We start from the raw sequence: 57,671 nt of genomic DNA on the forward strand, positions 1-57,671 counted from the left end.
CCGAACCGTCAGAAGCCGACCCGATCTGGTGATCCGTCAGCGAGCTCATCAGTGTCTCCCTTGATCAGGGTGTCCACCTGATTCATGACACTCCCGCGCCATCCGCCCGGAGCGCAGGCGTGGCGGCGCGCGGCAGCGCCTACCCGCCGCCGCGGAGGCGGGTCGCCTCGGTGCGGTAGGCCTCCGCCGTGTCCGGGTCGCCGAGCTCCTCGTGGAAGGTGGTGAGGGTGTCGAGGACGCGGAGCTGGTCGGTGGTGGACTGGCGGGCGCGGGCACTGGTGAGGGCGTGCTGGTAGAGGGGCGCGGCCTCGGCGTGGCGGCCGGCCCCGCGCAGGGCGGTGGCGAGTTCGTAGGCGGTGCGGGCGGACATGCGGTCGCGGCGCAGGGCGGTGGCGGTGGTGTGGGCCTCGGTCAGGAGGGCGATGGCGCGGTCGGGCCGGCCGAGGGCGACGGCGGCGCGGCCGAGGAGATAGGTCTGGAGCATGACGCCGTAGGGGTTGTCGATGGCGAGGTGCTCTTCGCGGGCGGCCTCGAAGTCGGGGACGGCGGCGGCCCAGTCGCCCTGGACGGAGGCGAGTTTGCCGCGGAACTCGACGGCGGAGGCGCGCAGTTTGCGCTCGTCGGGAGTGTCGCCGAGCAGCCGGGCCCGGGCGACGGCGATCCGCAGGTGCTCCGCCGCCTCCTGGTAGCGGCGCTGTTCCCAGAGGGGCCGGGCGAGTTGGCAGTGCATGCGGACGACCGCGAGCGGGTCGTCGGCGCGGTCGGCGGAGGCTGCGCCGCGGCCGAAGGCGTCGATGGCGTCGGCGTAGTGCTGGTGGTCGAGGAAGTGGGTCCAGAGGGGTTCGCAGAGGGCGACGGCGTCGGCGTCGAGGCCGTCCTCGTGGGCGATGCGGACGCAGCCGTAGAGGGCCAGGTGTTCGCCTTCGAGCCAGTGCATGGCCTGGTGCGGGTCGGCGAGCGGGATGTCGGGGACCTCGGCGAGTGCGGGTTCCTCGGCTGCGGGGCGGGCGACGGTGAGGCGCGGGCCGGCGGCGAGGAGGTCGGCACGGGCGGCCTGGCGCCGGTACCAGCGGACCAGGCGGCGCCGGACGGCGGCGGTGTCCTCCGGGGCTCCCGCGGCCCGCCGCAGGGCGTGGCCGCGCAGCAGGTCGTGCTGGTGGAGGCCGTCGGGCCGGGGGTGGAGGAGGCCGGCCTGTTCGAGTTCGTCGAGGGCGTCCTCGGCGGGGGCCGGGCCGGTGCCGAGGAGGGCGGCGGCGGCCTGGACGGTGATGACGGGGCCGGGGTGGTGGGGCAGCAGCCGGTAGAGCCGGGCGGCGCCGGGGGTGAGGCTCGCGTAGGCGGCGTCCCAGACGGCTTCGACCATGGAGACGCCCTCCCGGTGGAGTTCGGCGGTCAGTTCGTCGATGAGGCGGCGAAGTTCGCGGTGGCGGTGTTTGCGGACCCAGCGGCCGGCGACCTGGAGCGCGGCGGGCAGACCGGCGCAGCGGCGGGCGAGTTCGGCGGTGGCGTCCGGGTCGGCGGCGAGCCGGGGGTCGGCGACGGTGGCGTGGAGCAGGCCGGTGGCGTCCTCACCGGTGAGCGGACCGAGGGGGAGTTCGACGGACCGGGTGCCGTCGAGGTCGTGGAGCCGGCCGTGGCTGGTGACGATGACGACGGCGGAGGCCGAGGCGGGGAGCAGGGGCAGGACTTCGGCGCCGCTGCGGGCGTTGTCGAGGACGAGGACGAGGTGCTTGTCCTGGGTGGCGGCCCAGTAGTGGCGGCGGCGGTCGGCGTACCCGGGTGGCAGCGGGACGGCCGGGGCGAGGTCGTGGGCGAGCTTACCCAGGGCGTCGGCGACCTCGACGGCGCCCTCGCGGCGCAGGTCGTCGAGGTCGAGGTGGAGGATGCCGTCGGGGCAGCGACCCCGGCCGCGCAGTTCGCGGGCGAGCTGGAAGCCGAGGGCGGTCTTGCCGATGCCGCCCATGCCGCTGAGGGCCACGAGGAGGGGGCCGCCGGTCTCGGCGCCGTCCGCGGCGGCGGCGAGGACCTGGGCCTGTTCGCCGGTGCGGTCGGCGAAGTGGCCCAGGCCGGGCGGCAGCTGCCAGGGGACGGCGGGCGGCGCTGCGGGGTGCACGTGCAACTGCCCGATGGTGTGCGCCTGCACGATGGCACCGGCGTGCACCTGCCCGTCCACCCTGTTCGTGTTCTCCTTGGCCACCCGTCAACTCTAAGGCGTGTCCGGCAGCCACGCCCTTGTCTGTCGGGCGCGCCGGGCGGCTTGACCGTTTTGGGGTTGACCACCCCTCCCGAACAGGTCTATACCAGTGACAGCCTTCGGCAACTACCCCCGGCCGACGGCCCGTTCCGGTCTGCGCGCCACCCCCACCTCCGGCGTGAGCAGTCCCCTCCCCCACTGCCGTCAAGCCTGGAAAGGCCTTCGATGGAACGCGCTCTTCCCCCACGCCCCGTCACCGCCACCACCGCCCCGAACCCGCCGGGGCGCCGCCGCCCGCGCCGGGCCGCCGTCGCCGTGGCCGGGGTGCTCGGCCTGGTCGCCGGGGGTGTCGCCGCGCTGGCGGGCACCGGCTCCGCGGCCGCCGACACCACGACCGGCCTCGGCAGCAACTGGTACGCCTCGGCGCCGTACCTGATGCCCGAGGACAACAGCCCGCCGGACGCCGCGGCGGTGATGGACGCCACCGGGCAGAAGGCCTTCCAGCTGGCGTTCATCCTGGCCCAGGGCAACAGCTGTTCGCCCTCCTGGGGCGGCACCTCCTCGATCGACACCGACACCACCATGCCCGGCGTCATCCAGACCATCCGCGGCAAGGGCGGGGACGTCTCGGTGTCGGTCGGCGGGTACGGCGGCACCAAGCTCGGCCAGGTCTGCGGCACGCCGGAGGCGACCGCCGCCGGGTACCAGAAGGTGATCACCAAGTACCAGCTGAAGGCGGTCGACTTCGACCTGGAGGAGCCGGAGTACGAGAACACCGCGGCGATCCACAACGAGATCGGCGCCGCCCGGATCCTCCAGCAGAACAACCCCGGGCTGTACGTCTCGATCACCACCGCCGGGACGAACGCGGGCACCGGCTGGTTCGGCACGCAGATGCTGAACGAGGCCAAGTCGCAGGGCTTCACGCCGAACAACTTCTCGATCATGCCGTTCGACGGCGGGTTCAACGGCGCGGCCGCACAGACCGACGCGCTGGTGAAGTTCAACCAGATCCTGCAGACCACCTTCGGCTGGTCCGAGGCCACCGCCTACGCCCACGAGGGCGTGTCGATGATGAACGGCCGCACCGACGCCGCCGAGTACTTCCGGCAGGCGGACTTCCAGAGCGTGCTGGACTTCGCCACCGCGCACAACCTGGCCCGGTACACCTACTGGTCGGTCAACCGGGACCGGCAGTGCCCGGGCCCGGTGGACCCGGGGCTGTCCGGCTCCTGCTCCAGCGTGGCGCAGAACGACTGGGACTTCACCAAGTACACGGTGAAGTTCGCCGGGGCGACCCCGCCCACCACCCCGCCCACCACGCCTCCGACCACCCCGCCCACCACCCCGCCGACGACTCCCCCGACCAGCCCGGGGGCCTGCACCGACCCGGCGTGGAGCGCGAGCACCACGTACACCAACGGGAGCAAGGTCTCCTACGGCGGCCACAAGTACCACGCCAAGTGGTGGACGCTGAACGAGGTGCCGAGCGCCAGCGGCCAGTGGGGCGTCTGGGGCGACGACGGCCCCTGCTGACGGTCCCGTGGACCGGACCGCGCGGGGCCCGGGACATCGCGCCCCGGGCCCCGCGCGGTGAGCTGTTCGCCCTGCCGGGCCGACGCCGCGCGACGCCCCGCGGGCACCCGACGCCCCCGCAGCCGACTCGGCGAGGGCCTCGCGTCCGGGTTCGCCGAGCGGTCAGGCCAGGCCGAGCCCGGCGTCGGGCGTCCGGCCCTGCTGTGCCTGCTCGATCCGCTTGACCAGCATCACCGCGAACCGCCGGGCCGCGGCCACGTCGGCCGGCCCGCCCTCGGTGGTCACACTGGCCACCACGGTGCCCGAGCGCAGCACGATGCCGATGCCGTCGCTGCCGGCCAACGGGCCCTGGAAGGCCTGGCTCTCGCTGCCCAGCACCGGGGTGTCGACCTGCTGGAACGGCCCGCTGGTGTACGACGCGTACGTCTCCTTGAGCCGGTTCTTCGCGGCGTCGCGGTTCGGCAGGGTCTCGACGATGAAGCGGGTGACCAGGTCTCCCGAGGAGAACCGGACCGACCCGCTGAGCGGCTTGCCGGTGCACGGTGCGGACGCGGTGCAGGTGGTGGCGTGGTCGGCGGTGTCGACCTTACGCTTCTCCTCCTCCCACCCCGCCATCGCCTTCGCGTCCGGCAGCACCTGGCCGACCAGCTTGTCGTCCAGCAGCACCGCCTCCAGGTCCGCCCCGGGCGTGGCCGCACCGGCCGGCGGCGGCACGGGCGCCCCGCTGCCGGCGCCCCCGCCGGCAGCCGGCGCCGAGGGCTGCGCCGAGGCCGCCCCCGTCCCGGCGGCGGGCGCGGACGCGCCGACCGCCGGCGCACCGGCCGTCCCCGCCGCCGGCCCCGCCGACCCCGCCATCGCCGAACTCGCCGCCCCTGCCCCGCTCTTGACGGCTTCCGACCCCCCGGACGAGTGCCCGGACGAGCCCCCCGAGGAACACCCGGCCAGCACCCCCGTCAGCACCCCGACCGCCACTACGGCCGCCACCCGCCGACCAGCCATCCCCATCGCCCGCTCCCTCCGGATGTCCGTGACCCCTCAAGATAGCCGCCGCCCCCACGCCGCCCGCGCCCGGGTGCGCGCTCGACCAGGCACGGAGCGGACGGCGGGGCGAACGGCAGGGCGGAGAGCAGACGGCGGCGGGGCGGCGACCGCACTGGTCGCCGCCCCGCCGCCGGACAGTCCCTGGCCGAGGATCAGACCGCCGGGGCCGGGTACGTCGGGAACTCGACGCCCGAGACGTACTGGACGACCCGGATGACCTGGCAGGAGTAGCCGAACTCGTTGTCGTACCACAGGTAGAGGATCGCGTTGTCGCCCTCGACCTTGGTGGCGCCGGCGTCGACGATCGAGGCGTGGCGCGAGCCGATGAAGTCGCTGGAGACCGCGTCGGGCGAGTCGATGAAGTCGATCTGGCGCTTCAGCGGCGAGGTCAGCGAGACGTCGCGCAGGTAGTCCAGGACCTCCTCGCGGTTGGTCTCGCGGGCCAGCTGCAGGTTGAGGATGGCGATCGAGACGTCCGGCACGGGGACGCGGATCGAGCTGCCGGTGATCTTCGCCTTGAGGTCCGGGAGGGCCTTGGCGACGGCCGAAGCGGCGCCGGTCTCGGTGATCACCATGTTGAGCGGTGCCGAGCGGCCGCGACGGTCGGCCTTGTGGTAGTTGTCCAGCAGGTTCTGGTCGTTGGTGAACGAGTGGACGGTCTCCACGTGCCCGCGCAGCACGCCGTACTCGTCCTCCATCGCCTTGAGCGGCGGGACGATGGCGTTGGTGGTGCAGGAGGCGCAGGACAGGATCTGCTCGTCGGGCTTGATCATGTCGTGGTTGACGCCGTGGACGATGTTCGGGACGTCGCCCTTGCCCGGCGCGGTCAGCACGACCTTGGCGATACCGGGGCGCAGGTGCTTGGACAGGCCCTCGCGGTCGCGCCAGCGGCCGGTGTTGTCGATCAGGATGGCGTCCTTGATCCCGTACTCCGTGTAGTCGACCTTGGTCGGGTCGTCGGAGTAGATCACGGTGATCTCGTTGCCGTTGGCGATGATCTTGTTGTTCGCCTCGTCGACGGTGATCGTGCCCTGGAACTGGCCGTGGATGGAGTCGCGGCGCAGCAGCGAGGCGCGCTTCACCAGGTCGTCGCCGCCGCCGTCGCGCACGACGATGGCCTTCAGGCGCAGGCCGTTGCCGGAGGCCTTCTCGATCAGCAGGCGGGCGACCAGGCGGCCGATCCGGCCGAAGCCGTAGAGGACGACGTCACGGGCGTCACGGCGCTCCAGCTTGTTCTCGCCGGTGGCACCGGAGACGGCCTGGGCGGTGAACTCCTCGACCGACAGGCCGCGGTCGTCGGCCCGGTAGGTCGCGGCCAGCATGCCGATGTCGATCTGGGAGGGGCCGAGGTCCAGGGTGGTCAGCGCACTCAGGAAGGGCATCGTCTCGGTGACCGAGAGCTCCTCGCCGGCTATCTGGCGGGCGAAGCGGTGCGTCTTCAGAATGCTGACCACCGACTTGTTCACCAGGGACCGGCTGTGCAGCAGGACGGTGACGTCCCGCTCGCGGTGCAGTCGCCCGATGATCGGGATCATCGACTCCGCGATCTCCTCGCGGTTCTTCCAGTCCGTGAACACGTCGTCGTTGACAGTCACAAGTCCATCTTTCGAGCTGAGGGTGTTGCGCACATGGTAGCTTCGCCCGCCCCCGCCCCTACGGCCAGGTCCCACCCCGCCCGACCACCCCCACCCCCCGGACCTGCACCTTCATCCCCGCCACCTCCCGCACCGGGCCCGGGAGCGTGATCACCGCCACCCCGCCGGCCCGGTCCCGGGAGGACGGCGGAGCCGAGGATTTGCCGGGGTGTCGGGGCGGTGGGGTAATGGAGGCGACGGGTGCTTGACCGGATGACCGACGATCCCGGGAGCAGCTATGACGGACGGTCCCGAGCCCATCAGCGCCGAGGCCCTGCGGGCGTTGCAGGGGGAGTTGGCGCAGTTGCGGGCCGAGCGGGAGAGGGTGCTGGGGACGCTGCGCGGGGAGGAACCGGTGGGTGACCGGGCCGACGCCGCGGACGAGCTGCAGCGGGCCGACCAGGTCGCGCGGCTGGACCTGCGGATCGCCGAGGTCGAGGGGCGGATCCGCGAGGGGGCGGTCGCCGGAGCGCCGTCCACGGAGGTGGTGGGGGTGGGTTCCACCGTCGCCGTGCGGTTCGCGGACGGGGTGGAGGAGACCGTGGAGATCTCGGAGATCGCCGAGGAGAGCGAGCTGACCCTGGTGACCGCCGACAGCCCGCTCGGGCGGGCGCTGCTGGGGCGCCACGCCGGGGAGACGGTCGGGTACGAGACGCCCGGCGGCCCGGCGAGCGCGGTCGTCGTCTCGGTCGGCAACGGCGGTGCCCGGACGGCGTAGCGGCGGCGGCCGCCCACATCCTCACCGGCCTCACCCTGGGCGCGCCTGAAGTCGTCCACGACCGCCCGCGCGCACACCCGCTGGCCGGCCCTCTCGCCGGCCGCGATGTTCTCGGTCCGCCTGGTCGGGCTGGTGCCCGGCCCGCTGCTGGCCGGTCCTGCTGCTGGCCGCCGGCCACCGGCTTCGCGACCGGGCTGGTCTTCCCGGCCGTCCCGGCCGCGCACAGCCGCCGCCACCTGCCGCACGGGGGGGTCGTGCGAGGGGCGAGGATTCACCCGTAAGGTCCGCATCGCCGCAACAGCACGACCGACACGACCGAGGAGCCAGCCGATGGGCCGAGTGACCGTACCCCGCAGGGTGCTGCGGCTGCGGGGCGGCGTGCCCTCGCACCGCCCCGACACCCTGGCCGCCGAGGAGCCGATGGAGATCCGGGTCGGCGGGCGCCCGCTGACGGTGACCATGCGCACCCCCGGCGGGGACTTCGACCTCGCGGCCGGGTTCCTGGTGAGCGAGGGCGTGCTGCACCGTGCCGACGAGGTGGCCGGGATCCGGTACTGCGCCGGCGCCACGGCCGACGGCGGCAACACCTACAACGTGGTGGACGTCGCGCTCGCCCCCGGGGTGGCCGCCCCCGACGCCTCGCTGGAGCGCAACTTCTACACCACCTCCTCCTGCGGCCTCTGCGGCAAGGCGAGCCTGGACGCGGTACGCACCACCGCGGCCTGGACCGTCGCCGAGGACCGGCTGCGCGTCTCCCCGCACCTGCTGTCCGCCCTGCCCGACCGGCTGCGCGCGGCCCAGAAGGTCTTCGACAGCACCGGCGGCCTGCACGCGGCCGGCCTGTTCGACGCGGACGGCCGGCTGCTCTGCCTGCGCGAGGACGTCGGCCGCCACAACGCCGTGGACAAGGTCGTCGGCCACGCGCTGCGAGAGGGCCTGCTGCCGCTGCGCGAGACGGTGCTGATGGTGAGCGGCCGGGCCTCCTTCGAGCTGGTCCAGAAGGCCGTGATGGCGGGGATCCCGCTGCTGGCGGCGGTCTCCGCGCCGTCCTCGCTGGCCGTGGACCTCGCCGAGGAGAGCGGGCTGACCCTGGTCGGCTTCCTGCGCGGCGACTCGATGAACGTCTACACCGGCGCCGACCGGATCGACACCGCCGACCAGCCGGGCGACACCGACCGCGCGCCCGGCCCGGCTCGCACGGTGTGATCGGCGGGCGTAGCGTCGGGTCCGGGCGCCGGGTGTCCGCCGACCATCGAGCCCCATCCGAGCGACGGAAGGCGAGCGCCGTGAACTCCCCCGACCACCGTGCGCCGAACGAGCCCGGGCAGGACGACCGCGCGCCGGACCGGACCGAGCCGGCCGTGGGCCCCGCCCCCACCGCGCCGCCGCAGTTCGCGCCGTACCACCACCCGGCCGCCGGCTGGGGCGCCGCGAAGAGCGTGACCCGGTTCCTGGTGCGCGAGGGCGCGTACGTGGACGGGCCGCGGGCGATCATGCGGATGAACCACGAGAACGACGGCTTCGACTGCCCCGGGTGCGCCTGGCCGGACGACACCAAGGGCCTGCACCTGGACATCTGCGAGAACGGCATCAAGCACGTCACCTGGGAGATGACCCGCAAGCGGGTCGGCCGCGAGTTCTTCGCCACCCACTCGGTGACCGAGCTGTCCGAGTGGAGCGACTTCGCGCTGGAGGACCAGGGCCGCCTCACCGAGCCGATGGTGTACGACGCCGCCTCGGACCACTACGTCCCGATCCGTTGGCGGGACGCCTTCGACCTGGTCGGCCGCACCCTGCGCGACCTGGACGACCCGAACCGGGCCGCCTTCTACACCTCCGGCCGGCTCGGCAACGAGGCGACGTTCCTCTACCAGCTGATGGCCCGCGAACTGGGCACCAACAACCTGCCGGACTGCTCCAACATGTGCCACGAGGCCAGCGGACGCGCCCTGCAGGCCTCGCTGGGCACCGAGAAGGGCACCGTCGACCTCAAGGACTGGGAGGTCACCGACGCGCTGTTCATCATGGGCGTCAACGTGGCCTCCAACGCCCCCCGGATGCTCACCGCGCTCTCCGCGGCGTACCGCCGCGGCGCGCAGATCGTGCACATCAACCCGCTGGTCGAGGCGGCCGCCACCCGCACCATCGTCCCGCACGACTTCGTGGACATGGCGCTGTTCAAGTCCACCAGGACCAGCACGCTGAACCTGCAGCCGCGCATCGGCGGCGACATGGCACTGCTGCGCGGCATGGCGAAGGCGATCCTGGAACAGTCCACGACCGACGAGAAGGCGCTGGACCAGCTGTTCATCGGCCGGCACACCACCGGGTTCGAGGCCTACCGCGCCCTGTGCGAGGCCACGCCGTGGGAGGAGATCGAGCGGCAGAGCGGCCTCGACCGGGCCCAGGTCCTCAAGGCCGCGCGGGTCTACCGCGACGCCGACCGTTCGATCTTCAGCTGGTGCCTGGGCGTCACCCAGCACGAGCACGGCGTGGACACCGTGCGGGAGATCGTCAACCTCCTGCTGCTGCGCGGCAACCTGGGCCGCGAGGGGGCCGGGCCGTCGCCGGTGCGCGGGCACAGCAACGTGCAGGGCAACCGCACCTGCGGCATCGACCACCGCCCCTCCCCGGAGTTCCTGGACCGCCTCGCCGAGGTCTGCGCGATCGACCCGCCGCGCGCGCACGGCCTGGACACCGTGAACGCCATCGAGGCGATGCGGCGCGGCGAGGTGAAGGTCTTCGTCGGCATGGGCGGCAACTTCGCGCTCGCCGCGCCCGACACGCCCGCCACCTACGAGGCTTTGCGCGGCTGCGAGTTGACCGTCCAGGTGAGCACCAAGCTGAACCGCAGCCACCTGGTGCACGGCCGCCGGGCGCTGATCCTGCCCTGTCTGGGCCGCACCGAGAAGGACCACCAGCGCGGCGGGCTGCAGAGCACCTCGGTCGAGGACTCGATGAGCATGGTGCACCTGTCCGTCGGCATGAAGTGCCCGGCCTCGCCGCACCTGCTCTCCGAGCCCGCCATCGTCGCCGGGATGGCGCGCGCGGCACTGCCGGACAGCGAGACGCCGTGGGAGTGGTACATCGAGGACTACGACCGCATCCGCGACACCATGTCCCAGGCCCTGGACGGCTTCGAGGACTTCAACCGCCGGGTGCGGCTGCCGCTCGGGTTCCGGATCAAGCAGCCGGCCCGCGAGCTGGTCTTCCTCACCCCCTCCGGGCAGGCCGAGTTCTCCGCCGCCCCGCTGCCCGACGTCGTCCCCGCCCCGGGCACCCTGGCGCTGGGCACCATGCGCTCCCACGACCAGTGGAACACCACCATCTACTCCGACAACGACCGCTACCGGGGCGTGAAGAACCTGCGCACGCTGGTCTTCCTGAACCCGGACGACATGCGCGAGCGCGGCATCGCCGAGTTCGACCCGGTCGACATCACCAGCACCGCGAAGGACGGCAGCACCCGCACCCTGAACGGCTACCTGGCGATCCCGTACGAGATCCCGCGCGGCTGCGCGGCCGGTTACATGCCCGAGATGAACGTGCTGTGCGCGCTCGGCGACTACAGCACCCAGAGCGACCAGCCGATCATGAAGCACCTCAAGGTCACCGTCACCGCGTCCGCCTGAAACGGCTCCCCGGCGCTCACTCGGGCTGCGGCGTCCAGCGGTGCAGGCCCTTGCGGTCGTAGTAGCGGGTCATCGCGAAGCCGAAGGCCAGCGCGAGCACCACGGCGATCGCGATCATGGTCCAGGCCCTGGCCAGACCCGCGTCCGCCCGGGCGTCGAAGAACAGGATCGCCCGGATGCCGTCGCTGAGCTGGCGCATCGGCTCGAACAGGCCGAGGAAGCGGTAGAACCCGGGCACCGCCTGGAGCGGGATGGTCGCCCCCGAGGAGGGCAGTGCCAGCGCGATGAAGACGAACATGGACACCAGCTGCCCGATCCCGCCGAGCGCCGCGTTGATCGCCTGCACCCCGAGGCCGACGGCGAGGCTGGCGCAGTAGGCGAACACCCAGAGCAGGACCTGGTGCGGGGCGTCCATGCCGAGGACGGCGACCGAGCAGATCATCACCAGGGTGGTGGTGAGCAGCATGATCCCCGCCGTCATGACCATCTTCAGCAGCAGGGTCTGGGTGCGGGTGATCGGGACGGTCGGGCGCCGGGTGTGCCAGGGGCCGATCTCGCTGTCGCTGTAGCCGAGCGCGGTGTCGACGCCGTTGTGGATGATGTTGCCGCCGACGAAGCCGGTCAGCACGGCCAGCAGGGTGTAGTAGAAGGCGCTCAGGCCGAGCCCGCTGTGGGTGCCGATCGGGTGGCCGACCCGGGTGGTGACGGCGATCGGGTCGGCCAGCAGCAGCCGTGCGGTGGCGGTGGCGGTGGCGCCCGTTCCGGTGCCCGGGCGGCTCGCCGGCGGCGCGGCCGCGGTCAGCTCCTTGCCGATCGTCAGGGAGGCCTGGTGGGCGGCGGACTGGGTGATCTGGGAGGCCAGCGAGGAGCCGAGGCTGCCGAGGCCGGGGTTGGTCAGCACCGTCAGGGTGGGCCGTTCGGTCGCCCGGCCGGTGGTCAGCGCCGCCACGTCGGCGGTGAACCCCGGCGGGACGAGCAGCGCGCCGTAGACCTTCCCGGAGGAGAGCTGGTCCATGGCCTCGGCCTGGCCGACCTGCCGCCAGTCGACGGTGCCGCCGGGCGTCTGGGCGACGACCTCCCGGCTCAGCCGCGCGCCCAGGCTCTCCGACCGGCCCGACGGGGGCGGGCCCTGATCCTCGTTCACCAGGGCGATCGGGAGCCGGTGCAGATGCCCGGTCGGGTTCAGGATGCCACCCATATAGAGCAGCGAGAGCACCACGGCCACCAGGCCGCACAGGATGCCGGGAACGAGCCACAGTTTCGCGCGACGGGCGAGCACGAGGGCCCGCGCCTGCCGGGGACCGCCCTGGGAGCCTGCGGAGGCCATGCCACCCCTCGGATTCGGGCGCAACCTGGTGCTGCTGCCGATGCGGTGGGAAGTCGTTCCGTGGCGGCCGGACGGCCAAACCCGCGTCACCCGATCCGCCGCGCCGCGCCCCCGCCCGGGGCGCCGGGGCGCCGGGCACCGGAGGCCGGCCCGGCACCGCCGTGCGCGCCGGCTTCTTCCGCGACCTGCTCGCCCACCACTACACCGGCGAACAGGTCGACCGGCAGCTGGAGACCGCCACCGACTGGGGCCGCCACGCCGGGCTGTTCGGCTACGACGCCGCCCTCCGTGAGTACCGGCTCGACGAGGAGTCGGCCTGAAGTCCGTCAGGCCCGGCCGGTGGCCGGGCGGCGGCGGGCGGTGCGGACGGCGCGGGCGAACGGCCGCTCCGCCCTCGAACCCGGTGCTATCCGGCCGGGCGCGGGCGCCGATAGCGGGCCGATGGCCGGGGGTGCCAGGCTTCAGCCATCCTTTCAGCCGCTGCCGACCGGCCGCCGTCCAGGAGTTGGAGTCCGTACGAGATGACCGAGCACACCGCGTTCCGTACCACCGTCAACGGATCGTACGAGCACAACCCCTGGGGCTGAACGCCGACCGCCGTGGTCGGTGGGGCGACCACGGCGGCGGTGGAGGGTGGGGGCCGGTGGTCGTCAGCCCGCGGAGAGGGCAGCCCGGACCGCGGCGCCGGCCTGCCGGGTGCTGAGGGTACCGCCGAGGTCCGGGGTGCACGCACCGTCGCCGACGGCCGTGCCGACGGCCAGCTGGACCGCCTTCGCCTCGGCGGGCCAGCCCAGGCGCTCCAGCATGAGCGCGGAGCTGAGGATGGCGCCGAAGGGGTTGCCGATGCCCTGGCCGGCGATGTCGGGCGCGCTGCCGTGCACCGGCTCGTAGAGGCCGAACCCGGTGACCGGGTTGATGTTGGCGGAGGCCGCGTTGCCCAGGCCGCCGGCCAGCATCGCCGCCAGGTCGCTGAGGATGTCGCCGTAGGAGTTGTTGGTGACGATGACGTCGAACTGCGACGGGTCGGAGATCAGCTTCATCGCGGCGGCGTCGACGTAGAGGTGGGTGGAGCTGATGCCGGGGTGCTTCGCGGCGTTCTCCTGGAAGACCCGCTGCCACACCTGCCCGCCGTGCCGGACGGCGTTGGACTTGTCGACCATGCAGACGCCGCGCTCGGCGATCGAGTACGCGTACTCCATCACCCGTGAGACGCCCATGTAGGTGCTGACGTCCGCGTCGATGGCCATCTCGTGCACGGTGTTGCCGCGCAGCACACCGCCGATGTCGGTGTAGAGGCCCTCGGTGTTCTCGCGGACGATCACGGCGTCGATACCGCGGGTCCGCTCGTCGCGCAGCGGGCTCAGCCGCTCCTGCAGCAGCGTGGCGGGGCGGTGGTTGACGAAGAGGTCGAGGTCGAAGCGCAGGCGCAGCAGGACGCCGCGGCCGTAGTCCGAGGTCTTCACCCGGGGGTCGCCGATGGCGCCGAAGAGCACCGAGTCGCTCGCCTTGATCCGCTCGAAGTCCTCGTCGGACAGGGATACCCCGGTCCGCAGGTAGGTGTCGGCGTTGACGTGGTCGAGCACGTCGACCGTGAGGTCCAGGCCCAGCGATTCGATGGTCTGCAGGGCCTCCTGGGTCACCTCGGGGCCGATGCCGTCACCGGGGATGACGGTCACTGTCTTGGTCATGGGTCTCACCGTTTCTGGGGTGGGGCCGGCCGGTTGTGGGTCGGGCCGGCCGGGCCGGCCGGGGGTCGGGCAGGGTCGCCGCCTCGGCCCGGCGCTCGGGGGCGCTCGGTTCGGCGCTCGGTTCGGCACCGAGCGCGCCGACGTCAGGAGGCCCGGCGCTGCTTCGCCGCGTCCGGGGAGGAGAAGGCGCCGCGGGTGATGCTGGTCATCCAGGCCGGGCGCCGCTGCTCGAAGTCGGCGATCGCGTCGGCCTTGCGCAGGGTGACGTCGATGTCGTCGAGGCCGTTGAGCAGCAGCCAGCGCGCGCGGTGGTCCGCCTCGAACTCCCAGGTCCCGCCGTCGGTGGTGACGGTCAGCTGCTCCAGGTCGACGGTGATCTCGAACTTCGGGTCGGCCTGGGCGCGTTCGGCGAGCCCGGCGACGACGGGTACCGGCAGGGCGACGGCCAGCAGGCCGTTCTTCAGCGCGTTGCGCAGGAAGATGTCGCCGAAGCTGGTGGCGATGACGGCCCGGAAGCCCCAGTCGCGCAGGGCCCACACGGCGTGCTCGCGGGAGCTGCCGGTGCCGAAGTTGTGGCCCGCCACCAGGACGCTCGCGTCCTGGTGCTCCGGCTGGTTCAGGACGAACCCGGGCTCCTTGCGCCAGTGCCCGAACAGGGTGTCGGCGTAGCCGGACTTGGTCAGCCGCTTGCAGAACTCGGCCGGGATGATCTGGTCGGTGTCGACGTCGTCCCGGGACAGTGCCACGGCCTGTCCGGTGTGCGTCGTGAGCGGCTCCCTCATGCCTCTTCCCCCTGGTGGTCGTTCCGGTCGTTCCGGTCGCTCTGGTCGGTCAATCGGGCCGGGCGGGTGCGCCCGGTGGGCGCGGTCACAGCTCGGTCGGCGCGGCCAGGCGGCCGACCACGGCGGTGGCCGCGGCGACGACCGGCGACACCAGGTGGGTGCGGGCGTGGGTGCCCTGCCGGCCCTCGTAGTTGCGGTTGGAGGTGGACGCGACCCGCTGGATGCCCTGGAGGCGGTCGGCGTTGATGCCCATGCACATCGAGCAGCCGGAGAGCCGCCACTGCGCGCCGGCGTCGAGGAAGACCCGGTCCAGGCCCTCCTCCTCGGCCTGGGCCCGGACGGCCATCGACCCGGGGACGACGAGCATGGTGATCGTGTCGGCCACCTTGCGGCCGCGCAGCACGTCGGCCGCGGCCCGCAGGTCCTCGATCCGGCCGTTGGTGCAGGAGCCGAGGAAGACCGTGTTGATCTCCACGTCGCGCAGCGCGACGTCCGGTTCGAGGCCCATGTACTCCAGGGCGCGGCGCGCGGCCTGCTGCTCGGCGGGGGTCTCGAAGGTCTCGGGCGCCGGCACCGCGCCGTCCAGCGGGACGGCCTGGCCGGGGTTGGTGCCCCAGGTGACGAACGGCTTGAGCCCGGTGACGTCCAGCTCGACCACCCGGTCGAAGGCGGCGCCCTCGTCGGTGCGCAGCGAACGCCAGTAGTCGACCGCCTCGTCCCAGTCGGCCTCGGCGGCCGGGTCCCAGCGCTCGCGCAGGTACGCCAGCGTGGTGTCGTCGGGGGCGATCAGGCCGGCCCGGGCGCCCGCCTCGATGGTCATGTTGCAGACCGTCATCCGCCCCTCCATGGAGAGGTTCTCGACGGCCTTGCCGCGGTACTCGATCGCGTACCCGTTGGCCCCGTTGGCGCCGATGTGCGCGATGAGCGCGAGGATCAGGTCCTTCGGGGTGACGTCGGCCGGCGGCTCGCCGACGAACTCGACGGACATCGTCCGGGGGCGCTGGAGCGCCAGCGTCTGGGTGGCGAGCACGTGCTCGACGTCGCTGGTGCCGACGCCGAAGGCCAGCGCCCCGAAGGCGCCGTGCGTCGAGGTGTGGCTGTCGCCGCACACCACCGTCATGCCGGGGCGGACGAAGCCCAGTTCGGGCGCCACGACGTGCACGATGCCCTGCCGGTCGTCGCCGAGCGAGAACAGCTCGATGCCCTGGTCCGCGCAGTTCTCGCGCAGCCGCTCCAGTTGCGCGCTGCCCATCGCGTCCTTGACCAGCAGCGTGTTGGTGGGCACGTTGTGGTCTTCGAGGGCGAGGGCGAGGTCGGGCCGGCGGACCCGGCGGCCGGCCAGCTGGAGGCCGTCGAAGGCCTGCGGGGAACTCGCCTCGTGGATCAGGTGCAGGTCGATGTAGAGCAGGTCGGGCTCGCCCGGTGCCTGGTCGACGATGTGGCTCTCCCAGACCTTCTCGATCAGGTTGCGCTCGGTGGTGCTCATCAGCCGGCCACCGCCATCTCGGTGGTGCGGCTCAGGCGCTCGGCGATGATCTCGCGCAGCTCGCCCAGTTCGATGCAGGTGCCGTCGGCACGGCCGGCTATGTAGGTGTCGTAGATCTCGTCGAGCAGGTCCCGCTCGGCGCCGAGACCCATCTGGTCGAACAGGTTGCGGACCACGCTGCGCCCGGAGTGCCGGCCGATGAGAATTCCCCGTTCCCGGCCGAAGCTGCGCGGTTCGACGTATTCGTAGGTCACCGGATTGCGCAGCATTCCGGCCTGGTGGATTCCGGCCTGGGTGGCGAAGGCGTTCTCGCCGAAAATGGCCTTGTTGCGCGGTGTCGACATTCCGATGATCCGGGCCATCAGCTGGTAGGCCTCGTAGAACTTCTCGGTGCGCAGCCGGCTGGTCAGGCCCAGCTGCTCGCCCTTGTAGAGCAGCACCGCGGCCAGCTCCTCCAGCGGGGTGTTGCCCGCGCGCTCGCCGATGCCGGCGATGGTGGCCTGCACCTCGTCGGCGCCCGCCGCGACGCCGGCCAGGGCGTTGGCGAGGGAGAGGCCGAGGTCCTGGTGGCAGTGGGTGGAGAGGATGATGTCGTCCGGGATCCAGGAGCGGACCCGCGCGACCTGGGCGCCGAACTCGGCCGGGATCAGGCAGCCGGTGGTGTCGGCGAGCGCCACCGTGCGGGCGCCCTCGGCGAGGCCGGCCTCGATCATCGGGCGCAGCAGGTCGTCGCTGCCCCGGCTGGCGTCCTCGATGCCGAGCGTGATGTCGGTGAAGCCCAGCTCACGGGCGAACTTGATGCTGTCGACGATCTCGTGCAGGCCCTCGGCGCGGGTGAGGCCGCGCTTGTGCTCCAGGTGGACGTCGCTGCCGGTGGCCATGATCTGGACCTGGTGGCGCTCGACGCCGCCGGCCTCGGCGGCCAGCTCGATGTCGGAGCGGACCGCCCGGTTGAGGGTCGCCACCTTGGCGGTGGTGAGCGCTCCCGAGATCAGTCTGGTGGCCTCGAAGTCGCGCGGTGAGGAGCTCGGGAAGCCGGCCTCGATGGTGTCGACGCCGGTGGCCTCGATGGCGAGGGCCAGCTCCAGCTTCTGGTCGGGGTTCATCGCGTTGCCGGGGGCCTGTTCGCCGTCGCGCAGCGTCGAGTCGAATACGCGGAGCCGCCGTGCGGTGGGGACGGATTTCGAAGACATGGACTTTCCGCCTCTTTCGGGAACGCCGCCGGACGGCAACCGGACGGGAGGTCGCGGTGAGCGGCAGCGGATGATGGTGGCTGGCAGCGGTGACTTTACTGGGCGGGAATCACTGCCCGTCAAGACTTTTCGAACAAATAAGCATTCGATGGCGGCCCGATAGCGGCACCCCCAACAATAGGCTTGATGCGCCCTTTTCCCGATGCATCGTGTACTGAAGTAAGGAGTGATTTCCGTGGGAGATATCGCGGCCGAGGGACGCCCGCCGGCCCGGTTACCGCGCCCGGGGCGGGTGAGGTGATGGCGAGGGTCATCGTCGAAGCGCTGGACAGCGTCCACGGGCGCACCGCCGCCGGTCTCGACGCGAGACTGGAGTCGCTGGTCGACAACGAGTGGGTGCCCGTGGTCGAGCGGAGAACGGACGCGAGCGGCCGGATCGAGGAGTGGGGCGGTACGGACGGCGGGCGCGGCCTCTACCGGCTGGTGTTCGACGTCGACCGGTACTTCAGCGGGCTCGGCCTGTGCACCGTGCACCCCGAGGTGGCGGCCACCTTCCGGGTCGCCGACGGCGAGTCGGGACACCGGGTGAGCCTCACCCTGTCGCTGAACCACTACGCGGTGGCCTTCATCGCGGACTAGCCGCACCCTGAACAGCGCGCCCGCTCAGGACGCCCGCTAACCCGGATCGGCGGAATCCGGGGGCCCGGCGGCCAGGCGGGCGGTGCGCAGCAGGTCGAGCGTCCGGGCCTCCTCGGCGGGGGTCCGCATGAGGCGGAACACCAGTCGGGCCCGCCGCAGGTGCTCCACCGCCAGGTCGGCCTCCCCGGTGCCGAGCGCCAGTTCGCCGAGGGTGACCAGGATCCGGCCCATGATCAGGCGTTCGTTGGAGCCCTCCGCGAGGAGCAGGGCGCGGTGCAGGGCGTGGGCGGCCTCGCCGGTCTCGCCGAGCCGGTGCCGGGCCGAGCCGATGCCGTGCAGGGCGTAGATCTCGCCGGTGTGGTCGCCGATCAGCCGGACCACGTCCAGGGCCCGGGAGAAGGCCTCCAGGGCCTTGTCGTAGCCTCCGCGCTCCAGGTGGCTCTGGCCCATCCGGTGCAGGACCTGGGCCTCGACCCGACGGCCGCGGCCCTCCCGGCTCAGCCGCAGGGCCTCGTCGAGGAGCGCTCCGGCTCCGTCCTCGTCGCCCTCGCCCAGTTTGAGCTGGGCCAGGTTGTGCAGCACGTACGCGACGGCGACGGAGCCGCCGCTCGCGCGCAGGACGGTCAGGGCGGCCTGGTAGTGGCCGGTCGCCTCGTCGATCCGGCCGTCCACCCGGGCGAGGTAGCCGAGGCCGCGGGCGGTCAGGGCGGAGCCGAGGTCGTCGCCGAGGTCGGTGAAGATCCCGGCGGCCTGGCGGAAGCGCTCCTCGGCGGCGGCGAAGTTCTGCCGGGTCAGGGCGAGCGAGCCGAGCGAGTGCAGCGCGGCGGCCTGGCCGAGCCGGTCGCCGCCCTTGCGGGCGGCGGCGAGGGCGAGTTCGTGGGTGTCGCGCCAGTCGTCCAGCCGGCCGTGGGTCTCCAGGAAGGTCACCGCGGTGACGGCGAGTTCCCAGCAGTGCGCGGTGAGGCCCATCGTGGCCGCCTGTCTGACCCGGGGCACGAGCATCGGGCGCTCCCGGGCGAACCAGCTCAGCGGCTCGGCCAGCAGCCGGTCCACCGTCCGGGCGGGCAGCGGGTGCAGCGCGGTGCCGCGGCCACGGATCAGCACGTCGCGGCCGTACTCGCGCTGGCGCGCCTCGATCAGCAGGTGGAGGAAGCAGCCGAGCACCCGGGCCAGCGCGGCCTCGCGCTCCTCGACGCTCTCCTCCTCGGCGAGCCGCTCGCGCGCGAAGACCCGGATCAGGTTGTGCAGCCGGTACTGGGTGTGGCGTCCGGGCGCGGTGCCGACGGCGTCCAGGAGCTGGGCGTCGGAGAGTTCGTCGATCAGATCCTGGACCTGGTACTCGGGCAGGTCGAGCAGCGCCATGCCGACCCAGGCGGAGAACGGCCCCTCGTCGACGAGGGCGATCCGCCGCAGGAGCCGGCGCGCGTCCGGGCTGACGCTGTCGTAGGTGAGCGAGAGGCCGGCCCGGATGCCGACGTCGGCGTACTTGAGCTCGTCGAGCCGGCGGGTCTCGTCCTCCAGCCGTTCCACCAGCTCGGTGACCTCCCAGTGCGGCCGGGCGGCGAGCCGGGCGCCCGCGATGCGCAGCGCCAGCGGCAGGTGGTCGCAGAGTTCGGCCAGCGCCTTCGCCGCCTCCGGTTCGGCCGCCACGCGCTCGGGGCCGGCGATCCGGCCGAGCAGTTCCGCCGACTGCTCCGCGGCGAAGGTGGGGACGTCCACCCGGACGGCTCCGGCCAGGCTGCCGATGTGCCGTCTGCTGGTGACGATCACGGCCGAGGTCGGCTTGCCCGGCAGCAGCGGGGTGATCTGGCTCTCCGTGGCGGCGTTGTCGAGGACGATCAGCACCCGGCGTTCGGCGAGCAGGGCCCGGTACATCTCGGCCCGCTCCTCCAGGCCGTCGGGGATGGCGGTGCCGTTCACGCCGAGGGCGCGCAGGAAGCGTTCCAGGACCTGGGCCGGGCCGACCATGTCGGGGGCGCCGCCGTGCAGGTCGGCGAAGAGCTGCCCGCCGGGGAACTCGGCGGCGATCTGGTGGGCCGCGTGGACGGCGACGGCGGTCTTGCCGACCCCGGCCTTGCCGACCACGGAGACGATCGGGACGGCGAGCCGGGACTGCTCGTGCGAGGAGAGCAGGAGCCGTTCGCGCAGGCCGGCCAGGAGGTCCTCGCGGCCGGTGAAGTCGGCGAGGTCGGCGGGGAGCATCTCCGGGACGACGACGGGGGCGGCGACCGGAGCGGTGCCGGGCACGGCGGCGAGGGGCGCGGCCGCCGGGACGGCGGGGGCGGCTTCCGGGCGGGTGTCGGGGAGGTCGAGCCCGGGGTCGGTGGCGAGGATCGCGTGTTCGAGCCGCTGCAGCCGGGGGTCGGGTTCGACGCCCAGCTCGTCGATCATCCACTGGCGGGTGTCGCGGTAGACCCGGAGGGCCTCGGCCTGGCGCCCGGAACGGTAGAGCGCCAGCATGAGCTGGCCGCGCATCCGCTCCCGCAGCGGGAACTCCTCGACCAGACCGAGGAGTTCACCGACGAGCGCACTGTGCCCGCCGAGCGCGAGTTCGAGCTGGATGCACTCCTCGGTGGCGCCGGCCCACTGCTCGGTGAGCTGGCCGGCGGCGGACCGGATCACCTCGCTGGGCAGGCCGCCGAGGGCGTCGCCGCGCCGGAGCCCGAGCGCCTGGCGGAAGAGGCCGGCGGCCTCCGCCTTGCGCCCCTGGTCGCGCAGCGTCCGCGCCCGGCCGAGCAGGCCGCGGGCCTGCAACAGGTCGAGCTGGTCGTCCGCCGCCTTCACCATGTAGCCCTGCGGGTGGGTGGTGATGACGTCGGAGAGGCCGTGCGCGGCGAACAGGCGGCGCAGCGCGGAGACGCTGATCTGGAGCTGGGCCCGGGAGGTGGCCGGCGGGGCCTCCTCGTAGAGGGCGCGCACCAGGCGGTCGACGCTGACCACCCGGTTGACGTCGAGCAGCAGGGCGGCGAGCACCGTCTGCTGGCGGATCCCGCCGAGGTTCAGCGGTGTGCCGCCGACGAGCGCCTCCAACGGGCCGAGAATGCGGTACTCGACCCGGGGCGCGGGTGATTGACCGCCGTCGTGGCGAATACCGGAACCAGGTCGGTGCCCCACCGTTTCCACTCCCCCCAGAGGAACAGGCGCAGATCGCAAGGCACTCTAAGGACGGCCACGTCAACGGGGCAATGACTTTCAGTTCTCCGCAAAACACGCCGCCTGACGGACCCTTGTCGCCGCCCGTACTCCCGGGTAGCCGACGGGGGAACGGCCGGAAAAAGCCGGACGGCCGGATCGGCAGGTGCCGCCCGGCCGTCCGCCGCCCGGTCTCAGGCCTTCATCAGCTCCGCCACCCGGAAGGCGAGGTCGAGGGACTGACGGTGGTTCAGCCGCGGGTCGCAGGCCGTCTCGTAGCGCTGGTGCAGGTCCTCGGCGCGGACCCGGTCGCCGCCGCCGAGGCACTCCGTGACGTCGTCGCCGGTGAGTTCGACGTGGATACCGCCGGCGTGGGTGCCCAGCTCCCGGTGCACCTCGAAGAAGCCGGCGACCTCGTCCAGGATGTCGTCGAAGCGGCGGGTCTTGCGGCCGTCCTCGGTCTGCACGGTGTTGCCGTGCATCGGGTCGCAGATCCAGGCGACCCGCGCGCCCTCCGCCGTGACCTTCTCCACCAGCGGCGGCAGCAGCTCGCGCACCCGGCCCGCGCCCATCCGCACCACGAAGGTCAGCCGCCCGGGCCGGCGGTCGGGGTCGAGGCGGTCGACGTAGCCGAGGACCTCGTCCGCGGTCGTCCCGGGACCGAGCTTGACGGCGATCGGGTTGCCGATCCCGGCGAAGTAGGCGATGTGCGCGTCGTCCAGGCCCCTGGTCCGCTCGCCCACCCAGAGCAGGTGCCCGCTGGTGGCGTACTCCGCCCCGGTGCGCGGGTCGGTACGGGTGAGGGCCTGCTCGTAGTCCAGCAGCAGCCCCTCGTGGCTGGCGAAGAACTCGGCCTCCAGCAGCCCGGCCGGGTCGCAGCCGCAGGCCTGCAGGAAGCGCAGCGCGCGGTCCACGCCGTCGGCCAGCTCCTCGTAGCGGCGGCCCTCGGCGGAGTCCGCCAGGAAGCCCCGGTTCCACTGGTGGGCCTGGTAGAGGGAGGCGCTGCCGCCGGCCGCGAAGCCGCGGACCAGGTTGAGGGTGACCGCCGAGGCCTCGTACATCCGCCGCAGCCGCGCCGGGTCCGGGCGGCGGGCCCGCTCGGTGAAGTCCGGCCCGTTGACCGCGTCGCCCCGGTAGGACGGCAGGCTGAGGCCGTCCCGGGTCTCGTCCGGCTGGGAACGGGGCTTGGCGTACTGTCCGGCCAGCCGGCCGATCTTCACCACCGGGACGCCGCTCGCGTAGGTCAGCACCACCGCCATCTGCAGCAGGGTCCGCAGCTTGGCGGTGACCGCGTCGGCGGTGAGCCCCTCGAAGGTCTCGGCGCAGTCGCCGCCCTGCAGGACGAACGCCTCGCCGGCGGCGACGGCGGCCATCCGCTCGGTCAGCCGGTCGCACTCCTCGGCGAGGACCAGGGGCGGGGCGGCCGACAGGTCGGCGACCACCTCGCGCAGCGCCACCTGGTCCGGCCACTGCGGTTGCTGGGCCGCCGGGAGGGAACGCCAGGCGGCACGTGCTCCGGTCTGCGGAATTCGATTCATCACGGCCCTCGGATGGGAACGGAAATCGCTGGCCCGCTCATTGCAGCCCGGCCGCGGAAAGAAGGTCAAGCGTCCGCGAATTGGCCTGCTCCCGCACCGCGGAACTGGTCTGACCGCCTTCCCGGACGAACGGATTGACTGGGGGTCATACGTTCACCGGCCGTACCCAGCCGGCCTTTCACGATGAGGATTCCGATGCCAGACGCGCCATCGCACCCTCCGTTCGCCGTCCGGCTCGGCGTCGAGCCGCTGCCCGCGCACGACCCGCTGGAGCTGTACACCCGGCTGAGCGAGCGGCTCGGCGCGGAGCAGGTGTACCTGCTGGAGAGCCTGACCGAGTCCGGCCGGCAGGGCGGGCCGGCCGTGGTCGGCTGCGGCCCGCTCGCCGAGATCCGGCTGTACGGCTCGTACCTGGAGATCGACGGGTCGGCGGAGATCGCCGCGGCGCTGCGGGCGACCGCCGAGGCGGCGGGTCTGTCCCCCGCCGCGGACGCCCCCGGGCGGCTGGAGGCCCCCGGTTCGGCCGGGATCTGGGAGTTCCTGCGGCGCGCACAGGGCCTGTTCGGCCTGGAGCCGGGCCTGCCCGGCGACCGCTTCCACTTCGGCTTCCTGGCCCGGTTCGGCTACGACGCGGCCTGGCACATGGAGGACCTGCCCGCCAGGGCGCTGCCGCCGGCCCGCCCGGACGCGGTGCTGACGCTGTTCCGCGACAGCGTGCACTACGACACCGCGGGCACGCCGGTGCTGCGGACCGCCGACAGCCCGGCCTTCGGCGAAGCGGGCCGCCACGACGTCGCGGGCGCGGCCCGGGAGGCGGCCGGGCAGGCGCCGCAGGCCGCGTGCCCGCCGGCCGGCCGCCCGCAGTCGGTGCACGACAGCGTGGACCGCGACACCTTCCACGGCTGGGTCCGGCGCTGCCTGGAGCACATCGGGGTCGGCGACATCTACCAGATCCAGGTCGGCCACCGGATCGACGTCCGCACCGCGCTGACGCCGGTCGAGGTCTACCGGCGGCTGCGCTCGCGCAACCCCTCCCCGCACATGTACCTGCTCCCGAACGGAGACGGCAGCCTGATCGGCGCCAGCCCCGAGCTGCTGTTCCGGATCGAGGACGGCCGGATCGTGATGCGCCCGATCGCCGGCACCACCCGCCGGGACCACGACGAGGAGGAGAACGAGCGGCGGATCAAGGCCCTGCTGGCGAGCACCAAGGAGCAGGCCGAGCACGTGATGCTGGTCGACCTCTCGCGCAACGACATCAGCCGGGTCTGCCGCCCGCACACCCTGACCGAGGACGAGCTGATGGTCGTGGAGACCTTCTCGCACGTCTTCCACCTGGTGTCGACGGTCAGCGCCGAACTGGAGGAGGACGCCGACGTCTGGCGGTCGCTGTGCGCGACCTTCCCGGCCGGCACCATGACCGGCGCGCCGAAGCTGCGCGCCATGGAGATCATCCACGAGATCGAACGGGAGCCGCGCGGAGCCTACGCGGGCGCCGTCGGCCTGATCGACGTCGGCGGCTGGAGCGAACTGGCTCTGTGCATCCGCACCATCGCGCACGACGGCGCGGTGTACTCCGTGCAGAGTTCCGCGGGCATCGTGGCCGACTCGACCCCCGAGGGCGAGTGGAACGAGACGTTGGCGAAGCTGGGCGCCGCCTACTGGGCGCTGACGGGTGAGGAGTTGACAGCGTGAAGGTTCTGCTGGTGGACGCGCGGGACAGCTTCGTCCACATCATCGACCAGTACCTGCGGGCGCTCGGCGCGGACACCGAGGTGGTCCGCTCGCACACCCGCACCCCGGAGCAGCTGGCCGCGTCCGCACCGGACGCGATCGTGCTCGGCCCCGGCCCCGGACACCCGGCGGCCTCCGGCCACGTCGAACTGGTCCACCACTTCGCCGGGAAGGTCCCGCTGCTCGGCGTCTGCCTGGGGCACCAGGCGATCGGCCTGGCGTTCGGCGGCCGGGTCCAGGTCGCCGACCGGCTGATGCACGGGCGCACCAGCACGGTGACGCACGACGGGCGCGGCCTGTTCGCGGGCCTCGGCAACAGCCTGACCGCGACCCGGTACCACTCGCTGATCGTCAGCCGGCCCCTGCCCGAGGAGCTGGAGCTGACCGCGACCGCCGACGACGACGGCTACGTCATGGGGATGCGGCACCGCAGCCTGCCGGTCGAGTCGGTGCAGTTCCACCCCGAGAGCATCACCACCACCGGCGGCATGCAGCTGCTGGAGAACTTCCTCGCGGTCGGCGCCGGGCGCTGACGGATACCCGGACACATCGGAATCGACGAGCGGAATGGGTGCCCCGTGACTGGGAATTGTGAAACGCGAACCTGGCCGCAGCTGCTCGCGGCGCTGATCGCCGGTACGGATCTGAGTGCCGCCGACACCGCCTGGGCGATGGACGAGGTGATGCGCGGCGAGGCGGCCCCGGCGCAGTTGGCCGGCTTCCTGGTGGCGCTGCGGGCCAAGGGCGAGACCGCCGAGGAGGTCACCGGCCTGGTCCGGGCCGCGCGCGAGCACACGGTGCGGGTCGACGTGCCCGGGCCGGCGCTGGACATCGTCGGCACCGGCGGGGACGGCGCGCGAACCGTCAACGTCTCCACCATGGCGGCGATCGTGGCGGCCGCCGCCGGGGCCCGGGTGGTGAAGCACGGGAACCGCTCGGCCTCCTCCGCCTCCGGCTCGGCCGACGTACTGGAGCGGCTCGGCATCGCGCTGGAACTCTCCGCCGAGGAGGTCTCCCGGTCGGTGCGCGAGGTCGGGATCGGCTTCTGCTTCGCCCCGGCGTTCCACCCGGCGTTTCGCCACGCGGCCGTCGCCCGCAAGGAGTTGGGCGTACCGACGGTGTTCAACGCGCTGGGCCCGATGACCAACCCGGCGTCGCCCACGGCCATGGCGGTCGGCGTCGCCGACCCCCGGCTCGGCCCGCTGATCGCCGCCGTGTTCGCCCGCGAGGACGTGGACGCGCTGGTCTTCCGGGGCGACGACGGCCTCGACGAGCTGTCCGTCGCGACCACCTCGACCATCTGGTCGGCGACCGGCGGCCGGGTCGTACGGGAGCGGCTCGACCCGCGCGAGCTGGGCATCGCGGCGGCGGCGCCGGACGCGCTGCGCGGCGGCGACGCGGCCCACAACGCGGGCGTGGTCCATGCCGTCCTGGACGGCGAGCAGGGCCCCGTCCGGGACGCCGTCCTGCTCTCCGCGGCGGCCGGCCTGGCGGCGCTCGCGCCCTCGGACCTGCCGGTCGTCGAACGGCTGGCGGCCGCGCTGCCCCGGGCCGCCGAGGCGGTCGACTCGGGCGCCGCGGCGGCCCTGCTGAAGCGCTGGGCCGAGAGCGGGCGGCCGCACGCGGGGCCGTCCGTCTAGGGCCGGTTCGGCGTGGCACCGCGGCGGCGGGCCAGGACGGCGCCGGGCCGCGCGGACCTCCTCGGGGGGAGGCCCGCGCGGCCCGTTGCGTTCGTCCGCCCCGGCGTCGCCGTAGCGGACGCCGGGGGCGGACGGCGGTCAGTCGCGGTGGCGCAGCTCCAGCGTGCAGCACTTGACGCTGCCGCCGCCCTTGAGCAGCTCGGACAGGTCGACGCCGATCGGCTCGAAGCCCCGCTCGCGCAGCTTGTCGGCGAGGCCGGTGGCCGCCTCCGGCAGGAGCACGTGCCGACCGTCGCTGACGGCGTTGAGGCCGAACACCGCGGCGTCGGCGGCGTCGGCGAGCACCGCGTCCGGGAAGAGCCGGCGCAGCACCTCGCGGCTGCCCTCGGAGAAGGCCTCCGGGTGGTACATCACCTCGTCGCCGTCCAGGACGGCCAGTGCGGTGTCCAGGTGGTAGTAGCGCGGGTCGACCAGCTGGAGGCCGATCACCGGGCGGCCGAAGAACTCCTGCGCCTCGGCGTGGCCGGCCGGCGTGCTGCGGAAGCCCCGCCCGGCGAGCACGTACTCGGCGGTGACCAGGAAGTCCCCCTCGCCCTCGTTGACGTGCTCCGGGTCGTGCAGCTCGGGGTAGCCGTGGGAGCGGAACCACTCCAGGTAGGCGGGGCCCTCGGCGGCCCGCTCCGCGTTGCGGAAGCGCGCGCCGAGCACCTTGCCGTCCACCACGGTGGCGCCGTTGGCCGCGTAGACCATGTCGGGCAGGCCCGGGATCGGGTCGATCAGCTCCACCCGGTGGCCGAGCTCGCCGTAGAGGGCGTACAGCCGCTCCCACTGCGCGACGGCGAGCCCGGTGTCGACCGGCTTCGCCGGGTCCATCCACGGGTTGATCGCATAGGTGACCTCGAAGTGGCTGGGGCGGCACATCAGGTAGTGCCGGGGCCGGGCCGTGCGCTCGGCAGGGCGCGGTGTGACAGCGTTCATGGGTGACTCCTCGTGAGGGCTGCAAACGACAGGCGGTGGCGCTGCGATCCGGACGGGCGGCAATCGGGTGCCTGCGGGGCTCCGGGGCCGGCGCGCCGGCGGCACGGCCGGGTGTGGGGGGACCCGGCCGCGCCGCGGCTCTTCCTGCGGGCCGGCCCCGCGCCCGTCCCTGACATGCTGTCAGCTGTCGGGCGGGGACGGAAGATCCTTAAGTCAGGGCGGAACAGCCCTGATGGATCGGCCGGTTGGGCTCAGTCGACCCGGGCGTCCAGCGCGTCCGCCAGGCTGCGCGGACGCAGGTCGGTCCAGTTCTTCTCGACGTAGTCCAGGCAGGCCTGCCTGGTCTCCTCGCCGAACACGCTGCGCCAGCCCGCGGGCACGTCGACGAAGGCGGGCCACAGGGCGTGCTGGTTCTCCTCGTTCACCAGGACCAGGAACGCGCCCTGCTCGTCGTCGAAGGGGTTGGTGCTGCTCATCGGGACCTCATCTCGTGGTTACTGGAAACGTCGTTCACAGGGGCGTCGTTCAACTCGTCACAGAACTCGGTGACCCGCCGCCGGAAGGCGGCCACCACCCGCCGGGCGGTCGGCTCGTCGCAGCCGTCCAGCGCGTGCACCAGGGCGCACTCCAGCCCGCCGGGCGCGCCGGCCGCGGTCCGCCGCTCCACCAGCTGCAGCAGCAGGTCGACGGCGGTACGGGCGGCCGGGACGGCCCGCTCGGCGACCGTCACGGCGCCGGCCCACCGCCGGTCACCGACCGGGTCGGCCCGCACCAGATGGGAGACGGCCGCCCCGAACAGCGGCTGGCGCCCGGCCTCCCGGGCCGGGTTGACCAGCTCCACCACCCGGTCGAACGGCAGGTCCTGGTGGGCGTGGGCGGCCAGCAGCCGCTCCCGGACCCGCCCGACCAGGGTGCGGGCGCTCGGGGTGCCGGTGGCGGCGTCCCCGGCGGAGCGGGGGGACGTGTCCACCCGCAGCACCACGGTGTTGACCAGGCAGCCGACCACGCCGTCCACGGCCTCGTCGTCCCGGCCGGCCAGCGGCACCCCGATCGCGAGGTCGTGCCCCGCGCCGAGGTCGCCCAGCGCGGCCGCGAACGCCGCCTGCAGCAGCATCCCCGTACCGGCCGAGCAGGCCCGCGCGGCGGCCGCCAGCCGGCGGTGCGCCGCCGGGTCGAGGGCGAACCGGACGGTGCCGGCCGCGCCCGGCCCGGCCGCCGGGTCGCCGGTGGCGCCCGGCAGGCCCCGCCACGGCGGCAGGGCGGCCAACTCGCCGCTCCAGTACGCCGCTTGCCGGGCGGCCGGGCTGTCGGGGTGGGTCTCGTCACCGAGCCGCTCCCGCAGCCACAGCGCACAGTCGGCGTACTGCACGGCCGGCGCCGGCCACACCGGAGCCCGGCCCGCCGCCCGGGCCTCGTAGGCGGAGCACAGATCGGCCAGCAGCGGTTCGAGCGCGTGTCCGTCGACCGCCACGTGGTGCAGCACCAGCAGCAGGGTGTGCCGGTCCGGGGCGCTGCGCAGCAGGGCGGTGCGCAGCGGCGGCTCGGTCAACAGGTCGAAGCCGCGGTCGAGTTCGGCGGCGATCCAGGCGTCCAGCCGCTCCGGTGGGACGTCGGCGGGGCGGGGCTCGGCGGCGGCCTCGACCAGGGCGTCGGCCGGGTCGAGGACGCGCTGCTCGGGGCCGTCCGGACCGTACGGCAGCACGGTCCGCAGCGCCTCGTGCCGGGCCACCAGGTCGCCGAGGGCGGCCCGCAGGGCGGCGGGGTCGAGCCCGCCGGTGAGGTCGAGAGCCAGGGTGGTGAGGTAGTCCGGGCGGTGCTCGCCCAGGTAGTTGGCGGTCCACAGGCGCAGTTGGGCGGGGGCCAGCGGCAGCCGCTCGGGCCGGGTCGTGCGGTCGCCGAGCACCGGGGCGGCGGGGCCCCGGCGGTCGGTGCGGGCCGCGCGGTCGAGCCGGTGGTCCAGCCCGGCCACGGTGGGCTCGTCGAACAGCTCGCTGAGCGGCACGTCGACGCCCAGGGTGGACCGGATCCGCCCGGCCAGCCGCATCGCGGCGATCGAGTTGCCGCCGAGGGCGAAGAAGTCGTCCTCCGGCGCGACCGAGGGCACCCGCAGCACCTCCGCGAACAGCGCCGCCAGGACCTCCCGGCGGGGTGTGCGGGCCGGCGCGGGGGCCGGCTGCTCCGGCGGCGGCCGCAGCGCGGCCGTGTCGACCTTGCCGTTGGCGTCCAGCGGCAGCGCGTCGACCGGGACGAGCACGGCGGGCACCAGATGGCGCGGCAGGCGCTCGGCCAGCCGGCGGCGCAGCTCGCCGACGGCCAGCGGCCGGTCGGCGACCACGTACCCCACCAGCGAACGGCCCGCCGGGCCGGCCCCGTGCGGCACCACCCGGGCGGCGGTCACACCGGGTTCGGCGCAGAGCGCGGCCTCGATCTCGCCCGGCTCGATCCGGAAGCCGTTGATCTTCAGCTGCCGGTCGGCGCGCCCGAGGAAGTGCAGCCGGCCCTCGACGTCCCAGTGGCCCAGGTCGCCGGTGCGGTACAGCCGGCCTCCCGGCGGGCCGTACGGGTCGGCGATGAAGCGCTCGGCGGTACGGGCCGGGGCACCGTGGTAGCCCTCGGCCAGGCCCTCGCCGCCCAGGTGGATCTCACCGGGGACGCCCGGCGGCACCGGGCGCAGGGCGGCGTCCAGCAGCAGCACCCGGGTGCCCGCGAGCGGGCGGCCGATCGGGACGGCCTCGTCCTCGCGGACCGGACCGGCCGGGATCTCGTAGCCCAGGGCGAAGGTGGTGCTCTCCACCGGTCCGTACAGGTCGAGCAGCCGCTGGTCGGGGGCGGCCCGCCGGGCCCGGGCGACCGCCGCCGGGGGGACGACGTCGCCCCCGGTGCAGATCAGGCGCAGCCGGGCGAGGGCCGCCGGGATCTGCTCGGTGAGCACGTCGAACAGGCCGGCGGTCAGCCAGGCGGCGGTGACGCCGCCCTGCTCGACGGCCCGGACGTAGTCCGCCGGGGCCAGCTCGCCGGGCGGGGCCACCACCACCTGGCGTCCGGTCAGCAGCGGCATCAGCAGCTCGTACACCATGAGGTCCCAGGCGTGCGGCGAATGGAACAGCACCCGGTCGTGGTCGGGGCCGTACCAGAGCGGGTCGTCGGCCAGGGCGAGGATGTTGCGGTGGGTGACGGCGACGCCCTTGGGGCGGCCGGTCGAGCCCGAGGTGTACAGCAGCTGGGCGACCTGCCCGGGCGACACGGCCGGGCCGGGGTTGCCCGGGCTCCCGCCCGCCTGCCGGGCCGCCGCCACCAGGGCGGCGTCCAGCAGCAGTTCGGTGCCCGCCTCGGCGGCGAGCGCCCGCCGCCGCTCGGCCGGGAACGCCTGGTGCAGCGGGACGCACACGGCGCCGAGCTTGGCCAGCGCCAGCATCGCCACCGGCACCTCCGGGGAACGCGGGAGTTGCAGGGCGACCCGCGTCCCGGGCCGCACCCCGAGGCCGGCCAGGTGGTGGGCCAGCCGGTTGGCGTCGGCGTTGAGCTCGCCGTAGGTGGTGGTGGCGTACGGCGGGGTCGCGTGCGGCGGGGTGGTGGTGGCGACGGTGGTGCCGTCGCCGTGCCGCAGGGCGACCCGGTCGGGGTGGTCGGCGGCCAGCCGCTCGAACCGCGCGCCGACGGAGGACGGTTCGGCGGCGGCCGAGGGGCCGGTGCCCCAGGCCCGCAGCCCGGCCCGCTGGACGGGTGGCAGCAGGTCCACCCGGCCGGTGGTCAGGTCCGCGCCCGGACCGGCCAGTGTGGCGCAGGCGGTGGTCAGCAGGGTGCGCAGCCGGTCCGCGTCGAGGTGCCGGTCCAGTTCGGCGGGGCGCAGCTGGAGCCGCACGTCCAGGCCGTCCCGACGCGGCAGCACCACCAGCGAGAGCGGGTAGTGGGTGCCGTCGTACGGCTCGACGGCGCCGATCCGCAGGCCCGGCACGGGCTCGGCGAACCCGGTCTCGTCCAGGGGGTAGTTCTCGAAGACCAGGGAACTGTCGAAGAGCCGCCCGGCGCCGACGGCCTCCTCGACGGCGGCAAGCCCCAGGTGCTCGTGGTCCAGCAGCTCGGTGCGCTCCCGCTGCAGCCGGACGGCGAGCTCGCGCAGCGGCTCGCCGGGGTGCAGCCGGGCCCGGACCGGGACGGTGTTGATCAGCAGGCCGACGAGCCGTTCCGCGTCCGGCAGTTCGGCCGGGCGCTGGGCGACGGTGGTGCCGAACAGGACGTCGTCGCGGCCGGTGAGGTGGGAGAGCACCAGGACCCAGGCCGTCGACACCAGCGAGCCGAGCGTCACCTCCCACCGCGCGGCGCGCGCCCGCAGCCCGGCGGTGAGCTCGGCGGGCAGGGTGAAGACGGTCGTCGACGTTTCGTCGGCGGCGGCGGCGCGGCCGTCCTGGCCGGTCTCTCCGTCGCGCCCGGGTCGGCCGACCCGGGTGGGCTCGGCTCCGGCGAGGGCGGCGCGCCAGGCGTCGCGGGCGGCCGCGTCGTCCTGCCCGGCCAGCCAGTCGAGGTAGGCGCGGTAGGACGGCGCCGGGGGCAGGTCGGCGCCCTGGTGCAGCACGAGCAGTTCGCGCAGCACGATCGGTACCGACCAGCCGTCCAGCAGCAGGTGGTGGTGGGTGAAGACGAGCCGCCAGCGGTCGGCCGCCAGCCGGAGCAGGGTGAAGCGGATCAGCGGCGGCGTGTCGACGGCGAACGGCCTGCGGTCCTCCTCCGCATACCGCCGGGCGGCGACGGACCGCTCCGGCTCCGGCCGGTCGGCGAGGTCCAGGCTTCGCCACGGCAGGGCCACCGCCGCAGGGACGACCTGCTGCGGTGGCCCGGACTCGCCGGTGGTGAAGGCCCCGGCGAGCTGCGGGTGGCGCACGAGCAGTCGGCGGGCGGCCTCGTGCAGCCGCTCCGGGTCGATCGCGCCGGTGAGGTCGAGGACGAGCTGCACGACGTACGGATCGCGGTGCCCGTCACGGACGGCGTAGCGGGAGTGGAACAGCAGGCCGCTCTGGAGCGGGGTGGCGGGCAGCACCTCGGCGACGGCGGCGGCCGCAGATCCCCCGGAGGTATCGGCGCCCCCGCCCCGCCCGGGCAGGGGCGCGGTGAGTGCCTGCTCCCAGCGGGCGGCGAGTTCGCCGACGGACTCGGCGTCGAGCACGCCGGTCGGCCAGGCCCACTCGACCCGCAGCTGCGGTCCGTCCGGGCCGGCCTCCACGAAGGCGTCCACCGAGAGGGTGTGCGCGAGCGGCAGGGCCGGGTCGGACTCGCCCCGGAGAGTGCCGGGGACCGGCTGCCAGGGGCCGCGCCGGGTGGTGTCGAAGCGGCCCAGGTAGTTGAAGGCGATCGGGGCCGAACGCGCGGGCAGGGTGCCGCAGCGCCGGAGCAGACCGTACGTCAGGCCCCGGTGGGGGGTGGCCCGCAGCCGCTCACGGGCGGCCGCGACGGCGCGGGACAGGTCGTCGGCGCAGACCGGGCCCGGGGCGGCGGGTTCGGCCGGGCCGACGTCCAGCAGGACGGGGTGGATCACCGTGAACCAGCCCAGCGTCCGGGAGAGGTCGAGGCCGTCGAGGGCGGGGAGTTCCGGGTCGCGGCCGTGGCCCTCGACGTCCACCAGGAGCGGGCCGCCGGTGGTGCGGGCCCGCCAGCCGCGCAGGGCGGCGGCCAGGGCGCCGAGCAGGATCTCCGGTACGGCGGCGCCCAGTTGGTCGGGCAGGTCGGTCAGCAGGGCGGCGGTGGCGCCGCCGTCCAGGGTGGTGCGCAGGGATTCGGCGCCGGCCGTGGTGTCGCGGGCGCGGTCCAGCGGCCGGGTGCCGATCGTGCCGGTGCCGGCGGTCAGCAGCCCGTGCCAGTGGGTGCGGTCGGCGGCCACCGCCGGGTCCACCTCGGCGGCTCGCAGCGCGCGGGACCAGTCGGCCGCCGTGACGGGCACCGGGGCGAGGGCGGCCGGGCGGCCGGACGTGGCGGCCTGGTGGGCCTGGGCGAGGTCGTCGAGCAGGATCCGCCAGGAGACCCCGTCGACGGCGAGGTGATGGATCACCACCAGCAGGAGGCCGCTGTGGCGGCCGTCGAACCAGACCGCCCGCAGCAGCTCGCCCCGGTAGGGGTCGAGTCGGCGTCGGGCGTCGCGCCGCTGTTCCGCGACCAGCTCCAGGACGGCCGGCCCCGGGTCGCCGTCGGGGCCCAGGGGGAGGCCCTCGCGGTCGAGGTCGATCCGGTGCAGCAGCGGGGCCGCCGGGACGGACCCGGCGGGGCGGACCTCGAAGGCGAGGGGCTCGCCCGGCGCCCCGGTCAGGCGCATCCGCAGCGCGTCGTGGTGGTCGACGAGGTGGTGGAGGGCGGTGCGCAGGGTCTGCTCGGTGGTGCCGGGCGGCACCTCGCACAGCAGCGACTGGGCGTAGCCGTGGATCGGACCGCCGCGGGCCGCCAGCCAGTCCGCGATCGGCGTGGGCGCCAGCGGCCCGCCCGAAGGTACGGACGGCAGGCTCCCGCCCGAGGGCGCGGGCACCGCCGGCCGGGCGGCCGGGGCGCCGCCGGCCGCGGTGGCGAGGGCGCGCGGGGTCTGGTGGGTGAACACGTCCTTCGGCGTGATCGGCACCCCCGCCGCCCGGGCCCGGGTGGCCAGTTGGATGGCCAGGATGCTGTCTCCGCCCAGCCGGAAGAACCCCTCCGACGGCCCCGGGCGCTCCCGGCCCAGAACGGTCCCGAACAGCGTCCGCAGCTGCTCCTCGGCCGGCGACCCGCCGTCCGGCCCCGCGCCCGGCCCGGCGGCAGGTCGTGAGGAGTCGGCGGCGGGCGCGGCGGGCGCTCCCGCCGCGCCGGAGGCGCCCAGGGCGTCCAGCACGTCCGGGGCGTCCAGGGCGTCGAACGGCGCCGACGGATCGGCCAGGGCGCCCGCCAGCAACCGGCCGAGGCCCTGCGCCAGCCGCTCGGCGGTCTCCGCGTGGAAGTGGCCGGTGCTGTACTCCAGGACGCCGTGGACCGTCCCGTCCGGCTGCTCGGTGAACTCGAAGAGCAGCGGGAACTTGGCCATCACCCGCTCGGGTCGGTACGGCCGCCCGACCAGCCCGGGCAGGGTGACGGCGGGCCGGCGCCCGGCGTGCAGGGTGATCATGACCTGGAACAGCGGGTGGCAGCCGAGTTCGCGGTCGGGCGCGAGCGCGTCCACCACCCGGTCGAACGGCGCCCGGTCGTGGGCGAAGGCGGTGAGGTCGGCGTGCCGGACCCGGTCGAGCAGTTCCGCGAAGCCCGGGCGGCCGGAGAGGTCGGTGCGCAGGGCCAGCGGCTGGGCGAAGTAGCCGACCAGGTCGTCCAGCGCGGGTTCGGCGCGGCCGGCCGTGACCGTGCCGAGCACGAGGTCGGTGCCCGCGCCGGACCGGGCGAGCAGGCAGGCGACGGCCGCGTGCAGCACCATGAACAGGGTTGCCCCCTGCCGGGCCGCCAACTCCGATGCGGCGGACACCAGTTCGGCGTCCCAGTGGAACTCGGCGGCGGCCCCGCGCAGCGCCGCCCCAGCCGGCGGCTCGTGGTCCACCGGCAGCGCGGTGCGCTCCGGCGCGCCGCTCAACACCGCGCGCCAGTGGGCCAGTTCGTCCACCAGCGGACTGCCGGGGTCGTCGCCGGCGCCGAGCATGCGGTGCTGCCAGAGCGTGAAGTCGGCGTACTGGAGCGGCAGTCGGGGCCACTCGGGGGTCCGGCCGCGGGCCCGGGCGGCGTAGCCGGCGGCCAGGTCGCGGGTCAGCGGGAGCAGCGACTGCTCGTCGGCGGTGATGTGGTGCAGGACGATCAGCAGGACGTGCTCCTCGGGCCCGGCGCCGAGGACGGCCAGGCGCCAGGGCGGGCCCGCTTCGAGGTCGAACGGACGGTGCACCTCCTCGGCGAACGCCGCGTCCAGGGCGTCCGGTTCGAGGTGCCGGACGGTCAGCGGGACCGGCGGGTCGGCGAGGATCCGCTGGCTGGGCCGGCCGTCGGTGGCGGGGAACACCGTGCGCAGGCTCTCGTGCCGCCGCTGGACGTCGCCCGCGGCGGCCCGCAGCGCCGCCAGGTCGAGCGGCCCGGTCAGCCGGGCGGCCAGCGGGACGTGGTAGGTCGACTCCTGGTCGCCGAGCCGGTGCAGGAACCACAGGCCGCGCTGGGCGTACGAGAGCGGGATCCGCTCGGGCCGGGGGCCGGCCTGCGGGCGCTCGGAGCCGACCGGCGGCACGGCCTCGGCAGCACCCCGGCCGGCGCCGCTCCGAGCGCCGATCCGGGCCGCCAGGCCGGCCACCGTGGGCGCCGCGAAGACGTCCCGGATGGTCAGCTCGGCGGGCAGTTCGGCCCGGGCGCGGACCACCAGCCGGTTCGCCGTGAGCGAGTCGCCGCCGAGGGCGAAGAAGCTCTCGTCCGCGCCGAAGCCGTCGGCGCCGAGCAGTTCGGCGAACAGCCGGTGCAGCCGCAGCTCGCGCTCCCCGCGCGGCGCCCGGCCCCGGCCACCGTCCCGGCCATCGCCGCGGCCGTCCGCCGGGGCGGTGGCCAGGGCCCGCAGCCGGTGCTCGTCCAGCTTGCCGTTGGCGGTCAGCGGGAAGGCGTCGACGGCGTGCAGGGCGGTCGGCACCAGGTGCTGCGGGAGCACCTGCGGCGCCCGGTCGGCGGCCTCCCGTACGGCCTCCCGGGTGCCGAGCAGATAGGCGGTCAGCGTCCGGTGCCCGGGCTCCCGTTCGGTGGCCAGGACGGCGGCGCCGGAGATGCCGGGCAGCGCGGCGAGCACGGCCTCGATCTCGCCCGGCTCGATCCGGTAGCCGCGGATCTTCACCTGCCGGTCGGTGCGGCCGAGGTGTTCCAGTTCGCCGTCGGGGCGGCGGCGGGCGCGGTCCCCGCTGCGGTACATCCGGGTGCCGGGCGGGCCGAACGGGTCGGCGACGAAGCGCCCGGCGGTCAGGGCGGGGCGGCCGAGGTAGCCGCGGGCGAGGCCGGGACCGGCCACGTACAGCTCGCCCGGCAGGCCGTCGGGCACCGGGCGCAGGGCGGCGTCCAGCAGGTGGACCCGCAGGTCCGGCAGCGCCTCGCCGACGGTCGCGGTGCCGGCGGCGGTCGCGGCGGCGTCCAGGTCGCCGGCCGTGACGTGCACGGTGGTCTCGGTGATGCCGTACATGTTGACCAGCCGGGGCGCGTCGTCCGGGTGGCGCAGGTACCAGTCCGCGAGCCGCCACGGTTCGAGCTGCTCGCCGCCGAGGACGACGTAGCGCAGGGCGAGCCGGGCGCTCGGGCCGGGGTGGGCGGCGTCGGCGGCGGCCAGCTGGGTGAACGCCGAGGGGGTCTGGTTCACCACCGTGACCCGCTCGTCGGCGAGCAGGTGCAGGAACTCCTCGGGCGAGCGGGCGGTGTCCCGGGGGACGACGACCAGCCGGCCGCCGTGCAGCAGGGCGCCCCACAGCTCCCAGACCGAGAAGTCGAAGGCGTAGGAGTGGAACAGCGTCCAGGTGTCGTCCGGTCCGAAGCCGAACCGGTCGGCGGTGGTGGCGAGCAGCCGGGTGACGTTGCGGTGGGTGACCAGGACGCCCTTGGGCCGGCCGGTCGAACCGGAGGTGTGGATGACGTAGGCGACGCTGTCCGGGCCGGGGCGCTCCGGCACCGCCTGCTCCCGGTCGGCGGGCTCGTCCCCGCCGTCGACGGGCAGGCTCTCGACGCCGTCCGGGAGCGCCGCCCACGCGGAGTCGTCGGTCACCACGAGCCGGGGTGCGGCGTCGTCGATCGTCGCGCGCAGCCGCTCGGCGGGGTAGTCCGGGTCCAGCGGCAGGTAGCCGGCGCCGGCCTTCTGGACGCCGAGCAGCGCGGCCACCAGCTCCGGCGAGCGGTGCAGGGCGACGCCGACGAGGTCGCCGCGGCGCACGCCCCGGGCGGCGAGCCGGCGGGCCAACCGGTCGGCGCGCCGGTCGAGTTCGCGGTAGCTCAGGACGGTCTCGCCGAGCACCACGGCGGGCGCGTCCGGGCGGGCGGCGGCCTGCCGTTCGAACAGCGACACCAGGGTGTCGCCGTCCTGGTCGACCCCGGCGGGCGCGGGTACGGGTACGGGTGCGGGCGCGGGTACGGGTACGGGCGCGGGCAGGGCTCCCCCGCCGCCGGCGCACAGCCGGCCGACCGGGAGGCCGTCCGGGGCCTCGGCCAGCGCCGTGACGAGGTCGAGCAGCCGGTCCAGGTGGGCCCGGACGGTGTCCTCGCCGTACGCGCCGACGGCGTCGGCGAACACCGGCAGGGTGTCCCGGCCGTTGTCGTAGACGCCGAGGGCGAAGTCCTCGGGCAGGCCCGGCGAGACCTCGTGCACGGTGGCCGGGATCCCGTCGAACCGCAGGCCCAGGTCGAGGGGCAGCAGGTTCAGGGTGGGGCCGACCAGCGGCCGGTCACCCCGGACGGCGGCGGTGTCACGGAGCATGTCCTCGAAGCGGTAGCGCTGGCGGCGCAGCGCGGCGCGGACCCGGTCCGCCGTGGCCGACACCAGGTCCGCGACCGTGCCGGCCGGGTCGACGGCGAGCCGCAGCGGGACGACGTTCGCGGTCATGCCGAAGGCCCGCCGGGCCAGCGCGGCGTCCCGGCCGCGGACGCCGAGGCCGATCGCCGCCGCGCGCTCGCCGGTGTCGGCGTGCAGCGCGACGGCCAGCGCGGCCGGGAACAGCGTGGTCCAGCCCGCCCCGGCCCGTTCCCGGACGGCGGCCCAGCGCTCGGCGGACAACTCCGTCCGGACGGCGACCGGCGGGCGCGCGCCGGAGCCGGTCAGGCCGCCGCGCCCGCCCGCGAGGCGGGGCGGGTCGGCGAGGCCGGCCAACTCCTCGGCCCAGAACTCGGCGTCGGTGCGGAACCGGGCGGAGGCCCGGTACGCGGCGTCGTCGTCGAGCAGGGCCGAGAGCGGGTCGTGCACGCCGGTGCCGGCCGCCTCGCCCGCGCGCAGCGCCGTGTACTCGGCCGCCACCCGGCGCATCAGCCCGGCCGCGCCCACCCCGTCGCACAGGATGTGGTGCATCCGCAGGTACCACAGGTACTCCGCCTCGCCGGTCCGCAGGAGGTGGAAGTCGAAGGGCGGGCCTGCGGTCAGGTCGTACGCGTGGGCGAGCCCGGCGGTGGTGAACTCCCGGGCGGCGGCGGCCGGGTCCTCGTGGTGGCGCAGGTCGAGCCGGTGCAGCGGCCAGTCGGCGGCGTCCTCGACGATCTGGACGGCGCCGTCGGCGGTGGGCTCGAAGCGCACCCGCATGCTCTCGCTGCCGGCCACCACGCCGCGCAGCGCGCGTTCGAACAGCTCCTCGTCGATCGCGCCGTGGATCTGGACGTACTGACCTGCGGTGTACCGCCGCCGGGTGGGGTCGGCCTCGTGGCCGAACCAGATCCCCGTCTGCGGCGCCGTGAGCGGGTGGCGTCGGGTGGGCATGCGTCAGTTCCTTTCCGGGCCGCGCGGCCCGGCCGGATCGCCGAGCCGGTCGAGCAGCGCCGGGGCGAGGTCGACCAGGGCGGCCGGGCCGCCGAGGTCCTGGTGGCCGTGGTCGGTCCGGTGCCGCAGCAGCCGCCCGCCCAGGTAGGGCAGCCAGCTCTCCGGGTCCTGGACGGGCCCGCTGGTCTCGGGGACGGCCTCGATCAGGAGCAGGTCGCCGTGGAACCGGCCGGGACGGTAGGCCCGGCCGAGCCGGACGTTGTTGTCGTAGACCTCGGCGAGCGCGGTCAGGTGGCGTTCGGAGAAGACGGAGAGCGGGGACTCGGACTTCCCGGCGAGTGCGAGGAACTCCTCGGCGGTCGGCGCGGGCGCGTCGGCGGGGCGGTCGACGCCGGCCAGCCTCAGCAGGGCGCTGCGGACCTGGCCCTGTTCCTCCAGGACCTCGGTCGCCGTCCGGGCGGGCAGGTCGGCGAGCACGTAGCTGTCGAGCAGGGCGAGCAGCCCCACCTCCGCGCCCTGCTCCTGCAGCCGGGTGGCCACGGCGTAGGCGACCAGGCCGCCGAACGACCAGCCGAGCAGGTGGTAGGGCCCCTCGGGCTGGACGGCGCGGATCTCCCGCAGGCAGTCCTCGGCCACCTCCTCCACGCTGGCCGGCAGCGGGCCCCGGCCGTCGAGGCCGCGGGACTGCAGGGCGTAGAGCGGCCGATCGCCGAGCGGCCCCAGCAGTGCCCCGTACGTCCAGCCGATCCCGGCGGCCGCGTGCACGCAGAACAGCGGCGCCCCGGTGCCGGTCGAGCGCAGCGCCAGCAGGGGGGCCAGCATGGGCTCCGGGCCGTCGGCCGCCTCGGCGGGGTCCGCCGTGCGCGCCGGGGCGGGGTCGGCCGTGCGCGCCGGGGCGGGCCCGGCGGCCGCGGGCCAGGGGCTGAGCAGGCCGAGGGCGCCGACGGCGGTGCCGGGTTCGGCGGTGAGGGTGTCGAGCAGCTCCAGCGCCCGGGCCAGCAGGGCGTCGGCACCCTCGACGTCGACGACGTCCTCGCGGTGCAGGACGTCGAGCTCCAGCCCGCCGTCGCGCGGTATCGCCATCAGCGTCAACGGGTAGTGCGCGGCCGTCTCGCTGCCGGAGGCGGAGATCCGCACCCCCGGGAGCGCGTCGCTCTGGTCGCCGGACTGCGGGAAGTTCTCGTACACCATGACGGTGTCGAAGATCTCGCCGAGCCCGGTCGCCCGCTGGATCTCGGGGATTCCCAGGTGCTGGTGGGCGATCATCCGGGCCTGCTCGCGCTGGACCCGGGTCAGCAGCCCGGCCAGCGACTCGTCCTCCCGCAGGGTGATCCGCAGCGGCAGGGTGTTGATCAGGAACCCCATGACGGACTCGGAACCCGGTAGCTCGGGCGAGCGGCCGGAGACGATGATCCCGAACACCACGTCGGGGCGGCCGGTCCGCTCGGCCAGCATCAGCGCCCAGGTGGCCTGCAGCACGGTGTTGAGGGTGACACCCAGTCGGGCCGCGAGGGCGCCGAGCCGCTCGGTGCGCGGCCCGCCCAGGAGCCGGTGGCGGCGGCCCGGCCAGCCGGTGGCGGGCGGCAGCCCGGCCGGCACCACCAGGGTGGGTTCGAGCGGCTCGGCCAGGGCTTCGCGCCACGCGCGGCGGGCGGCCTCGTGGTCCCGGCCCGCCAGCCAGGCCAGGTGGTCGCGCAGCGGCACCGGCTCGGCCAGCCCGGCCGGGTCGCGGTACAGCGTGAACAGCTCCGGCAGGAGGAGCTGGTTGGACCAGCCGTCGATCAGGGTGTGGTGGGCGACCAGCACCAGGCGGTACCGCTCCGGTCCGAGCCGCAGCAGGGTGAAGCGGATCAGCGGCGGGTCGGCCGGGTCGAAGCGGGTGGTGCGGTCCTCGGCGGCCAACCGCTCGGTCTCCGCCTCCTGTTCGGCCGGCGCCAGACCGCTGAGGTCCACCTCCGTGAACGGCGGGAGGCGGTCCGGCACGACCTGGACCGGGCGGCCGCCGGGGAGGCGGACGAACCCGGCCGACAGGTTCGGGTGGCGGCGGCAGAACGCCTCGACGGCCCCGCGCAGTGCCACCGGGTCGAGCCGCCCGTCGAGGTCCATCCACAGCCGCATCACGTAGGCGTCGCCGCCGCCGTGGCCGTGCGGGGAGAAGAGCAGCCGCTCCTGGAGCGGGGTCAGCGGCAGCACGTCCCGGTGGCCCGGGAACCGGGCCTGCAGCCAGGCGCGTTCGGCGGCGTCCAGCGGGAGCAGCTCGCCTTCGGCGGGCCGGCCGGGGGCGGCCGGGTTGAGCGGGGTGGCGACCGCCGCGAGTCCGGCCGGGGTCGGGTGCGCGAACACGTCCTCCGGGGCGAGCGCCAGCCCGGCCCGGCGGGCCCGACGGAGCAGCTTGATGGAGCGGATGCTGTCGCCGCCGAGGACGAAGAAGCTGTCGTCCGGGCCGACGTCGGGCAGGCCGAGCACGCCGGCGAAGAGCTCACGCAGCACCTCGGTACGGGTGGAGCCTGCGACCGCGCGGGTCTCCGACCGGGTCTCGGGCGCGGCCGCCAGGGCGGCGAGCGCGGTCCGGTCGGTCTTGCCGCTGGTGTTGGTCGGAAGGGCGTCGAGGAAGACCAGTGCGGCCGGCACGACCGGTGCGGGCAGTTCCGCGCGCAACGCGGCCCGGACGCCCTCCGGATCGGCCGGGTGGCGCTCGTCGGCCACCAGGAAGGCCGTGGTCCGACGGTCGCCCTCGCCGTCGTCGGTGGCGACCACCACCGCCTGCCGGACGCCGGCCAGGGCGGTCAACCGGGCCTCGATCTCGCCGAGTTCGATCCGGTGGCCGCGGACCTTCACCTGGTGGTCGGTCCGGCCGAGGTACTCCAGCTCCCCGGCGGCGCTCCAGCGGGCCAGGTCCCCGGTGCGGTACATCCGGGCGCCGGGCGTGCCGAACGGATCGGGGAGGAAGCGCACGGCGGTGGCACCGGGCCGGTGGGCGTAGCCCCGGGCCAGGTAGTCGCCGGCCAGGTAGAGCTCGCCGGCGACGCCCAGCGGCGCGGGCCGCAGGGCCGGGTCGAGGACGTGGGCCCGCACGTTGCCGACCGGCACGCCGATCGACGGCTCCCCGGGCACACCGGGCGGACACGCCCCGGCCGTGGCGTACACGACGGCCTCGGTGGGCCCGTAGAGGTTGAGCACCCGGGCCTGCGGGTTGCGGGCGTGCACCAGACGGACCAGTGCGGCGGGCAGCGGCTCGCCGGCGAACACGTAGGTCTGCGCCCGCTCGCGCACCCACTCGGCCCGGGCGACCTGCTGGTACACCGACGGCACGGTGTTGACCAGGCTGCCGGACCAGTCCGGGCGTTCCAGCAGCGCCAGCAGGTTGTCGACCAGGTCGACGCTGCCACCGACGAACAGCGGCACCAGGAGCTCGAAGACGGACAGGTCGAAGGAGAGCGAGGTGGCGCCGAGCACCCGGGAGAAGGCCTCGGGGCCGAGCTCGGCCGCCGCCCACGCGGCGAGGTTGGCCACGGCGCGGTGGGTGACCACCACGCCCTTGGGCGTCCCGGTGGAGCCGGAGGTGTGGATGACGTACGCCGCGTTGCCGGGCAGCGGGCGGGCGGGTGCGGCCTCGGCGAACGTGCCGTTCTGCGTGCCCTCGTCGTCGAGCAGGACGACGGTCGGGCCGTCGGCGGTCGGCGCCGGGAGGGCGGCGGCGAGCTCCGCCGTGGTCAGCACCGCCCGGGGGCGGGTGTCCGCGAGCAGGAACGCCACCCGGCCCTGCGGGTGGCCCGGATCCACCGGCAGGTAGGCGGCGCCGGCCTTCAGCACGCCCAGCACGGCCGCGACCAGGGTGGGGGTGCGGGGCAGCAGCACCGCGACGACGTCCTCGCGGCCGACGCCGAGGCCGGCGAGCCGCCGGGCGATCCGCTCGGACCGTTCGTCCAGCGCCGCGTAGTCCAGCACCGCGCCACGGCCACGCACCGCGACGGCGTCGGGGGTCCGCGCCAGCTGGGCGGCGAAGGCCTCGGGCACGGTGGTCTCGGGCACCGCCCGGTCGGTGGCGTTGGCCTTCCCCACCACGGCGAGCTCGTCCGGGCCCGCCACGTCGAAGGAGTGCACCGGCTCGTCCGGCCGGGCCGCCAGCCGCTCCAGCAGCCGGACGATCCGGCGGTGCTCCGCGGCATCGGCGCCGTGGCCGCCGACGGCGACCCGCCACGCCCCCGGGGCCGGGTCCGCGCGCAGGAACCGGCCGTCCACCGGCTCGCCCCAGGCGCGGGCCAGGACGGCCACGGCCTCGGCGCCGAACGCCACCCGCTCGGCGCTGTCGGCGAGGCCGGTGACCAGGCCGTACCCGGACGCGGCGGACCAGGGCAGGTCCAGGTCCGGACGGTGGCCGTGCCGACGGGCCCCGCGCAGCGCGCGGCCGGCCCGCCGGACCACCTCGGTGAAGGTCAGCTCCGGGGTCACGGCGAGGCGCACCGGCACGACCAGACCGCGGCCGCCGGGGCCGGGCGCCTCCAGCCAGTGCCCGAGCAGCAACTCCGGTACGCCGGTCAGCCGGTGTGCGGCCACGGCGGCGGCGCCGAGCAGCACGGCCCCGGGCCCCGCACCACCGGCCCGGGCCACCCGGGCCAACGCGGCCGGGCCGGCCACCGGCAGCCAGGGCAGGTCGGCCGGCGGCGCGAGCGCGCCGGCGGGCCGGGCGGCGGCGGGCTCGGGCGCGGACAGCCCGGCCACCACCTCCTGCCAGTAGGCACGGTCGGCGGGGCGGTTCTCGGCGAGGCGGTTCTCGGCCTTCGGCGGGAGGGGGTCACCCCCGTCCGCGTACAGCTCCGCGGCCCGGCGGACCACCGCGGCCAGGCCCGCGTCGTCGTCGACCAGCCGGTGGTGGCGCAGGAACCAGGCGAGGGCGCCGCCGGGCTCGCGGATCAGCACGTGGCGCACCAACGGCCCGCCCACCAGGTCCAGCGGGCGGACGAGTTCGGCCGCGAGCCAGCCGTCCGGCTCCTCCGGGCCGAGGTCCAGCACCTCGACCACGGGCGCCGGGCCCGCGCCCGCCGGACGCAGCCGGCCGGCCTCGCCGGAGGCCCGGAAGGTGGCGTACAGACCGGGCCGTTCGGCCAGGGATCCGGCCACCGCGTGGCGCAGCCGCTCCGGCTCGACCCGGCCCTCGAACCGGACCAGGCGTGCCACGCAGTCGGCGGGCAGGGACAGGGTGTCCCGCAGGACGGCTCGCCGGGCGGCGTCGAGCGGGGTGGCGGCGGAGCTGCTCATCGGGCCCTCACGGTGTCGTCGTCGGTCTGCGGGGTCACGGCCTCGGGCGCGTCGGCGTCGGTCGGCTCGGCCGTAGGGTCGGCATGTTCGGCCGCCACGTCGTGGACCGGGCGGTCGGGCTCGGCCAGCAGGCCGCGCAGCAGCTCGCGCAGCCCGGTGGCGAAGCCGGTCGCGGTCGCCGGGTCGAAGAGTTCCGGGGCGTAGTGGACGGTCAGGGCGGCGGGGCCGGGGCCGGTCCCCTCCCGCCAGCCCAGGTCGAGTTCGGCCCCGCCCGGCCCGCTGCCGTCGGCGCCCCGGGAGCGGACCGGGGGCTGGGCTGCGGCGCCGGTCGTCCCCTCGACGGCGGTCCGCCCGACCAGGTCGGCGAAGCCGGGCTCGTCGGCGAGGTCGGCCCGCAGCAGGGAGCCGCCGGGCAGGCCGACGGCCACCTCGTCCTGTCCGGAGATCCACGAGAGCAGCACCAGCCAGCCGGCCCGCAGCACCCGGTCCGGGTGCGGGCCGAACCGGGCGATCGCGGCGCGCAGCGGCTCGTCGACCGGGACGGTGACGCTGCGTTCGGTGTGGTCGGCGCGGTCCGGGCGGGGGCGGTCGGTGGGGATGTCGAGCCGGACCGGACCGGGGAGACCGGCCGGAACCGCGTCGGCGGGGTCGGCCGCCAGCGCCCCGGCCCACAGCGGGGAGAGCGGCGACTCGCCGTCGGCGGCGGTGAGTTCGCGGAGCAGCGCCGTGTACTCCTCGACGAACCCGCGCGCCGTCGCCGCGGTGAACAGCTGGGTGCTGAACTCCAGGCAGGCGTCCATGGCCTCGTCGCCGATCCGGTCGGAGGTGATCAGGGTGAGGTCGAACTTGGCGGTGCCCGCCGGCAGTCCGCCGAACAGGTTGCCGGCGTTGTGCCCGATGTCGAAGTACCCGGTCGAGGTGCCCAGGATCTGCTGGATCGGCGGCAGGTCCTGGTGCACGTAGAACACGTCGAACAGCGGGCTCCGGCCCGGATCGCGCTCGTCCGTCAGGGCCTGGACGACCCGGTCGAAGGGCACCTCCTGGTGCTCCAGGGCCTCCAGCACCACGGCGCGCACCCGGTGCAGGAAGCCGGCCACCGACGGGGCGCCGGACAGGTCGGCGCGCAGCGCCACGGTGCTGTTGAAGAAGCCGATCAGGCCCTCCAGTTCGGGCCGGTTGCGCCCGGTGGTCGGGGTGCCGACGACCAGGTCGTCCTGCCCGCTGCGGCGGGCCAGCAGGAGGTAGAAGCCGGCGAGCAGGACCACGAAGAGGGTCACCGAGTGGTCCGCCGCGAGCCGGCGCAGCTCGCGCATCAGTGCCGCGTCCACGGTGAACACCACCAGGTCGCCGGCGTAGTCCCGGCGGGCCGGGCGCGGCTGGTCGGTGGGCAGTCGCAGCACCGGGGCGTCGCTCAGGGTCTCGCACCAGTAGGCGAGTTCGCGCTCCAGGGCCGGGCCGGCCACCAGCTCGCGCTGCCAGGCCGCGTAGTCGGCGAACTGGATCGGCAGCGGCGCGAGGCGGTGCGGGCGGCCGTCCCGGCGGGCGGCGTACAGCTCGGGCAGCTCGCGCTCGAAGATCCGCGGCGAGGCGCCGTCGTTGACCGCGTGGTGCATGGTCACCTGGAGCACGTGCTCCTCGGGTGCCATCCGGACCACGAGCACCCGCACCAGGGGGTCGTGGGCGAGGTCGAAGCGGTACTCGGCGGCCTGCCGGACCAGCTCCCGGGCGGCGGCGAGCGGGTCCGGCTCCCCCGAGACGTCCCGGAAGACGAAGAAGTCCCCGGGCTCCGGGCGGACGCGCAGCACCGGCTCGTCGTCCTCCTCGGCGAAGTTGGAGCGCAGCACCTCGTGGCGCGCTATCAGGTCGTGCCACATGCCGCGGACGGCGTCGACGTGGAACGGGCCGCTGACCTGGCTGACCATCGGCAGGTTGTAGAGCGTGGTATCCGGGTCGAGCTGGTGGTGGAACCAGATGCGGTCCTGGCCGAAGGAGGTGACGGGGGTGCCGCGCGGGACGATCGGCGGCAGGACGTCCGCCGCCGGGGCTCCGGCCCGGCGGCGGATGAGCCGGGCGAACGCGCCGACGGCGGGGTGCTCGTAGACGTCGAGCAGCCGGGGCCGGAAGCCGTACCGGGTCTGGATCCGGTCGGCGAGCTGGAGGGCGATGATGGAGTTGCCGCCGAGCTCGAAGTAGTCGGCGTCCGGGCCCAACGGCCGGTCGCTGTGCAGCAGTTCGCCCAGGACTCCGGCGAGCCAGGGCTCCGGGTCCTCGTCGCCGCCGGACCCGCTCGGCCCCGGGACGGGCCCGGCGGGAGCGGCCGGCGCAGCGGGTACGGCGGGCGCCGCCGGTACGGCCGGCGGCCGGATCCAGCACGGGGTCGCGGCCAGCGGGTGCCCCGGCAGACGCAGGCGACGGGCGCTGCCGGGGGCGGGGCCGAGCACGGACCAGTCCAGGTCGACGCCGGCCTCGTACAACCGCCCGAGCAGCGCCGCGAAGCCGCCGTCCGACGCGGTCGCCGTCACCAGCCGTGCGCCGTCCTGCCCCTGCGGGCCGAACCGCTCGGCGAGCAGCCGCCCGAGGACGCCGTCGGGGCCCGGGTCGACGAACACCACCGGTCCGGCGGCGGCGAGCCGCTCGGCGGCCGCGACGAGCCGTTCCCGGTCCGGCGGCGCGGCCTCGGCCCCGGCCGCGAGCTCCCGGCTGTCCTCGGCGGTGAGGGTGCCGAGCAGGTGCCGGGCCGCGTAGCGGGAGACGCCGCTGCTCAGCACCGTGTCGACCGGGACGCCGCTGCGCACCAGCTCTCGATGGACGGCCAGTTGGCCCGCCAGCAGCGCGGCCTGCGGCCCGGCGGCGGGGAGTTCGGCGGGCAGCGGCGCCGGGGCGGGGGCGTCGGGTGCGGCGTCCGGGGAGAGCAGCAGGCAGACGGCGGGCGGCCTGGTCCGGCTGCCGTACGGGGCGTCGTCGGCCGACCCGCCCGGCCGGGTGGCCCGCTCGGCGAGCTTGCGACCGAGGTCGGCGGTGTCCCGGGCCGGCACGGCCACCCGGTGCTCGTGGCGGTTGCGCCCGGAGTTGAGGGTGAAGGCCACGTCGTCGAGCTCGGCGGTCGAGGCGGCCAGCGCGGCGCCCAGGTCCGCACAGAGCCGGGCCAGCGCGGAGCGGCTGCGCGCCGAGACGCCGACCAGCCGGGCCGGGCGCGGGGCGGTCGCGGCCGCCGGCGCGGGCGGCGCGGACGGGGCGGACGAAGCGGGCGGCCGCTGGACCACGCAGTGAGCGTTGATCCCGCCCAGGCTGTACGAGCTGACCCCGGCGATCCGCTCCTCGCCCTCCCAGGGCCGCAGGCCGGTGACCACCTCGACCGGCTCCAGGGCGGCCTCGTCGACGGGGCGGCGGAAGTGCAGCGAGGGGTAGAGCTCGCCGTGGCCGACCGCGAGGACGGCCTTCACCAGGCCGGCGATCCCGGCCGCGTGGTCGAGGTGGCCGACGTTGGTCTTCACCGAACCGATCGGCAGCCGCCGGCCGTGCGCGCCGAAGCCGAGCGGGCCGAACACCTGGGCCAGGCCTTCCAGTTCGACCGCGTCGCCGAGCCGGGTGCCGGAGCCGTGCGCCTCCAGGTAGCCGGCCAGGGCGGGGTCGAGCCCGGCGGCACGCCAGGCGGCGCCGATCACCGCCGCGTGCGCGGGCGCGCTCGGGGTGCTGATGGTGGCGGCCGCCCGGCCGTTGTGCCGGACGGCGCTGCCACGGATCACCGCGTGCACGGGAGCGCCGTCCGCGCGGGCCCGGCCGAGGGTGGTGAGCAGCAGGACGGCGCCGCCCTCGCCGTTGGCGGTGCCGTCGGCGTCGGCGTCGAAGGCCCGGCAACGCCCGCTCGGGGAGACGAGTTCGGTCATGCCCTCGGTCAGCCGGGCGGGCAGGCCGCCGGGGCGCACGCTGAAGCCGCCGGCGAGCGCGTACTCGGCCTCGCCGTCGCGCAGTTCGCGGCAGGCCTGGTGAACGGCGACGAGCGAGCTGTTGCACCCGGTGTCGACGGCGTAGCAGGGACCTTCGAAGCCGAGCACGTGGGCGATCCGGGCAGGCAGCGCGAAGGGGACGTTCCCGAGTGCGCTGAGCGGGCCGGGCTCGGTGGCGGCGGCCTGGTAGCCGGAGGCGGCGGCGCTGAGCACCACGGCGACCGGGTGGGCGCGCAGGGCGTTCGCCGCGTAGCCGGCGTCCTCGACGGCCTGGTGGGCGAGGACCAGCGCGATCCGCTGCTGGGGGTCCATCAGGGCGGCCTCGCGCCGGGAGAGGCCGAAGAAGGCGTGGTCGAAGGTGTGGACGTCGGCGAGGTGGCCCATCGGCAGGTAGCGCGCGTCCGGGTCGAGTCCGGTGGCGGCGGCCCGCTCGGCAGGCATGTCGCCGACCGAGTCGCGCCCGGCCGCCAGGTTGGCCCGGAAGGCCGCCAGGTCGTCGGCGTCGGGGAAGCGGGCCCCGATGCCGACGATGGCGATGTCGGTGTCGCGGGGCTCCGTCGCGGGGGTCCTGGTCACGGTCACTGCTCCGGTTCGTCGGGCTCGGTGCACGGTCGTCCGTTCGTCCGGTCGTCAGACTTCGTACGCGGCGCCGGGCACGGGGGCGCCGTGCGGCGGGCCGGGGGTCGGGGCGGTGGCGGCGGTGGCGGTGTCGACGGCCGCGGCCTGGTCGGCGACGGTGCGCAGGTCGAAGAGCCGGCCGACCCGGACGGCACCGGGCCAGGCGCGTTCGAGGCGCAGGTGCAGGTCGACCACCCGGTGCGAGTTGCCGCCCACGGCGAAGAAGTCGTCCTCGGGGCCGAAGTCGCCGTGTCCGAGGACCTCGGTCCAGAAGCCCGTCACCACCTGCCGGGCGCCGCCGTCGCCTGCCGCCGCCACCGGCGCCGGCTCCTCGGGCAGCAGCGCGCGCAGCGCCCTGAGGTCGGCCTTGCCGGACGGCGCGAGCGGGAAGGCGGCGACCCGGACGAACCGCTCCGGCACGGCCGGCCCGCCGACCAGGGCCGCACAGTGCGCGATCAGGTCGCCGGTGGCCGGAGCGGGCGCGCCGGGATCGGCCGGGGCCCAGAAGGCGGCCAGCGCGGTGCCGCCGTCCGGCGCGGCGACGGCGAGCACGGCGGCCTGCCGGACGGCGGGGTGGCGTTCCAGCGCCGCCTCCACCGCCTCCCGCTCGACCCGGACGCCGCGCACCTTGAGCTGCCCGTCGGCCCGGCCCCGGAACACCAGGGCCCCGGTGGCGTCGGCGGCGGCGAGGTCGCCGGTGCGGTACATCCGGGCGCCGGGGGCGGTGGCGAACGGGTCCGGGACGAACCGCAGCGCGGTCTCCCCTGCTCGCCCGGCGTACCCCTCGGCGACCTGCGGGCCCGCCGCGTACAGCTCGCCGGCCCGCCCGGGCGGCACCGGGGCCAGCCGCTCGTCCAGCAGGTGGATCCGGGCCCCCGCGGTGGGCCGTCCGATCGGGACGGGGTCGGCCGGTGCGGGCGGGACGGGGTGGGCCACCACGGTCACGGTGGTCTCGGTGGCGCCGTACTCGTTGAGCAGCCGGGTGCCCGGCAGGGCGGCCCGGTGCCGTTCGGCCTGCGCGGCCGGCAGCGCCTCCCCGCCGAGGATCCACCGGCGCAGGTGGGCGTCGGCGCCGGCCAGGTGCGGCAGCATCAGCCGGTGGAAGGAGGGCGGGCAGACCGCCACCTCGACCCGGTGGCGCCGGACCAGCCCGGCGGCCGCCTCCGGGTCGGGCAGCGCCCGCTCGTCCGGCAGCACCGCGGTGCCGCCGCCGCAGAGGGTGTGGAACAGCATCAGCAGCGGCCCGTCCCAGGAGAGCCGGGAGGCCGTGAAGGTGGTCGCGGCGGGGTCCTCGTCGCGGGAGGCGACCAGCTGGGCCAGCGCGCCCCGGGAGACCAGGACGGACTTGGGCTCCCCGGTGGTCCCCGAGGTGGTGACGGCGTAGGCGGGCGCGTTCGGGGGCACCGCGGCGTCCGGCCGCCCGGCCACCGCGACGGCACCCGCCTGCGCCGCCTCCGCCACTGCCGTGACCGGCTGCCCGCAGCCGGCCGTGAGCTCCCGGACGGCGGCGGGCGGGGTGGCCGGGTCACCGTCGTCGTACACCAGGACGGCGCAGCCGCTGTCGCGCAGCAGCCCGCGGACCATCGCGGCGGGCCGCTCGGGCTCCAGGACGCACCAGGCCGCGCCCAGCCGCAGCGCGGCCAGCATGCCGACGACGGTGCGCACGCCCTGGCGCCGGTACACCAGGACGACCTGGCCGGGGGCGGCCCCGGCGGCGGCCAGCCGGTCGGCCAGCACCCGGCTCCCGACGTCGAGTTGACGGTACGTCAGCCGATCACCGCCGACCACGACGGCGATCCCGTCGGGCACCGCGCGGAACCGCTCCCGGATCAGGTCGAGCACGTCGGGGGCCGGCCGGCCGGCGGTCACGGGCGCGCCCCGTAGGCGTGGAAGCCCAGCCCGGTCTTGCGGCCGAGGTGTCCGCGCCGCACCAGGTCGAGCAGCAGCTCGCAGGGCCGGTAGCGCTCGTCGCCGGTGGTCTCCAGCAGGACGTCGAGGGTGTCCACGATGGTGTCCAGCCCGATCAGGTCGGCGGTGCGCAGCGGGCCCATGGCGTGGCCGAAGCACTCCTGGAAGATCAGGTCGACGGTCTCCGCGCTGGCGACGCCCTCCTGCACCCGGGCGGCCGCGTCGTTGACCATCGGCATCAGCACCCGGTTGGAGACGAACCCCGGCGCGTCGAGGACGACGTGGGCGCTGCGGCCGACCCCGGCGAGCAGCGCGAGGGTGGTCTCCAGGGTCCGGGCGGTGGTGGCGGGGCCGCGGACGACCTCGACGGTCTCCTTGAGGTAGGCGGGGTTCATGAAGTGGGTGGCGAGCACCCGGTCGGCCCGGTCGGTGTAGGAGGCGAGCCGCGCGACCGGGATGGCCGAGGTGCAGGAGGCGAACACCGTGGCGGGGGCGCAGACCCGGTCGAGCTCCCCGAGCACCTGCTCCTTGACGGCGAGCCGCTCGGAGGTGCACTCGACGACGAATCCGACCTCCGCGAGCCGATCGAACTCCTCCGTCCAGTCGATCAGTTCGGCCGTCCGCTCCGCCGACGGGCGGTCCTCGCCCGGGGCCGGTCGGCGGCCGAGCAGTCGGGCGGCGCGTAGGCCGTCGTTCAGCCGGCGGGGACCGGCGTCGAGGGCGGCGCGGTGCCGGTCGACGACCACCACGGGGTGCCCGGCCGAGGCGAAGACCTGGGCGACGGCGGTGCCCATCGTCCCGGCGCCGACGACCCCGACCGGGATCCGCCCGACGGCCCCGGCCGTCGAGGCGGGCGTGGCGGTCCCGGCGGTCGAGGGGGTCGCGGCGGTCTCGGGGCCCTGACTGTCTTGCGGGTGCACGGCGTCCTTCCTGGTCACGGCATGGTGCGCGGATCGTGGGGGCCGGGGGTCGCCCCCGGGCCCGGGGTGAGCAGCCGAAGGTGGCCCGGCGCCGGGGGCGGCGGGGCGGCGGCCGGGTAGCCGAGCAGCAGCCGGCCGCCCTCCTCCTGGCCGACCACGGTGAACCCGGCGAACCGGAGGTTCACCAGCATCACCCGGTTGACGTCGGTGGGGACGAACTCGGCCAGCGGGCGGCGTCCTTCGGCGAGGGCGGCGCGCACGACGTGGCCGATCAGCGCCGGCCCGACGCCCCGGGACATCACCCGGCAGGACAGCAGCAGCAGGCGCAGGACCTCGGCCGGCCCGTCCGGCCCGTCGCCCTCCCGGTGCCGGGTTCGCTCGCTCAGCGCGAGGCCGATGGTGCCGTACTCGCCGAACCGGTCGGTCAGTTCGGCGACCAGCACCCGGTGGTCGGGCGAGTCGCACAGCGCGCGCAGCTCCGCCAGGCCGTAGGTCCGGCCGGTGGTGTTGAGCTGGTGGGTGCGGACGGTGAGTTCGTGGGCCCGGGCGAGGTCGTCCGGCCTGGCCTGACGGATCGTCAACTCCAGGCCCAGCGATGCCAGGAACTCCTCGGGGGTGCCCTGGTGCTCCTCCCGGGCCTGCTCGCGGCGGGCCTCGCCGCGGTAGCGCAGGCGGCGCAGCCGGGCGTCGGCCGTGACGAACTCCGGCCGGAACTCCGGCCGTTCGGCCAGGACGGCGACCTCCTCGGCCGGGTAGCAGCGCACCACCGGGTGGGCGGCGGCCACCTCGGCGCGCTCGACCGGGTCGTTGTCGACGAAGGCGACGGTGTCCAGTCCGATGCCGATGGCCTCGGCGATCCGCCGCACCGCGCCCGACTTGGGCCCCCAGCCGATCTCCAGCACGGTGAACAGCTCGTGCAGTCCGAGCCGCTCCAGGTGGGCGGCGGCGATCGCCGGATCGCTGCGGCTGGCGACGGCGTGCAGGACGCCGCGCTCGTCCAGCGCCCGCAGCGCGGCGGTCGCGGCGGGGAACGGCGCGGGGTCGTCGCCCTCCAGCACGGTGCCGTCCCAGAGGGTGTCGTCGAGGTCCCAGACCAGGACCTTGACCGTCGGTCGGTCCGGCCCGGTCATCCGCGCACCCCCTGGCGCAACAGGCGCTCCGCGATGTGCAGTTCGGCGACCTGCGGGCTGCCCTCGATGATCTCCAGCACCTTGGCGTCCCGGTAGAACCGGCCCGCCCGGCTGCCGGGCTCGCAGCCCGCCGAGCCGAGGACCTGGACGGCCCGGTCGGCGACCGCCTTCGCCGCGCCGGCCGCCGCGTACTTGGCGACCACCGTCTCGGTGGCGGCGCCCAGCGGCGAACCGGCCCGGGCCTCGGCGGCCCGCTCGGCCAGCGCCCGGGCACCCGCCGCGTCGACGGCCGAGCGGGCGAGCAGCGAGCGCACCAGCTGGTGGTCGGCCAGCGGCGCGCCGCCCTGGACCCGCCGCGCGGCGTGCTCGGCGGCATCCGCCAGACAGGCCTCGGCCATGCCGACGCAGCCCCAGGCCACGGTGAACCTGCCGTGGTCCAGCGCCACCGCCGCGGTGTGGGTCAGGCCCAGCCCGGGCGGCGCCACCAGGTTCTCCCGGGGCACCCGCACCCGGTCGAAGGTGAGGTGGGCGATCCGCGCGGCGCGCAGGCCCAGTTGGCCGGTGACCGGCTCGCGGACGATCCCGGGCCGGTCGCCCTCCACCAGGACGGCCGTCGGGCCGGCGTCGGTGCGCCCCAGCACCAGGAACACGTCGGCGCTCTGCCCGAAGGTCACCCACCGCTTGGCGCCGGTGACGACCACCTGCTCGCCGTCGTCCTCGATCCTCGTGCCGACCTCGGCGAGCGCGCTGCCGGCCTCCCGTTCGGTGGCGGCGAAGCCGGCCAGGAGGTCGCCGGACGCCAGGGCGGGCAGCCAGTGGGCACGCTGCGCCTCCCCGCCCCAGCGCAGCAGCGCCGCGGCCGTCATGCCCTGGACGGTGAGCAGCGCGCGCAGGGCGCCGCAGACGCCACCCAGGTGCGCCACGGCCTCGCCCAGCTGGGCCGGGGTGGCGCCGGCGCCGCCGTGGCGTGCGGGCAGGTCGAGGCCGAGCAGCCCGGCGGCGGCCACCGCGCGGACGGCCTCGTCCGGGAGCGCGCCGTGTTCGTCCCAGCGGCCGGCCTCGCCCCGGACGGCGGCGGCGAGTTCGGCCGCGGCGTCGACCAGGGCGGCGGCCGGGGCGTCCTGGGTGGCGGGCCGGGTGGCGCTAGCCGCGGACGGCACGGCCGGCCCCCGTCTCCCCGCCGGTGGCCAGGCCGGCCCGCTTGCGCTCGACCAGCGCGGCGATCCGCTCGGCGGTGCGGAAGGAGTCCAGGTCGAGGTCGTCGACCTCGATCCGGATGTCGAACCGCTCCTCGACGAAGACCACCAGCTCCAGCGCGAACAGCGAGTCCGCGAGCCCCAGCGCGAAGTAGTCCTCGTCCGGTGCCACCGGCCGGCGCAGCGCGACGGTCAGGAACTCCCGTATCTCGATAGCCGTGTCGGTCACGCGGTGCTCTCCCAGGGTCCGATTTCCACCAGCAGCAGGTTCCAGGCCGCCACCGGGCTGACGTTGACCAGGACGACCCGGTCGCCCTCGGCCAGCCGCCCGTTCGCCAGCGCCGTCCAGAGGTTGAGGAAGACGTCGTTCGGCCCCAGGTGGCCGTACCGGGCCAGGTTCTCCCGGCACTCCGGCAGGAGTTCGACGCCCAGCGACTCCGCCAGGAAGCGGAGTCCGCCCGCCGAGAGGTTCTGGCTGGCGTATCCGGCGATGTCGGCGCGGTCCAGGCCGTGCCGCTTCAGCAGGCGGTCCAGGAGCGCGGTGAGCCGGTTCCTGGTCTCCACCGCGAGCCGGAAGGAGTAACCGGGCAGGTCCCGGCACTCCTCCTGCCAGCTCTCCCAGGGACGGTCCCGGTAGTCCACCCGGAAGAGGTCCCAGTACGCGCCGTTGGTCTCCTGGACCAGGTCCAGCACCCGCGCCGGGCCGGTGCGGGCGAGTAGCAGGGCCTGCCCGGCGTCGCCGTTGACGGTGACCGGGTGCCGGTAGCGGCCGGGGGTGGCCGGGGTGGACGCGTGGGCGACCAGGACGTGCCGGACGTCCGGGTCGGCGGCGAGCAGCCCGCGGGCGGCGAGCAGGGCCGGGCCGATCGAGACGCAGCCCAGGCCGCCCACCCCGAAGGTGACGGCCTGTTCGGCGCCGAGCCGGGCCTGCAGCCGGGTCGCCTCGGAGCTGAGCAGGGTCTCGGGGGCCCGGGAGTCGACGACGATCAGGGCGGACAGGTCCTGCGCGGCGAGCCCCGCGCGGGCGAGCGCGCTGCGGGCCGCCCGCTCGGCCAGCCCGGTCGGCCCGAGGTCGCGGTCGACGGCCACGGTGTCGATCCCGAGGCCGGCCAGGACGGTCCTGTGCTCGGCGTCCAGGCCCTCCACTTCCGGCAGCTCGCCGACCGGCACCCGGTGCTCCGGGAGGTGCCAGGCCGCCGCCCGGACCGCGAGCGGCGCGGGGGCGCCCCCCGTCCTCGTCGTCACCATGACGTGTCCTCACTTTCCGGTGTCTCTCGAACCACTCCGACCACTCCGCCGCGCTCCGTCCGGGGCCGCGCTCCGTCCGGGGCCGCGCTCCGTCCGGGGCCGCGGTTCAGGCGCTGCGCAGGCAGCCGTCCGCCGCCGACTCGGCGTAGGCCTCCCCCAGTTCGCGCACCGCCTCGGCGACGCCGCTGCGGGGCACCCCGGCGTAGCCCACCACCAGGGCCGGCCCGGACTGCCAGGACCGGTGGTGGTACGAGCGGGCGCCGCGCACCAGCACCGAGCGGCGCAGCGCCCGGGCCACCAGCGCGGCCTCGTCCACCCGGTGCGGGAGCTGGACGTAGGCGTGCAGGCCGGCGAAGGCGCCGATGATCCGGGCCCCGGGCAGCCGGCGGCGGACGGCCTCGTGGAAGACCTCGCGGCGGGCCCGCAGCCGTTCGCGCTGGCGCCGCAGGTGCCGGTCGAGCTCGCCGCTGTCCAGCACCTCGGCGAACGCGTGCTGGGTGAACACGTCGCAGCCGAGGTCCCGTTGGGCGCGGACCTCCTCCAGCCGACGGCGCAGCCGGGGCGGGGCGACCAGCCAGCCCAGCCGCATCCCCGGAGCCAGCGACTTGCTCGCGGTGCCCGCGTAGAGCACCCGGGACGGGGCCAGCCGCTGCAGTGCGGTGGGCCGGCGGCCGTGGTCCAGCCAGAGGTCGCCGTCGTAGTCGTCCTCGATGATCCAGCCGTCGACGTCCTCCGCCCAGCGGACCAGGGCGGCCCGCCGCTCGGCGCTGAGGACGGCCCCGGTGGGGAACTGGTGGGCGGGGGTGACCAGCACCGCGCGGGCGCCGGTGCGGGCCAGCGCGGCCACGTCGATGCCGTGCTCGTCGACCGGCACGGAGGGGCAGTCCAGGCCCGACTCGACGATGAACTGGCGCTGTTGAGGGTGGCACGGGTCCTCGACCGCGAGCGCGGTGAGGCCGGTGCGCGGCAGCGTGGCGCAGACCAGGCCGAGCGTCTGGGCGAAGCCGGAGACCACCATGACGTGCTCGGGGGTGGTGTGCACGCCGCGCGCCCGCCCGAGGTAGCGGGCGAGTTCGCCGCGCAGTGCCGGGACCCCGGACACCGGCGGGTAGCCGAGGTCGCGCGGGCCCAGCCGGCGCACGGCCCGCTGGTAGGCGGCCAGCCACTCGCGCTGCGGGAAGGCGGAGGCGTCGGCGCCGCCGGCCCGCAGGTCCCAGCGGACCACCGGGGCGGGGCGGGCGTCGCTGAGCAGGGTCGGCATCCGGGTGCCCCGGTCCAGGTGGGTGGCGACCCGGGTGCCCGACCCCCGGGTCGCCTCCAGGTAGCCGCCGGCGACGAGCTGCCCGTAGGCCTCGACGACGACGCTGCGGGAGACCCGCAGGTCCTCGGCGAGCTGACGGCTGGACGGCAGCCGGGTGCCGGGGTGCAGCGCCCCCTCGGCGATCTCCCGCTTGATGCCGTCCCGGATCTGGGCGGTCAGCGGGAGCACGTCCTCCCGCGCCACGTCGATCAAGGTGTTCCAGGGCATGCTTGGCTCCTCCTCCCCCGCCCCCGGCTCGCCCTAGCGTCCGGTCGGCTCGGCGTCCAGCAGCGCCCGCAGGCACGCGGCGCGGACGGCCCGGCCGACGGCCTCGCCCTCCTCGTCGGCGATGCCGACCCCCCAGTACGAGCGGGAGTCCACGACGACTTCGAGGGCGGCGGTGACGGCGTCCAGCGGTGCGCCGGCCCGGGCCACGGCGAGGCCCTGGACGACGGCGTCGAGCCCGTAGCCGGCCACCGCCCCGGCGGCCGCCCCGGGCGTCGCCACGAGTGGCTCCGCCTCCGGCAGGCCGGGCGCGACCTCGGTGCCCAGCGCCACGTACCGCTCGACGAAGTGCTCCCACAGCTGCTCGCCGGTGATCTCGCCGCCGAGCTCCTCGCAGACCGCCTGCATCTCGGCGGCGAAGTCGATCTGGAGCCGGCGCGGCAGTTCGATGCCGTGCTCGGTGCGCAGCAGGTGGGCGATGCCGCCCTTGCCGGACTGGGTGTTGATCCGGATCAACGCCTGGTAGTCGCGGCCGATGTCGCGCGGGTCGATGGGCAGGTACGGCACGTCCCAGACGTCCTGGCCGGACTCCTCGCGGGCGCGCAGGCCCTTGGCGATGGCGTCCTGGTGGGAGCCGGCGAAGGAGGTGTAGACGAAGTCGCCGGCCCACGGGTGGCGGGCGTGGACGGGCAGTTGGTTGCAGCTCTCGACGATCCGGCGGATGCCGTCGATGTCGCGCAGGTCCAGCATCGGGTCGACGCCCTGGGAGAACAGGTTCATGGCCAGGGTGACCAGGCAGACGTTGCCGGAGCGCTCGCCGTTGCCGAAGAGGGTGCCCTCGACCCGGTCGGCCCCGGCGAGGACCGCGAGTTCGGCGGCGGCGACGCCGCTGCCGCGGTCGTTGTGCGGGTGCACGCCGAGGATGGTGCGCTCGCGGTGCAGCAGGTTGCGGTGGGTGTACTCGATCCGGTCGGCGAACTCCTGCGGCGGGAACACCTCGACGGTGGAGGGCAGGTTGATCCGCAGCGTGTGCGCGGCCCGCGGGGCCCAGAAGTCGAGGACGGCGTTGCAGAGTTCGAGCGCGTAGTCCGGCTCGGTCTGGGTGTAGGACTCCGGCGCGTACTGCAGGTAGATCTCCGTGCCGGGGATCGAGTCCTGGAGCTTGAGGGCCTGTTCGGCGCCGTCGAGCGCCATGGCGGTGGTCTGCCGGCGGTCCTTGCGGAAGACCAGGCGGCGCTGGACCTCCGAGGTCGGGTGGAAGATCTGCAGGACGGCGCGCGGCACGCCCTCCAGGGCCTTGACGGTGCGTTCGATGAAGTCGCCGCGGATCGGCGTCATGACCTGGACGACGACGTCGTCCGGGATCGCGTCGGCGTCCACGAGGTGGCGCAGGAAGGCGTGGTCGTCCTGGGAGGCGGTGGGGAAGCCGACCTCGATCTCCTTGAACCCCATGTCGACCAGCAGGTCGAACATCCGCCGCTTGCGGGCGATGTCCATCGGGTCCGTCAGGGCCTGGTTGCCGTCGCGCAGGTCGACGCTGCACCACAGCGGGGCCTGTTCCGCGCGGCGGCCCGGCCAGCCGCGGTCGGGCAGGCCGACCGCCTCGTAGGGCCGGTACTTCCGGACCGGCATC

32 protein-coding genes (1 of these 32 running past the window's edge) are annotated in these 57,671 nt (G+C 75.3%); 9 read left to right on the forward strand and 23 right to left on the reverse strand.

The annotated features are described in order from the left end of the window. Positions 1–139: 139 nt before the first annotated feature. Positions 140–2,197, reverse strand: coding sequence for a tetratricopeptide repeat protein (locus P3T27_RS31460; protein ID WP_280684646.1), 2,058 nt, complete (start codon positions 2,195–2,197; stop codon positions 140–142). Between the two features lie 222 nt (positions 2,198–2,419). On the opposite strand from P3T27_RS31460, the gene P3T27_RS31465 reads away from it, so the two are divergent. After that, positions 2,420–3,730, forward strand: coding sequence for a carbohydrate-binding protein (locus tag P3T27_RS31465; RefSeq protein WP_280684647.1), 1,311 nt, complete (start codon positions 2,420–2,422; stop codon positions 3,728–3,730). Positions 3,731–3,892: 162 nt separating this feature from the next. Here the strand turns inward: P3T27_RS31465 and P3T27_RS31470 are convergent, their stop codons facing one another. Both P3T27_RS31470 and P3T27_RS31475 read right to left on the reverse strand, forming a co-directional pair. Continuing rightward, positions 3,893–4,585, reverse strand: a complete 693-nt coding sequence (locus P3T27_RS31470) for a hypothetical protein (protein WP_280684648.1) — start codon at positions 4,583–4,585, stop codon at positions 3,893–3,895. A 338-nt stretch (positions 4,586–4,923) separates the two neighbouring features. Continuing rightward, positions 4,924–6,366 (reverse strand): glyceraldehyde-3-phosphate dehydrogenase, encoded by a 1,443-nt coding sequence (locus P3T27_RS31475; protein WP_280684649.1) that lies wholly within the window; start codon positions 6,364–6,366, stop codon positions 4,924–4,926. Positions 6,367–6,643: 277 nt separating this feature from the next. On the opposite strand from P3T27_RS31475, the gene P3T27_RS31480 reads away from it, so the two are divergent. The 3 genes from P3T27_RS31480 to P3T27_RS31490 all read left to right on the forward strand — a co-directional run bounded on the left by P3T27_RS31480 (position 6,644) and on the right by P3T27_RS31490 (position 10,755). Next, positions 6,644–7,123 carry a GreA/GreB family elongation factor gene (locus tag P3T27_RS31480; RefSeq protein WP_280684650.1) on the forward strand — a complete coding sequence of 160 codons (480 nt, stop codon included), beginning with the start codon at positions 6,644–6,646 and terminating at the stop codon, positions 7,121–7,123. A 330-nt stretch (positions 7,124–7,453) separates the two neighbouring features. After that, positions 7,454–8,329 (forward strand): formate dehydrogenase accessory sulfurtransferase FdhD, encoded by an 876-nt coding sequence (fdhD, locus tag P3T27_RS31485; RefSeq protein WP_280684651.1) that lies wholly within the window; start codon positions 7,454–7,456, stop codon positions 8,327–8,329. Positions 8,330–8,484: 155 nt separating this feature from the next. Continuing rightward, complete coding sequence (locus P3T27_RS31490; RefSeq protein ID WP_280684698.1) at positions 8,485–10,755, forward strand: FdhF/YdeP family oxidoreductase; 2,271 nt, start codon at positions 8,485–8,487, stop codon at positions 10,753–10,755. A gap of 16 nt (positions 10,756–10,771) precedes the next feature. Here P3T27_RS31490 and P3T27_RS31495 read toward each other — a convergent pair whose 3' ends face one another. Beyond that, complete coding sequence (locus tag P3T27_RS31495; protein WP_280684652.1) at positions 10,772–12,082, reverse strand: DUF3533 domain-containing protein; 1,311 nt, start codon at positions 12,080–12,082, stop codon at positions 10,772–10,774. Positions 12,083–12,243: 161 nt separating this feature from the next. Between P3T27_RS31495 and P3T27_RS31500 the strand changes: the two genes are divergently transcribed. Then, positions 12,244–12,402 (forward strand): AAA-associated domain-containing protein, encoded by a 159-nt coding sequence (locus tag P3T27_RS31500; RefSeq protein ID WP_280684653.1) that lies wholly within the window; start codon positions 12,244–12,246, stop codon positions 12,400–12,402. Positions 12,403–12,732: 330 nt separating this feature from the next. Here P3T27_RS31500 and P3T27_RS31505 read toward each other — a convergent pair whose 3' ends face one another. The 4 genes from P3T27_RS31505 to P3T27_RS31520 form a co-directional block, all read right to left on the reverse strand. After that, entirely contained in the window at positions 12,733–13,770 is a 1,038-nt protein-coding gene (locus tag P3T27_RS31505; protein WP_280684654.1) for an isocitrate/isopropylmalate family dehydrogenase, read from the reverse strand. 143 nt (positions 13,771–13,913) lie between these two features. Beyond that, entirely contained in the window at positions 13,914–14,552 is a 639-nt protein-coding gene (gene leuD / locus P3T27_RS31510; protein ID WP_280684655.1) for a 3-isopropylmalate dehydratase small subunit, read from the reverse strand. Positions 14,553–14,637: 85 nt separating this feature from the next. Continuing rightward, a complete protein-coding gene (leuC, locus tag P3T27_RS31515) occupies positions 14,638–16,038 on the reverse strand; it encodes a 3-isopropylmalate dehydratase large subunit (protein ID WP_280684656.1) in 1,401 nt (466 codons plus the stop codon). Next, complete coding sequence (locus tag P3T27_RS31520) at positions 16,038–17,231, reverse strand: pyruvate carboxyltransferase (protein ID WP_280684657.1); 1,194 nt, start codon at positions 17,229–17,231, stop codon at positions 16,038–16,040. Before P3T27_RS31520 ends, leuC begins: the two co-directional genes overlap by 1 nt. A 300-nt stretch (positions 17,232–17,531) precedes the next feature. On the opposite strand from P3T27_RS31520, the gene P3T27_RS31525 reads away from it, so the two are divergent. Next, entirely contained in the window at positions 17,532–17,870 is a 339-nt protein-coding gene (locus P3T27_RS31525; protein ID WP_280684658.1) for a hydroxyisourate hydrolase, read from the forward strand. 36 nt (positions 17,871–17,906) lie between these two features. On the opposite strand, the gene P3T27_RS31530 is transcribed toward P3T27_RS31525, so the two are convergent. Beyond that, positions 17,907–20,900, reverse strand: coding sequence for a BTAD domain-containing putative transcriptional regulator (locus P3T27_RS31530; protein WP_280684659.1), 2,994 nt, complete (start codon positions 20,898–20,900; stop codon positions 17,907–17,909). Between the two features lie 296 nt (positions 20,901–21,196). Continuing rightward, positions 21,197–22,540: a 3-deoxy-7-phosphoheptulonate synthase class II gene (locus P3T27_RS31535; protein ID WP_280684699.1), complete on the reverse strand. Its 1,344-nt coding sequence runs from the start codon at positions 22,538–22,540 to the stop codon at positions 21,197–21,199. Positions 22,541–22,735: 195 nt separating this feature from the next. On the opposite strand from P3T27_RS31535, the gene P3T27_RS31540 reads away from it, so the two are divergent. The 3 genes from P3T27_RS31540 to trpD are packed head-to-tail and all read left to right on the forward strand — an operon-like array spanning position 22,736 to position 25,914. Then, positions 22,736–24,235, forward strand: a complete 1,500-nt coding sequence (locus P3T27_RS31540; protein WP_280684660.1) for an anthranilate synthase component I family protein — start codon at positions 22,736–22,738, stop codon at positions 24,233–24,235. Continuing rightward, on the forward strand, positions 24,232–24,807 hold the full coding sequence (locus P3T27_RS31545) for an aminodeoxychorismate/anthranilate synthase component II (RefSeq protein ID WP_280684661.1): 576 nt from the start codon (positions 24,232–24,234) through the stop codon (positions 24,805–24,807). The genes P3T27_RS31540 and P3T27_RS31545 overlap by 4 nt, the downstream gene beginning before the upstream one ends. 45 nt (positions 24,808–24,852) lie before the next feature. Beyond that, positions 24,853–25,914, forward strand: coding sequence for an anthranilate phosphoribosyltransferase (gene trpD / locus P3T27_RS31550; protein ID WP_280684662.1), 1,062 nt, complete (start codon positions 24,853–24,855; stop codon positions 25,912–25,914). A 138-nt stretch (positions 25,915–26,052) separates the two neighbouring features. Here the strand turns inward: trpD and ddaH are convergent, their stop codons facing one another. From ddaH to P3T27_RS31615, 13 genes are all read right to left on the reverse strand, one after another. Beyond that, positions 26,053–26,892, reverse strand: a complete 840-nt coding sequence (ddaH, locus tag P3T27_RS31555) for a dimethylargininase (protein WP_280684663.1) — start codon at positions 26,890–26,892, stop codon at positions 26,053–26,055. Between the two features lie 251 nt (positions 26,893–27,143). Then, entirely contained in the window at positions 27,144–27,368 is a 225-nt protein-coding gene (locus P3T27_RS31560; RefSeq protein ID WP_280684664.1) for an MbtH family protein, read from the reverse strand. Next, complete coding sequence (locus P3T27_RS31565; RefSeq protein ID WP_280684665.1) at positions 27,365–38,287, reverse strand: non-ribosomal peptide synthetase; 10,923 nt, start codon at positions 38,285–38,287, stop codon at positions 27,365–27,367. The genes P3T27_RS31560 and P3T27_RS31565 overlap by 4 nt, the downstream gene beginning before the upstream one ends. A 3-nt stretch (positions 38,288–38,290) precedes the next feature. After that, positions 38,291–43,546 (reverse strand): non-ribosomal peptide synthetase, encoded by a 5,256-nt coding sequence (locus P3T27_RS31570; protein ID WP_280684666.1) that lies wholly within the window; start codon positions 43,544–43,546, stop codon positions 38,291–38,293. Next, on the reverse strand, positions 43,543–48,069 hold the full coding sequence (locus P3T27_RS31575) for a condensation domain-containing protein (protein ID WP_280684667.1): 4,527 nt from the start codon (positions 48,067–48,069) through the stop codon (positions 43,543–43,545). The genes P3T27_RS31570 and P3T27_RS31575 overlap by 4 nt, the downstream gene beginning before the upstream one ends. Before the next feature lie 54 nt (positions 48,070–48,123). Next, positions 48,124–49,980 carry a non-ribosomal peptide synthetase gene (locus P3T27_RS31580; RefSeq protein WP_280684668.1) on the reverse strand — a complete coding sequence of 619 codons (1,857 nt, stop codon included), beginning with the start codon at positions 49,978–49,980 and terminating at the stop codon, positions 48,124–48,126. Next, the gene (locus P3T27_RS31585) at positions 49,977–50,957 is read right to left on the reverse strand and encodes a 3-hydroxyacyl-CoA dehydrogenase family protein (RefSeq protein WP_348534161.1); all 981 of its coding nucleotides are present in this window, start codon (positions 50,955–50,957) and stop codon (positions 49,977–49,979) included. Before P3T27_RS31585 ends, P3T27_RS31580 begins: the two co-directional genes overlap by 4 nt. After that, positions 50,954–52,069, reverse strand: coding sequence for an HAD-IIIC family phosphatase (locus P3T27_RS31590; RefSeq protein WP_280684669.1), 1,116 nt, complete (start codon positions 52,067–52,069; stop codon positions 50,954–50,956). Before P3T27_RS31590 ends, P3T27_RS31585 begins: the two co-directional genes overlap by 4 nt. Continuing rightward, the gene (locus P3T27_RS31595) at positions 52,066–53,229 is read right to left on the reverse strand and encodes an acyl-CoA dehydrogenase family protein (protein ID WP_280684670.1); all 1,164 of its coding nucleotides are present in this window, start codon (positions 53,227–53,229) and stop codon (positions 52,066–52,068) included. The genes P3T27_RS31590 and P3T27_RS31595 overlap by 4 nt, the downstream gene beginning before the upstream one ends. Continuing rightward, on the reverse strand, positions 53,213–53,494 hold the full coding sequence (locus P3T27_RS31600) for a phosphopantetheine-binding protein (protein WP_280684671.1): 282 nt from the start codon (positions 53,492–53,494) through the stop codon (positions 53,213–53,215). Before P3T27_RS31600 ends, P3T27_RS31595 begins: the two co-directional genes overlap by 17 nt. Beyond that, complete coding sequence (locus tag P3T27_RS31605) at positions 53,491–54,513, reverse strand: 3-oxoacyl-[acyl-carrier-protein] synthase III C-terminal domain-containing protein (RefSeq protein WP_280684672.1); 1,023 nt, start codon at positions 54,511–54,513, stop codon at positions 53,491–53,493. Before P3T27_RS31605 ends, P3T27_RS31600 begins: the two co-directional genes overlap by 4 nt. Before the next feature lie 106 nt (positions 54,514–54,619). Then, positions 54,620–56,041, reverse strand: a complete 1,422-nt coding sequence (locus tag P3T27_RS31610; RefSeq protein WP_280684673.1) for a PLP-dependent aminotransferase family protein — start codon at positions 56,039–56,041, stop codon at positions 54,620–54,622. A 33-nt stretch (positions 56,042–56,074) separates the two neighbouring features. After that, positions 56,075–57,671, reverse strand: the 3' portion of a protein-coding gene (locus P3T27_RS31615) for a 2-isopropylmalate synthase (RefSeq protein ID WP_280684674.1). Its footprint extends 77 nt past the window's final position; 1,597 of the gene's 1,674 nt are visible here — the last part of the coding sequence; the start codon falls outside the window, past its right edge; it ends in the stop codon at positions 56,075–56,077.

The sequence above is a fragment of the Kitasatospora sp. MAA19 genome (genome assembly GCF_029894125.1).
GTDB lineage: Bacteria > Actinomycetota > Actinomycetes > Streptomycetales > Streptomycetaceae > Kitasatospora.

Coding starts and splice junctions, on each gene's coding strand:
- P3T27_RS31465 (WP_280684647.1), top strand. CDS start 2,420: ATGGAACGCGCTCTTCCCCCACGCCCCGTCACCGCCACCACCGCCCCG.
- P3T27_RS31470 (WP_280684648.1), bottom strand. CDS start 4,585: ATGGCGGGGTCGGCGGGGCCGGCGGCGGGGACGGCCGGTGCGCCGGCG.
- P3T27_RS31480 (WP_280684650.1), top strand. CDS start 6,644: ATGACGGACGGTCCCGAGCCCATCAGCGCCGAGGCCCTGCGGGCGTTG.
- fdhD (WP_280684651.1), top strand. CDS start 7,454: ATGGGCCGAGTGACCGTACCCCGCAGGGTGCTGCGGCTGCGGGGCGGC.
- P3T27_RS31495 (WP_280684652.1), bottom strand. CDS start 12,082: ATGGCCTCCGCAGGCTCCCAGGGCGGTCCCCGGCAGGCGCGGGCCCTC.
- P3T27_RS31505 (WP_280684654.1), bottom strand. CDS start 13,770: ATGACCAAGACAGTGACCGTCATCCCCGGTGACGGCATCGGCCCCGAG.
- leuD (WP_280684655.1), bottom strand. CDS start 14,552: ATGAGGGAGCCGCTCACGACGCACACCGGACAGGCCGTGGCACTGTCC.
- leuC (WP_280684656.1), bottom strand. CDS start 16,038: ATGAGCACCACCGAGCGCAACCTGATCGAGAAGGTCTGGGAGAGCCAC.
- P3T27_RS31520 (WP_280684657.1), bottom strand. CDS start 17,231: ATGTCTTCGAAATCCGTCCCCACCGCACGGCGGCTCCGCGTATTCGAC.
- P3T27_RS31525 (WP_280684658.1), top strand. CDS start 17,532: ATGGCGAGGGTCATCGTCGAAGCGCTGGACAGCGTCCACGGGCGCACC.
- P3T27_RS31535 (WP_280684699.1), bottom strand. CDS start 22,540: ATGAATCGAATTCCGCAGACCGGAGCACGTGCCGCCTGGCGTTCCCTC.
- P3T27_RS31540 (WP_280684660.1), top strand. CDS start 22,736: ATGCCAGACGCGCCATCGCACCCTCCGTTCGCCGTCCGGCTCGGCGTC.
- ddaH (WP_280684663.1), bottom strand. CDS start 26,892: ATGAACGCTGTCACACCGCGCCCTGCCGAGCGCACGGCCCGGCCCCGG.
- P3T27_RS31560 (WP_280684664.1), bottom strand. CDS start 27,368: ATGAGCAGCACCAACCCCTTCGACGACGAGCAGGGCGCGTTCCTGGTC.
- P3T27_RS31565 (WP_280684665.1), bottom strand. CDS start 38,287: ATGCCCACCCGACGCCACCCGCTCACGGCGCCGCAGACGGGGATCTGG.
- P3T27_RS31570 (WP_280684666.1), bottom strand. CDS start 43,546: ATGAGCAGCTCCGCCGCCACCCCGCTCGACGCCGCCCGGCGAGCCGTC.
- P3T27_RS31590 (WP_280684669.1), bottom strand. CDS start 52,069: ATGACCGGGCCGGACCGACCGACGGTCAAGGTCCTGGTCTGGGACCTC.
- P3T27_RS31605 (WP_280684672.1), bottom strand. CDS start 54,513: ATGGTGACGACGAGGACGGGGGGCGCCCCCGCGCCGCTCGCGGTCCGG.
- P3T27_RS31610 (WP_280684673.1), bottom strand. CDS start 56,041: ATGCCCTGGAACACCTTGATCGACGTGGCGCGGGAGGACGTGCTCCCG.